Below are 55,389 nucleotides of genomic sequence, written 5' to 3' on the forward strand. Positions count from 1 at the left end.
CCGACGCGGGCAGATCGTCGGGCTTGGTGAGCAGCCCGTCGACGTCGAGCCAGGTCAGGGTCTCGGGGGCGTCGTCGGGCTCGCCGAAGGACACCCGCACGCGGGCGCCGCGCAAGTGCAGCACGTGGCCGAGGGCCAGTGCGCTGCCGAGTGCGTCGGCGTCCGGGCGCACGTGGCCCAGCAGCGTCACGTCGGTGGCCCCGGCGAGCAGGGCGGCGGCGGCTTCGATGTCCTGCGCCAAAGTAGCTGTCACAGTGCGTCACGCTACGCTCTGCGGGATGCCTGAGTACGCGATTCTCGTTCACCCGTCCGCCAACCGGGTCTACGCCGCCTCGTCGCCCGCGCTGCTGCGCGCCGAGCTGGCGGTGTTCGGCGCGGCCGGGCTTTCCGCCGAGCTGTCGGAGGCCGAGGAGGTGGAGCTCGGCGGCGTGGGCTACGTCAAGTTCGCGACGCCGGAGCCGCTGACCGAACCGGACGTCGCGCTGCTGTCCAACCTGTCCTCGCTCTACGCCCTGTTCGAGCTGGGCGACGGCGTGCTGCGCCCCGTCCTGGTGCGGCCACTGGCGAAGACGGACTCGGACCTGCTCACGATCCAGAAGTACGCGGGCAAGACCAATGAGCAGTTCACGAAGCTGCTGCTCAACGTCACCCTGCTCGCCACCGCCGACCCGACCGGATGGCTCGAGCGCCCGCGGACGCTGCTCGACCCGCTGTGCGGGCGCGGCACCACGCTGAACCAGGCCGTGATGTACGGCTTCGACGCCACCGGTCTCGACGTGGACGGCAAGGATTTCGAGGCCTACGAGCAGTTCCTCAAGACCTGGCTGCGCACCAAGCGGGTGAAGCACACCGCCGACTCCGGGCAGCTGCGGCGCAACAAGGTCCGCCTCGGGCGCCGCCTCGACGTCGAGTACGCGTTCGACAAGGACGACTACAAGGGCGGCCAGACGCGCCGGCTCACCTACTTCAACGCCGACACCCTCACCACCGACGAACTGCTGCGCGCGAACTCCGTGGACGTGATCGTGACCGACGCCCCGTACGGCGTGCAGCACGGCAGCCACCGCACGCAGGACGCGAGCCTCGCGCGCAGCCCGCGCGACCTGCTGGCGGCGGCCGTTCCCGTGTGGACGCGCGTGCTCCGCCCGGGCGGGGCGCTCGGGATCTCCTGGAACCTCAACGTCCTCCCGCGCGAAGAGCTCGTCGCGGTGCTCTCACGGGCCGGCCTCGACGTGCGCGAGGGCGGGCCGTACGAGGAGTTCGCCCACCGCGTGGACCAGGCGATCGAGCGGGACCTCGTGGTGGCGGCGAAACCGGCCTGAGACGTCGTTTGTGGTCAGAGCCCGAGGAGCTTGCGCGCGTTGCCTTCCGCGATCTTCTCGTGCACCTCGCGGTCGAGGTCCAGCGCGTCGAACCACGCGGCGGCCTCGCCCATCGACTCGAACGGGTAGTCGGCTGAGAACAGCACGCGGTCGGCCCCGACCTCGTTGATCGTGAACGCCAGCTCGGGCGTGGCGAAGTTGCCGCTCGTGGTGAGGTGGAAGTTCTCGCGCAGGTACTCGCGCAAGGGTTTACACGCCGGAATGCCCGCGGGCTTGACCTTGAGCCGGTGGTCGGTGCGCCAGATGTTGAACGGCAGCAGCTCGCCCAGGTGCCCGAGGATCACCTGCACGCCCGGGTGTTCGTCGAACAGGCCACTGGCCATGAGCCGCAACGCGTGCGTGCCGGTTTCGATCGAGAATCCCCACGCCGAGCCGTAGAGCCACGGGTGGCCTTCGAGCATCCGGCTGTCACGCGGCAGCGGGTCGCGCGGGTGCAGGTACACGGGCACGCCCAGGTCTTCGACGGCCGCCCAGAACTGCCGGTACCGCGGCTCGTCCAGGTAGGCGATCCGGTCACCGTCCACTTCGGAGAACCCGTTCACCAGCGCGCCCTTGAACCCCAGCTCGGTCACGGCGCGGCGCAGCTCGACGACGGCTTCTTCGGGATCCTGCAACGGAAGCGCGGCGAACGCGGCGAAGCGATCCGGCCTCAGCTGCACGTGCCGCGCGGCCACGTCGTTGGTGCGGCGCGCCCAGTCCACGGACTGCGCACGGTCGGACAGCCCCTGGATTCCGGGCGCCAGCAGGGAAAGCACGACGATCTCGATGCCGGCCGCGTCCATCAGCTTCAGGCGCTCGTCCTGGATGTCCAGCAACTGGCGGCGGTGCGGCAGCCACGTCTGCTCGGTGAAGTGTTCGCGCGATTGCTCGACGATGTCGGGGTCACCGGTGCCGAAGTGTTCCTCGAGGGCGATCTTGCGGACCATGCTGCGCCTCCTCTTGGTTCAGTGGTCTGAACATAGCATGCTATGAACTCCGGTGATCTAATCTTTCCGGGTGACCGTGCCCTCCGGGTCCTCCGAGCCCGCCGACACCGCCGTCGACCGCTTCGCCGACGCCTGCAACGCGCTCTACTCGGCCATGCGCACCAACCGCGCCCGCCTCGACGCGCAGGCCGCGGCCGCCTCCGCCCTCAGCGACTCGCAGGCCCAGCTCGTGACTCCCCTGGCCCGGCTCGGCGCCATGACCATCGGCGAGCTCGCGCAGGAGGCGAAGCTCGCCCAGCCCACCGTCACGCGCTCGGTGAAGGCCCTGGAGTCCGCCGGCCTCGTGCGCCGCACCCCGCACGCCCACGACGACCGCCGTGTCGTCGTCGACCTCACCGACCGCGGCCGCGCCCACTGGGACCGCGCCCGCACCCGCCTGCGCGACAACCAGCGCGCGGCGTGGGACCTGCTGCCTGACGACCTGCGGCCCCAGGCGCTGGAACTGCTGAAGGCGCTGACCGACGCCGTGACCGCCACGCGGCCGGCGGACTGACCGGACGAAAAACCGCCGGCCCTGAACGTTGTGCGTTCAGGGCCGGCGGCCTGGTGGGCGGGGTAACCGCGGGCGGCGTACCCAGCGGGGCGGAGCGCCCGGAGGAGGTGGCGACGAACGGCGCGGCGCCACCGAACAGCGCGCCGCGTCGTGGGACGTCGGGGATCCTCCGGAGCGGTTCAGCCTCGGGTCTCCTCTTCGGCTTCGATTTCGGTGTCGGCGAGGTGGTCGTCGTCTTCGCGCGGCGCCTTGTACGGGTCGGCTTCGCCGGCGTGCTGGGCGCCGGTGGCCTGGCGGGCCACCTCGGCGTCGGCCTCGCGGGCCTTGGCGAGCAGTTCCTCGATGCGGCGTGCGTCGTCGGGGATGCTGTCGGCCACGAAGGCGAGGGTCGGGGTGTAGCGGACTCCGGTGCCCTGCCCGACTTTGGTGCGCAGCACACCACGCGCGGACTCGAGGGCCGCCGCGGCGCCGGCGAAGTCCGGCTCCGAGTTGAGGCTTTCGCCGAGCACCGTGTAGTACACCGTGGCGTCGTGCAGGTCCGCGGTGATCTTGGTGTCCGTGATGGTCACGGCACCGAGCCGCGGATCCTTGACGTCGTGCTCGATCGCCGACGCCACGATCTGCGAGATCCGCTTGGCGAGCTTGCGAGCCCGAGCAGGATCGGCCATGGGAGGTGTCTCCTTCTGAAATGTTCTCCGGTCTAGTCGTCCGGACCCAGCAGCCGGCGGTGTGCCGACAGCAGGACGAACTCCGGTCGCGAGGCCACGAACCGCTCGCACGAGTCGAGCACGTCCCGGACGTGCTCGCCACCCGCGGCGACCACGGCCACCCCGATCAGGGCTCGCCGGTGCAGGTCGAGGTGACCGGCTTCGGACACCGAGACGGCGAAGCGCTTGCGCACCTCCGCCACGACCGGCTTGATCACGGATCGCTTCTGCTTCAACGAGTGAATGTCATCGAGCAGGATGTCGAGCTCGAGAGCTCCGACGTACATAGGCAGCGAAGTTGTGCCGCAAGGAACCGGGTGGCCCGGGGTGCGGGCCGAAACCCGCACCCCGGAACCGATCAGCCCTTACGCACGGGGCTTCTCCCGCTGTTCGTAGGTCTCGATCACGTCGTCGACCTTGATGTCACTGTACGAACCCAGCGTCAGACCACATTCGTACCCTTCACGAACCTCGACCACGTCGTCCTTGAACCGCCGCAGCGAGCTGATCGGCAGGTTCTCGGCGATGACGGTGCCATCGCGGAGAAGGCGCGCCTTGGCGTTGCGCCGGATCTCCCCGGACATGACCAGGCAACCCGCGATCGTGCCGATCTTGGAGGACTTGAAGACGTCGCGGACCTCGGCGCGACCGAGCTCCACCTCTTCGAACTCCGGCTTGAGCATGCCCTTGAGGGCCTGCTCGATCTCGTCGATCGCCTGGTAGATGACCGTGTAGTACCGGACGTCGACGCCCTCGCGGGTGGCCCGCTCGGTCGCCTTGCCCTGGGCCCGGACGTTGAACCCGAGCACGATCGCGTCGGACGCGGTCGCCAGGTCGATGTCCGACTCGGTCACGCCACCGACACCGCGGTGCACCACGTTCAGCTCGACGTCGTCGCCGACGTCCAGCTGCAGCAGTGCCGCCTCGAGCGCTTCGACGGTACCCGAGTTGTCACCCTTGATGATCAGGTTGAGGCTGCTCGTCTCCTTCAAGGCGGAGTCGAGGTCCTCGAGGCTGACCCGCTTGCGGCGCGACGCGTTGAGCGCGTTGCGGGTGCGAGCGGAGCGGCGCTCGGCGATCTGCCGGGCGACGCGGTCCTCGTCGACCACCAGGAAGGTGTCGCCCGCGCCCGGCACCGAGGTGAACCCGATGACCTGGACGGGACGCGAGGGCAGCGCCTCGGTGACGTCCACGTTGTGCTCGTCCACCATGCGGCGGACGCGGCCGTAGGCGTCGCCCGCGACGACGGAGTCGCCGACGCGCAGCGTGCCTCGCTGCACCAGCACCGTGGCCACCGGGCCGCGGCCGCGGTCGAGGTGCGCCTCGATCGCGACACCCTGGGCCTCCATGTCCGGGTTGGCCCGGAGGTCCAGAGCGGCGTCGGCCGTCAGCAGGATCGCCTCGAGGAGGCCATCGATGTTGATGTTCTCCCGCGCGGAGATGTCCACGAACATCGTGTCGCCGCCGTACTCCTCGGCCACGAGGTTGTACTCGGTGAGCTGCTGGCGGATCTTCTGCGGGTTGGCGCCTTCCTTGTCGATCTTGTTGACCGCGACCACGATCGGGGCCTTGGCGGCCTGCGCGTGGTTGATCGCCTCGACCGTCTGCGGCATGACCCCGTCGTCGGCGGCCACCACGATCACCGCGATGTCCGTCGAGTTCGCACCACGAGCACGCATGGCGGTGAACGCCTCGTGACCCGGGGTGTCGATGAAGGTGATCAGCCGCGGCGTGCCCTCGAGCTCGGTCTCGATCTGGTAGGCGCCGATGTGCTGGGTGATGCCACCGGCTTCACTCTCGCGCACCTTCGTCTTCCGGATCGTGTCCAGCAGGCGGGTCTTACCGTGGTCGACGTGACCCATGATCGTCACGACCGGCGGCCGGACCTGCAGGTCCTCCTCGCCACCCTCGTCCTCACCGTAGGTGATGTCGAAGGTCTCCAGCAGCTCGCGGTCCTCCTCCTCGGGGGACACGACCTGGACGACGTAGTTCATCTCGCCGCCGAGCAGCTCGAGGATGTCGTCGGACACGGACTGCGTCGCCGTGACCATCTCGCCGAGGTGGAAGAGCACCTGCACCAGCGAAGCCGGGTTGGCGTCGATCTTCTCGGCGAAGTCGGTCAGCGAGGCACCACGCGGCAGCCGGATCGTCTCGCCCTGGCCCTTGGGCAGGCGGACGCCGCCGACGCTGGGCGCCTGCATGTTGTCCATGTACTCCTGGCGCTTCTGTCGCTTCGACTTGCGACCCTTGCGCGAGGGACCACCGGGACGCCCGAAGGCACCCGCGGTACCGCCACGGCCACCGGGGCCGCCACGACCGCCGCCGCCACCGCGGAAGCCACCGCCACCGCCGGCAGGAGCACCGGTGCCGCCACCGGGACGGAAGCCGCCGCCACCGCCACCGGGACCGCCACCGGGACCGCCGCGGAAGCCACCGCCACCGCCGCCACCACCGGGACGGAAGCCGCCGCCACCGCCGCCGCCACCGGGACGACCGCCGCCACCACCGGGACCGCCACGGGCACCGCCACCGGGACCACCACGGGCGCCACCGCCCGGACCGGCCGGACGCGGGGTGCGGCCCGGCATCATGCCGGGGTTCGGCCGCGGGGGCATGTTGCCCGGGCTCGGCCGATTGCCACCGGCGCCACCGCCGGGACGCGGCGCGGGCCGGTCACCGCCGCCACCGGCACCGCCGGGACGCGGCGGACGGTTGTCGCCGCCCTGACCCGGACCGGGGCGCTGGGCCGGCGGACGCGGGGCCGGGGCGCCGGAACCGACGCCGAACGGGTTGTTGCCGACGCGCGGAGTGCGCGGGCCGGGCTTGGGACCGCCGGGCTTGGGGCCCTGCGGCTTCGGCGGCACGACCGAGCCGGACGCAGCAGCGTCCTGCTTCGGCGCGTGCTTCGGCGCCGCGGTGCTGCCACCGGACGGCTCGGCCTTGGCCGCGGGGGCCTGCACCTGGGGCTGCGGTTCCTGCTGCGGCTGGGCCGGAGCAGGCGTGGCCGGGCGCGGGCCGGGACGCGGGCCCGGACCCGGGCGGCTGCCCGGGGTGGCCGGACGCGGGCCGGACTGCTGCGGAGCGGCGGACGGAGCGGCCTTGGCCGCCGGCGCCTGCTGCTGGGTCTGCTGCGGAGCGGGCGCGGCCGCGGGCCGGGGAGCCTGCGGAGCGGGAGCGGCAGCGTTCGAGTTGCCCGAGCCGGGGGCGGGCGGCATGGGCCGCGGGCCGGGCGTCGGACCGGACTTCTTCCCGCCCTTGGCGGGGTACGCGTCACGCAGACGGCGGGCGACGGGCGCCTCGACCGTGGATGACGCGGACTTCACGAACTCGCCCTGCTCCTTGAGCTTGGCGAGAACTTCCTTGCTGGTGATGCCGAGCTCTTTCGCGAGCTCGTGTACACGGGCCTTGCCTGGCACAGCTCTCCTCATCTAGGGGAGGCCAGGCGGTGAAGAGACCCGCTGACCTCGTCCTTATTGTCGCGCGTTCATGGCGTCGGCTTCACGGCTGACTCATGACGGGTCGACCTGCTTCCTTGTTCCACTGCGGTTCCGGGTGGGTCCCGGAGCCGATCTCCGTGGTGGGCGCTGCGAATGCCGCATGCTCGCGCAGCCCCGCGGCGTCGAGCGCGCCCTGGGCCCGAAGTGCCCGTGGGAACGCCCGCTTCCGCTCGGCCTTGACCAGACAACCCGGTGCCGGGTGCAGCCACGCACCCCGCCCCGGCAGCCGCCGACGTTCGTCGACGACCAGCCGTCCGGCCACCGCGACCACTCGCAGCAGCTCACCGATCAGGACCCGCTGCCGGCAACCAACGCACGTGCGTACCGGGAAGTGCCGGTGGCGCTGGAGGTCGGTCGTGTCGCCACGCACCCGCGGCGGACCCTGAACCAGTGATGAGTCTAGCGCTTCGACCTTCACTCAGCCGAACCGGTTGTCGCGGCGGGCCGCGCCTGTCCGGCGTGGTCTTGATCACCTGCCGGATCGACGGGTGCGGCGTCGCTGCGGATGTCGATGCGCCAGCCCGTGAGCCGGGCCGCGAGCCGCGCGTTCTGGCCCTCCTTGCCGATGGCGAGGGAGAGCTGGAAATCGGGCACGACGACGCGAGCCGTCTTCGCCCGCTCGTCCACGACACGTACCGAAACAACCTTCGCCGGGGACAATGCATTCCCCACGAAGCGGGCCGGATCCTCCGAGTAGTCGATGATGTCGATCTTCTCGCCGGCCAGCTCGCTCATCACGTTGCGCACGCGCGCGCCCATCGGGCCGATGCAGGCACCCTTGGCGTTCACCCCGGGCACGGTGGAGCGCACCGCGATCTTGGTGCGGTGCCCCGATTCGCGCGCCACGGCGGCGATCTCGACGGTGCCGTCGGCGATCTCGGGCACCTCGAGCGCGAAGAGCTTGCGCACCAGGTTCGGGTGCGTGCGCGAGAGCATGATCTGCGGCCCGCGGTTGCTCCGCGAGACCCCGACCACGAACGCCTTGATGCGCGTGCCGTGCTCGTAGGACTCCCCCGCGACCTGCTCACCCGAGGGCAGGATCCCCTCGGTGTCGCCGACCTGGACCACGACCATGCCGCGGGCGTTGGCGCGCGCGTCGCGCTGCACCACGCCGGCCACGATCTCGCCCTCCTTGGCGGAGAACTCGCCGAAGGTCTTCTCGTGCTCGGCGTCGCGCAGCCGCTGCAGGATGACCTGGCGGGCGGTCGTCGCGGCGATCCGGCCGAAGCCCTCCGGCGTGTCGTCCCACTCCTCGTCGACCTCGCCCTCGGGGGTGAGGGTGTGCGCGAGGACGCGGACGAGGCCGGTCTTCTTGTCGATGTCGATACGAGCGTGGGACTGGTGCCCCTCGGTGTGCTTGTAGGCGGTGAGCAGGGCCGTCTCGATGGCCTCGATCACCGTGTCGAAGGGGATGTCCTTGTCCCGTTCGATCGCCCGCAGCGCGGCGATGTCCACGTTCACTTCGGCTCCTCCTTCGCTTCCGTCTGGCCGGCAGGGGTGCTGCGCTTGCCGGACGCGTCTTCTTCCAACAGTTTGAGCTCGTCGACGGGTGGTTGCTTGAACTCGATCTCCACCACGGCCTTCGCCACCGACTTGTAGTGCACGTCTTTCAGCCGGTCCTCGAAGAGCACGGTCACGCTCTCCTCGCCGGCGTGGCCCACCCGCGCGACGAACTCCGCACCTTCCGCGGGCGTGATGCGGACGAGGCGGAACTTCGCGCGCCGCCAGTGGCGCGGCTGCGCGAGCGGCCGGTCCAGCCCCGGCGAGGTGACCTCGAGGGTGTAGGCGCTCGCGAGCACGTGCTCGTTCTCGTCGAGCGCCGCCGACACCTTGCGGCTGATCTCGGCGATCTCGTCCAGCCCGACACCGTCGTCGGAGTCGACGACGACCTTGACCAGCTGCTTGCGGCCGGCCTGCTGCACCTCGAACGAGTCGAGGTCGAAACCCGCGACGGTGACGGCTTCGGCCACTATCGGCTGAAGCCGGCTGGCGAGTTCGTTGGGCACGTGGAGCACTCCTGTTCGGCCGAGGTGACGCGGGCTGGTCACGACTGTGGTCGGTGGTGGACCAGCTTATCCTGCGCACCCAGGAGGACGCGCGAGCGGCGGTGCCGGTGCCGGGCCTGGCAGGATGGGCCGACGTGACCGCAAGACCGACCGACCTTTCCCGGCGCGGCGTTCTGCGCCTGGGCGCCGTCGCCGCTTTGGCCCTCCCGCTGGCGGCCTGTTCCGGGGGATACGACGAGAGCCCCGACCCGCTCGCCCCGCTGCTGTCCGCCGCCGACGCGGACGCCGCCGCGGCCAGAGCCCTCGGTGGCGACGTCGCCGGGCAGGTCGCCGACGCGCGCGCCGCCCAGGCTGCCGCCCTGAAACCCGAGGTGGACCGGCTGAACCGGCCCAAGCCGACGACGGCGCCCCCGGCCGCGCCCGCCGACCTGGGCGCGTTCAAGGAGCGCCTGGCGACGGCCCGCAAGCAGGCCGAGGACCTCGTGCCCACGCTCCCGGCCTACCGCGCCGGCCTGGTCGCCGGCGTCGCGGCGGGCTGCGCGAGCCTGCAGCGCCTCGCCTCGACGCTCGGGCCCGGCGAAGACGCCCAGGCCGTGGTCGCGCCCGCCGGCACTGCCGCGTCCGACGCCGTCGACCCCCTGCAGAAGGCGCTGGCCTCGGAGCACGCCGCGCTGTGGGTGTACGGGCTGGTCACGGCCTTCCTGCCGGGCGAGTTCGGCGACGCCCTGAAGGCCGGGCGCGCCGAGCACACCGCGCGCCGCGACGTCGTCACCCAGATGATCGAGGCCGCGGGCGGCACGCCGGTGGCCCCGGAAGCGGCGTACGTGCCGCCGAAGCCGGTCAACGACACCGCCTCGGCCGCCGCCCTGGTGGCGAGCGCCGAGGAGGACTCGGCGGCCGCGTGGCTCGGCGTCGTGACCCACACGGACGACGCGGGGCTGCGGAAGATGGCTTTGCAGGCGTTGATCGCGGCGGCCCGGCGGGGCACGCCGTGGCGCCAGGAGGCCGACGAGAAGCCGACGGCGCTGGCGATGCCGGGGCAGCCGGCTTGAGGTTTCGGTGAAAAAAAGGGCCGTTCCCGGTGTCTCCGGGAACGGCCCTCTTCGCGTCGTTTGGCGTCAGTGCAGGTCGGGACCGAGGTCCAGCGCGCTGGTGGCGATGCGCTTGAGCAGCACGTCGTCGCGGTGCTTGGCGTAGAAGTCGGCCAGGACGATGGTGACGTCGGTGCCCGTGACCTGGGACTCGTACTCCGACTGGTCGCCACTCACCTTGGGCGCGCCCGCGGCCTTGTACGTGCCGTCGCGCACCAGGTCACTCACGTTGCCGGTGCCGTCCCGGTCGGTCAGCGCCTTGAGCTGCGCCGCCTGCGCCGCGGTCGGCATGCTCACCTTGACGACGGAGACGAGCGCCTTCGCGTCGCCGTACTCGACCGTGAAAAGCCCGCGCGCCAGCGAGGAGCACGGGTTGGTCTGGAAGAACTTCTTGGTGTCGTCGTAGGCCTTCGCCGCGCAGTCGGTGGACTTGTTCGGGCCTTCCACCAGCTTGTAGTCGAAGGGGTTCGTCTTCACCGGCGCCTGCGCCACCGGCTCGGGCGTGCTGTCGTGCCGGATGAGGAACCAGACCAGCCCCGCCACGACGGCGATCACGACCAGCCCCGCACCGCGCAGCAGCAGCGCCTTGGTGTCCTGCGGCGGGGTTGGATCTTGACCTGGGCCTGGGCCTGGGCCGAGGCCTTGGCCGGGCGGCGACCCCGGCTGCGCGGGCACCGCAGCGAGCGGCGCCGTGTCCGAGGGACCGGGGGTGAATTGGGGACCGACCACGGGCACATACGGTAGTTCACCGCGCTGAGCGCCTTCAGCCGAATGCGGTGAGAAGGCGTTCGACGTCGTCAGGGGTGGTTTCGAGCCAGAGCTGGGCCCTTCGCGAAGGCTCGATCGCGGGGGCCGCGGAGGACGAGAGCTGCCAAGGCGCTTCCTGTCAGCTGTCGGCGGCCTGCCCGGCCAGAGCGAGGTCACCTTGTGCGCGCAGCAACACCGCACGGGCGGCTTCGCCCTCAGCGGCAACCTCCCACATCGCGTCGAGGTAGTCGCGGTACTGGCGGACGTCGTCCGGATCGCGCGTGACGACCTCCGTGTGCAGCACCTCGGCGTTCAGCAGCTCGTCGTCGAAGACCCAGAATCCGTGAAGGGGAACGAACGGCAGCGGACGCTCGTGAAGTCCCCCGACGCCACCAGGACGCGCGCGCCCTCGGGCAGGCCTCCCGCGACGTTGGCGATCAGCTGAGACACGGACGCGCCGATGGCCACGCGTCCCGTCGGCACGCCGGCCAGCCGCGCGAACGCCTCGCGTGAGCGCGCCACGGCCTCGTCGAGCCCACCCGGCAGGTCCGCCCCGACCCGCCAGCGCTGCACGGCCGCCGCCACGGCGTCCGCGACGGGCTCCGGCGGGATCCCGATGCTCGGCGTGTTCAGGTACCCGGCGGGAACAGCGAACTCGGCTCCGAAGGCGACGCATGCCCTTGACGCTACTGAACTGGTGGCAGCAATTCGGCCAAGTCGGCGTACTCGGGGTCGCCACGCCCCAAGCCGCACATACCTCCAGCCCCGCCGAGCCGCGGCCGTGCGGGCAGCCCGCCGCGTCGGCGAAGGAGGGAGGAAGCGGCGCCGTCCTACAGCGAAGCGCGCATCCCCTCACTACAGGGCCGGCGGCAACAGCCCGGCCACCTCGGCGTAAGACGGCGGAGGCAGTGGCAGCGAAGTCCCGTCGCGGGCAGCGTCCACGGCCGCCAGGGCGGCGGCCAGCGCGACGCGGTACGGCGTCGAGCCCAGGCTCACCCTCGCCACCCCCAGCTCGGCGAGGCCGGCCGGCGTGACGCGGCCCGGCAGGAACAGGACGTTGAGCGGCACGTCCACCGCCGCCACCACCTCCGCGACCTCGCCCGGGTCGGCGAGGCCCGGGACGAACACCCCGTCGGCGCCCGCGTCGCGGTAGGCGCGGGCCCGTTCGATCGCGGCGGAGACCGGGCCGGAGCCGAGCCAGTGGGTGTCCGTGCGCGCGTTCAGGAAAACGGGCGAAGCCGAACGGACGGCCGCGATCAAAGCGCTCTGCACCTCCACCGGCGCGAGGGTGCCGTCGGCGCGGCCGTCTTCGAGGTTCACGCCCACGGCGCCTGCTTCGGCGAGTTCCGCGACCAGGTCGGCGACCTCGGCCGGGTCCGCGCTGAAGCCGTCGGCGATGTCGACGCTCACCAGCACGTCCAGCGGCGCCAGCACCCGGGTCAGCGCCACCGTCGCCGCGCGGGACGCCGGGGCCCCGTCGGCCAGGCCCGCAGCGGCCGACACGCCGAGGCTCGTCGTGCCGACCGCCGGGTGCCCCGCCGCGGCGAGCGCGGCCGCGAAGCCGAACTCCCACACATTGGGCAGCAGCAACGGTTTCCCGGGCACGTGCAGAGCGGCGAACGAAGTCATGCCCGCAACCTACGCGCGCGACGCTTCGGTGGCTGCCGAAGCAATCCGCTCAGCTCCCACCCGCCATGGTCGCCGCCCGGCGAGTGCGCAGCAGTCCGCGCAGCGCCGGCACCGCCGGGCCCACGGCCTCGTCCAGCTCCGCGAGGCGCGCGGCGTGGCGGCGGGACGAGCGGCGGGTGAACCCCACCTGGGCCGCCGCGGCGAGGGCGGTCAGCGCGGCGGCGCGGGTGTCCACTTCGGACAAGGGCACGCGCAGCGCTCGGTCCACAGTGGCGCGGACCTCATCGGCCCGCAACCGATCGTCCAGGCGGAAAACCTTCCGGCGCAGCACCGGCGTGACGTGCGACCGCAGGAGTCCCGCGGCGGCCAGCTGCAGCTCCAGGGAGTGGAGGGTGTCGGCCGAGTCGCGGCGCAGCAGGCGTCGCCAGCGGGTCGGGCCCGCGTCGGCGAGGTCGGTGAGCAGGTCGTCGAGCAGCAGGTCGCCGGTGGGGCCGTCGCCGGTCGCCGAGACGCGGCCGCCGGTGACCGTCAGGTGGCCGCGCAGCAGGAGGTCGGTGACGGCGGAAGCGCGCACGAGCAGCGCGGCGTGGCTGCGTCTGCGGACGCGGCCCTGGTCCGGGTCGCACGCGAGCAGGTAGGCCTGGGCGGCCAGCGAGGGGGTCATTGCCGTTTCACCAACGGCCAGATCTGGTCCCACGACTGCGTCCTTCCGGTGTAGAGCCAAATAAGTCCTGGTACGACCTCGGTCACCGACGCGAAGTAGGGCTTCAGCAGCGTCGGGTCGAAGCCGGTGAAAAGCACGTCCCGCGCCTGGTCCGGTGGCCGGTCGAAGTACCAGTATCCGCGGTGTCCACTGTAGACTTCGGTGATCCCGTATCGCGGGCCGTAGTACTCGACGGCCGCGGCGAACGGGTAGATCTCCGCGTACACCGCCGTCTGCGCCTTCACCCCGGGTGGCAGCGACGAGTACGTCTGCCCCACGACGTCGGCGACCTGCTTCTGCGCCGTCTCGCCGCCCGCGAACACCGTGCCGAGCGAAAACGGCCCGAACGACGTCGCCGTGACCGACGCCGGCCACACCGGCAGCGCGGCCACGGTGACGGCGGCCGACAGCCCGAACGCGATCCCCACCGGGATCCGCCACCAGCGCACCAGGTCGCGCCGGCTCAGCTCCGTGGCCGCGGCCGCGAACGGCAACGCGTAGAGGCTCATCAGGTAGTACGAACGGCCGTGGGTCAGCACCACCGCGACGGTTACCAGCAGCAACGCCAAGGCAAGGTAGCGGTACGGCCGCAGCTCGGGCGAGCGGAACAGGCGCCACACCCCGTAGAGCAGGGCCGGCACGCCGACGCCCATGCCCGCGCCGAGCAGCCCGTCGCGCGCGAAGGCGAAGTAGCCGGGGAACTCGGCGGCGACGACGTCGGCCATGTGCGCGTACGGCCAGTCGTGCGTGGCCTGCCAGACGAGCGCGGGGATCGTGGCGACCACCGCGATCAGCGCGCCCAGCCACAGCTTCGGGCGGCTCAGCAGGCGGCGTGGACCGAGGACGGCCGCGGACACCAGCACGGCGGCCCACAGCGCGGGGATGAGGAACTTGACCTCCAGCGACACCGCCGTGACCGCGCCCGCCCACACCAGCAGGCCGTCGCGGCGCGTGCGGGTCCAGCGGACCAGCAGGAAAACGACGACCGTCCACAGGAACGGATCCAGCGCGTAGGTGGAGACCCAGTGGCTGAGGACGACCAGGTTGGACGTCGCGGACAGCCCGCCCGCCATCAGCTGCGCCGGGCGGCGGCCACCCAGTTCGCGGGCGATCAGCGCGGTGACCACCACGCCGGCGCCGACCGCGAGCGCCATCGGCAGCCGGAACGCGAGCAGCGAACCGGGGAACAGGCGGTCGAGCGTGCCCGCGAGCAGCGGGACGAGCGGTGGCTGGTCGAAATACCCCCAGGCCGGATGATCTCGACCAGCCACCAGGAAATAGAGCTCGTCGAACCCGTGCGCGTAGCGGACGCTCGTGAGCACGAGCAGCGCCGCCGCCAGCGCGGCCACGGTGAGCACCGGCAGCCGGGCGAACGGGGCGATCTCCCCCGTGCTGGTCTCGCGGCTCGTCATGAGGCTCGTCATGATCCGAGTCCACCGCGCCGGCCCGGGTCGGCGTAACGGTGATCGGTAGCCGATGCGGACGACGAATGTTGTCCCGCGCGCAACTTTCGTTGCGGATCCTCCCCCGGCCGGTGCGATTCCGCCGCGGCGGTCCGGACCAGCCGTTACCGTGACGGGGTGAGCGAAGTGCGGCGTGGAACCTGGCCCCGCCCGGCCGAAATGGGCTGGCTGCTGACCGCGGCGCTCCTGTTCGCCGGGCTCGACTTCGCGCTGCACTGGGCCGGGCCGACGAGCGGGGCCTTCGGGCCGTACGCCGGGCTGGCGCTGCGCCTCGCGTGCGACCTTTCGCTGCTCGCGGTGTTCCGCTTCCCCGACGCGGTGGCCGGGGTGCTCGTGGTGGCGTCGCTGGCGATGCTGGCGTCGGATCTGTTCTGGCCCGGGCTGCTGGTGCCCGCCGACCAGCCGAGCCTGATGACCGTGCCGACCGTGACGCCGGTGGTGCTGAGCCAGCTCCCGCGCGTGATGGACCGGCGGCAGTTGCTGTGGATCGGCGGTGTGCTGGCGGTGCTGGCGACGCGGCCGTGGGACCCCGCGTGGAACACGACGCCGTTCGGGCTGCTGAGCACCGCGTTGCCCGTGGCGGTGGCGCTGTACTTCGAGGCGCGCCGGCAGCTGCTGCGTTCGCTGCGGGACCGGGCCGAGCGCGCCGAACGCGAGCAGCACCTGCTCGCTGAGCGAGCCCGCGCCGAGGAACGGCGGCGGCTCGCGGGCGAGATGCACGACGTGGTGACCCACCGGTTGAGCCTGATGGTGCTGCACGCGGGCGCGCTCGGCGTGGTGTCGACGGACCCGGCCGTGCGCTCCGCGGCCGAGGACATCCGCCGCGAGGGCGCGCACGCGCTCGACGACCTGCGTGATCTGGTGGGCGTGCTGCGCGACGGTTCGAGCATCGAGCCCCCAGCCGCTTCGCCGGCCCCGGTCGCTTCACCGGCCCCGGTCGCTTCGCCGGCGGACCTGGTGGCCGAGTCGATGGCCGTCGGCGTGGCCACGGAGCTTTCGATGAGCGGGGACCCGGACCAGGTGTCGCCGACGGTGGCGCGCACCGCGTACCGCGTGGTGCAGGAGGCGCTGACGAACGTCCGCAAGCACGCGCCGGGTTCGGCGGCCGCCGTGTCGCTGCGGTACCACTCGGGTGGTCTCGACGTGTTCGTCACCAACACCCGCGGGTGCCTGCCGCCCGACCCGACGCTCGCCGGCAGCGGCTCGGGCGCAGGGCTGAGCGGGCTGCGGCAACGCGTCGAGCTCGTCGGCGGGCAGCTCGAGTCCGGCCCCGAGCCCGGCGGCGGATTCCGCGTCGGTGCGATACTTCCCGCCTACGTCCCGACGACGGAAGGTGCTCCCCGGTGATCACGGTGGTTGTGGCCGACGACGAGCCGATGGTCTGCGCGCACCTGCGCACGATCCTGGGCTCGGCCGAGGACCTCACCGTGGTCGCCTCGGCTTCCGACGGCGCCGAAGCGGTCGAGGCCGTCGTCCGGCATCGCCCCGACGTCGTGCTCATGGACCTGCGCATGCCGGGCGTTGACGGTCTCACGGCCATCGCCCGCATCGTGCAGTTGCCGAACCCACCCGCGGTTGTCGCCCTGACCACCTTCGACGCCGACACCTACGTCATCCGAGCGCTGCGCGCGGGCGCCGCGGGCTTCCTCGTGAAATCCACGCCGCCCGAAGACCTCATCGGCCTCGTCCGCGTCGCCGCCGACGGCCACACCGTCCTGTCCCCCTCCGCGGCCCGCCGCCTCGTCGCGCTGTCAGCCGACGGCCACGCCCGCACCGACTCGGCCCTCTGCCGCGCCGGCGCCCTCACCGACCGCGAACGCGACGTCCTCACCTGCCTCGGCGAGGGACTGTCCAATGCGGACATCGCCGCCCGCCTCCACCTCGCGGAGGCCACGGTGAAGAGTTATGTGTCGCGGATGCTGGTGAAGCTGGAGTGCGCGAACCGGACGCAGGCGGGGTTGCTGGCGCATGAGGCCGGGTTGGTGAGCCGCTGAGATTCAGCGGTCTTCCTGGCGCGCCCTCTGTCTCCCCAGGACCCGCGCGATCGCGTCGTCGAGCCGGCTCTGCCGGTACGGCTTCAACAGGTAGTCCACTTCGCCGAGTTCGAAGGCATCAACCGCTTTGTCGGCGTACGCGGTGACGAACACCACGGACGGGACCAGGTTGACGGCCGCGATCATGCGCGACATCTCGATCCCGGACAGCCCGGGCATCGCGATGTCGGCGAACACCGCGTCGACCCGCGGCCGGCTGCCGGCTTGCTGCCCGGGGCTGGGCGAGTTGGTCCTAGCCAGCAGCCGCAACGCATCGGCGGCATCGGCCGCACACAGAACCTCACCGACACACGGGTTGGCCCGCAGACCGTGCACGAGCTCGTCAAGGCCGTGCGGCTCGTCGTCGACCGCCAGGACGACCAAGCTCCGGGGGTCGCGTTCCTGAGAGTCGGTGGCGGGGTCGTCCCGACGAGCGTCCTCGGCGTGAGCCTTGTTCCAGAGCTTTTCCACCCGGTCGATCAACGCCACGCCGTCGCGAAGGCGCCCGATCGAGACGAACGCTTCGACGACGACCATCGTCAGCCTCCACGGAGGCAGTGCCGGTGACTTGAGCACCTGGTGGACGGAGGTGCGCGAAAGCCTGGGCCACTCACCCGCGAACTCGGCCTGATCGGCCCGGTCACTCAGCCAGGTCGAGATCCGGTAGGTGCTGGGGTGCCCCGCCCGGGAGTGCAGGCGGTGCAGTTCCTCGTTCAGGTCACGCAGCGGCCCCTCAGGAAGATCCGGCTTGCCCCATCTGCCCATCGAACCCCCGCCGCACCGAGCAGCATCCGCTGTCCGTGAGTGTAAACGGTTGTCAGGGGCCGGAAGGCAGCTCGACCGCTCACCGGACGGCAGCGACCGTCGAATTGGTCTTTTCGGCTCTCCGCAGAACTCCGCTGTCCGGACGCACGCGGACATCAGGAAACAGCCGGAGCAAGCCTGCTCTCGCGTAGACACCACTTGGCTGCCCGCGGACAACCGCGGCGGTCACGCGAACTGAAGGAGCTCCGCATGGGGAACTGGGCCTGGCTCGTCCCGTCGATGACGGCGGCGATCGCGGCGATCGCGCGCTGTGTCCTTGCCGGGATCGATGCCGCCAGCCGGCATCGTGTGCTCGAGACCGTGCTGGCCGGGACCACCCCGCGCGAACGGGTGCCGCTCATTCGGGAACTGACGCGCCCATACGTGCACCTCAAGCCGAAGCCGGAGTGTGTTCCGCGTCGAACGCCTCGCGGGCGGCGGTCACCTGGGTCATGTGGTGGCGGGCCCAGCGGTCGAGCATGTCGAGGGGCTCGGACAGGTCGCGGCCCAGCGAAGTGAGTTCGTATTCCACGCGGGGTGGGATGACGGGGTACGCCGTGCGCGTGAGGACGCCGTCGCGGACGAGGCTGCGGAGGGTTTGCGTCAGGACTTTCTGGGAGATGCCCTCGACGCGTTTGCCGATCTGGGTGAAGCGCAGCGGGCCGTCGCGGAGGGAGCCGACGATGAGGACAGTCCACTGGTCGCCGATGCGGTCGAGGAGCTGGCGGGTCGGGCAGTCGCGGTCGTAAGGGTTTCCCAGCACCACAGGCCTCCTCGAAGTCACTCTCCCATAGAGAGTAACACTCCTGGACGCCACCACGCCCCAAGGACACCGCCGCACCCCCAGCGCAGCGCTGCCCACACCCGAGCGCCCGAAACCTACTGAGCAACCCGAGACTTCTCCGCCACCAAACCCGCCACCACGCGGCCGATGAACCGCCCCAGCACCAGCCGGTAGAACCACCCCGTCCCCGGCACTTTGCCCGTGAACGACGAGTGCCAGTGGATCTCCGTGCCGCCGTCGACCGGCGTGAGGTCGACGTAGGCGCGGTAGTCGCGAAGGGGCAGGCCGCTGCGCAGGGCGTAGCCGAACCGGCGGTTGGGGACCAGTTCGATCACCTCCTCGCACGAGCGCGTGCGGCCGGTGCGGAACACGCGCAGCGCGCCCAGCCCCTCGCGTTCCGACGAACCCGCGCGGGCCAGTTCGAACGAGCCCAGCGGCGACCAGCGCGGCCAGCTCTCGCCGTCGCGCAGCAGCGCGTAGACCGTCGCCGGGTCGGCGGACGTGCGGGCCCGGACCGAGATTCGTTGCATCAGGCCTCCTCGAAGAGCGTGTACCACGTGGTACACGTACCATCTGGTACATGGCGGAGGCAAGGGCAAAGCTCCTCGACGCGGCCGTCGAGCACATCGCGCGGAACGGGGCGGACCAGAGCCTCCGCACGCTCGCGACGGCGCTCGGCACGAGCCACCGAATGCTCATCTACCACTTCGGCTCGAAGGAAGGCCTGCTCACAGAGGTCGCGCGCGAGGTGGAACGCCGGCAGCGCGCCGTGCTCGCCGACCTCGACCCGAGCCTGCCGCCGGACGAGCTGGCGCGCGTGTTCTGGCGCCGGCTCACCGACGAAGCGCTGCGCCACAATGAAAAGCTCTTCTTCCAGCTCTACGGTCAAGCCCTCGGCGGCGCGCCCGGCACGGCGGAGTTCCTCGACGGCGTGATCGACGGCTGGCTCGCGCCCGTCGAAGCGCTGCTCGAACGGCTCGGCGTGCCCGAGCAGCACCGCGCGGCGCAGGCCCGGCTCGGCCTCGCCGTGGCGCGCGGGCTGCTGCTCGACCTCGTCACCACGGGTGACCGTGAAGCCGTCGACGCGGCGATGGAACGCTTCCTGACCCTGCAGGACGCCGGTTTCTTGCAGACCTGACCCTTGACTTGACGTTTTCCTGCATCCACGATGCAGGCGTGCCCGACGAAGTCAAAGTCAGCGATCTGGATCGGCGCATCGTCGCCGCACTGCAGCTCAACGGGCGCGCGTCGTGGGGCGCGATCGCCCGGCACGTGGGCACGAGCGAGTCCACCGTGCTGCGCCGCGCCGGCCAGCTGACGGAATCCGGCCAGCTGCGCGTGATCGGCGTGGTCGACGTGCTGCGCTGCGGTCTCGGCGTGCCGGTGCTGGCGCGGCTGCGATGCCGGCCCGGTACGGCGGCCGCCGTCGCCGAGGCGCTGGCCGCGCGGCCCGAGGTCCGCTACGCCACGGTGCTCGCCGGCAGCGCCGACTGCTCCGCCGAGTTCGTGCTCCCCACCTACCGCGAAATCGCCCGCCTGCAGGGCGATTTCCCCGCCGCCGACAACGTTCGCGACGCCGAGACCTTCGCCGTGATGCGCACGTTCACCTCCAACCACGACTGGAACTCCGGCGAGCTCAGCGCGGAAGCGGCGGCCGAGCTGCGCGACGGCGAGGTGCGGCCGTTCGAGGAACAGCACTGGGAACGCCCGCCGGAGCAGCTCGACGAGCTGGACCTCGCGATCAGCGCCGCCCTCGGCGAAGACGGCCGGCTGTCGTTCAAAGAGGTCTCGCGCCAGGTCGGCACGAGCGAGTCCACCGTCGCGCGCCGCGTCGACTCCCTCGTACGCCGTGGTTGCCTGCGCTTCCGCACGCTCGCCGAGCCCGCGATGTTCGGCTACGCCCTCGAGTTCATGCTCTGGCTCTCGGTCGTCCCGGCCGAGCTCGACCGCGCCGGGCAGCAGCTCGCCGCGCACCCGGGCACCAAGTACCTCAGCGCCACGACCGGCCGCTTCAACCTCGTCGGCCAGATCGTGCTGCGCCACTACGGCGAGCTCTACCGCCACACCACCGACGTCGTCGGCGCCCTCCCGGGCCTGCGGGAAGCCGACGTGACCCTGCAGGTCTCGACCCTCAAACGCGCCTGGTCGCCCACGCCGGCGGCCGCAGCAACTCGGGAGGAAGCATGACCGAACAACCTTGGCTCTGGGACGAGAAGACGTGGCGGGGACACGTCGAGCACGTCCGCGCCGGCCGCTCACTGCGCCCGGCGTCGTGGCCCGGCGGTGCGAAAGTGGCCGTGGCGCTGTCCTTCGACTCCGACCACGAGACGCCCGCCCTGCGCGACGGCGAGGTGCTGCCCGGCAAGCTCGCCCAGGGCGAGTACGGCGCCCGCGTCGGCGTGCCCCGGCTGCTCAAACTGCTGGACCGCTTCAACGCCCCCGCGTCCTTCTTCGTCCCCGCCGTGTCGGCCCTGCTGCACGACGGCGAAGTCAAGTCCTATGTGGACGCCGGTCACGAAGTGGCCCTGCACGGCTGGATCCACGAACGCAACACCGCCCTCACCGAGACCGAGGAGCGCGACCTCGCCTACCGGGCCGCCGACGTGCTGGAACGCCTCACCGGCACCCGCCCGGTCGGCATCCGCACGCCGTCGTGGGACTTCTCGGCCCACACCCTCACCATCACCCGCGAGCTCGGCCTGAAGTACGACTCCTCGCTGATGGCCGACGACGACTGCTACGAGCTGCTCGAGAACGGCGAGCCCACCGGCGTCGTCGAGCTACCCGTGGAGTGGATCCGCGACGACGCGCCGTACTTCATGATGGACCGCTTCGCCTCGCTGCGGCCGTACACGCCGCCGCGCGGGGTGCTCTCGATCTGGCGCGACGAGTTCGACGCCGCCTACTCCGAGGGCGGGCTGTTCCAGCTCACCATGCACCCGCACATCATCGGGCACCGCTCACGCGTCGCGATCCTCACCGAGCTGCTCGACCACATCAGCGGCCACGAAGGCGTGTGGTTCGCCACCCACGCCCAGGTCGTCGACCACGTCCTCGCGGCCGAAGGGACGCAGCCATGACGACCGTGCCATCGACTTCGGACATCTCCACGGAAACCCACCGCCTGAACCCACAGCAGCGCAAGGCGATCGTCGCCGGCTCCATCGGCAACACCGTCGAGTGGGTCGACTGGGCGGTGTACGCCACCTTCTCCCCCATCTTCGCCGGCCAGTTCTTCGCCGGCGGCAACGAAACCACGGCGCTGCTGTCCACGTTGGCCGTGTTCGCCGTCGGCTTCGTGATGCGCCCGATCGGCGGCGCGGTGCTCGGCTCGTATGCCGACCGGCGCGGCCGCAAGAAGGGCCTCACGCTCACCATCTCGCTGATGGCGGGCGCGTCGATCGTGATCGCGGTCTGCCCCACCTACACCCAGATCGGCGTCGGCGCCCCGATCGTCCTGCTGCTCGCCCGGCTCGTGCAGGGCTTCTCGGCGGGCGGCGAGTTCGGTTCGTCGTCGGCGTTCCTCATCGAGTCGGCCGCCACCGGACGCCGGGCGTTCGCCGGGTCCTGGCAGCAGGTCTCCGTCGGCGCCGGCTCGCTCATCGCGGCCCTGCTCGGCACCATCCTCAACTCGACGCTGTCCGACTCCGACCTGCACGGCTGGGGCTGGCGGCTCGCGTTCGGCGTCGCCGGGCTGCTGGGCCTGGTCGGGCTGTGGCTGCGCCGCTCGGTGCACGAGACGGAAGCGTTCGGCAAGATCACCGCCAAACCACGCCGGAACCCCGTCGTCGCGATGGTCCGCGACCACCCGGGCGCGGCGCTGCGCGTCGCCGGCGTGACGATCGCGGGCACGCTCATCTACTACGTGTGGGTCAGCTACATGCCGGCCTACGCCCACCTCGCCACCGGAATCCCGCTCAAGACGGCGCTGCTGGCCAACACGCTGGCGATGCTCGTGTTCATCTGCCTGCTGCCCTTCGGCGGGCTGCTCTCCGACCGTATCGGCCGCAAACCCACGATGACGGCGTTCGCGGCCGGGTTCGTGATCTTCGCGTGGCCCGCGTTCCACTTCCTGGCCAACGGGTTCTGGAGTGTGTTCGTGATCGAGCTCATCGGGCTCGTGCTGATCGTCGGCTACTCGGCCAACTGCGCGGTGATCATGGCCGAGCAGTTCCCGCCCGAGGTGCGCACCACCGGCATCGGGCTGCCCTACGCGCTGGCGGTCGCCGTGTTCGGCGGCACCGCGCCGTACATCACGACCTGGCTCAACGCCAACCACCACGGGGATCTCGTGTGGATCTACGTCGCCGTCGCCGCGCTGATCGGCGTCGCGGTCTACCTCACGATGCCCGAGACGAAGGGAAAGCAGCTCTAGTGCGCACCGTGCTCGTCACCGGTGCCGCGGGCGGGATCGGGGCCGCGATCGCGGCCCGCTTCGCCGCCGCGGGCGACCGGCTGACTTTGTCGGACCTGCGTCCGGCCGAACTGTCCGCAGTGGCCGGAAAGCTGCGCGCCGACCACGGCGTGACCGTGGCCGAGCTGCCCGGTGACCTCGCCGACGCCGCCTACGCCGAAGGCCTGGTGGACGCGGCCGGCGCGGTCGACGTGCTGGTCAACGCCGCCGGCATCTACCCCGCCACGCGCCTGCTCGACATGACCGCCCAGCGGTGGGACCGCGTGCAGGACGTGAACGTGCGGGCCGCGGTGCTCACCACCGTCGCGTTCGGACGCAAACACGTGGCCGCCGGCACCACCGGCACGGTCGTGAACATCTCCTCCGGCGCGGCCACCCGCGCCCGGCCCGGCGCCTCGCACTACGCGACGTCGAAGGCCGCGCTGGAGATGGCGACCAAGGCGTGTGCGGTGGAGCTCGGTCCGCACGGCATCCGCGTCAACGCCGTAAGCCCCGGGTTCGTGACGGTCGACAGCGAAGCCAATCCCGTGACCGAGGCCTACGCCGCGGCCGTGTCCGTGAACCCGCTCGGCCGCCGCGGTGCGCCGCGTGAGATCGCCGACGCCGTGTTCTGGCTCGCCGGCCCGGAGGCCGGGTGGATCACCGGCACGGTGCTGCGGGTCGACGGCGGCTCGACCGCGGGTGCGGCGGGCCTGCCGCTGCACTGGTCCGGGGAAACCCCAGTCCAAACGGGAGGAAGCACGCATGTCTGAGCGCCGCTCTTACACAGTGGTGGGCGGCGGCGCGATCGGCGGGACGCTGGCGTTCCACCTCGCGAAAGCCGGGCACCCGGTGGTGATCGTCGACGCCGACGCGGCGCACGTGACCGCGATCAACGAGCGCGGGCTGACGCTGGTGCGCCCCGAAGGTGAGGAGCACGTCGACCTTCCCGCGTTCGTTCCCGACGAGGCGCCGCCGGAGCTGAGCCGCGTGCTGCTCGCGGTGAAGGCCCAGGCCACGGAGCACGCCATGCAGTGGCTCGAACCGCTGCTGGCGTCCGACGGGTTCGTCGTTTCTCTGCAGAACGGCCTGAACGAGCAGCTCATCGCGTCGTTCGTCGGCGAGCAGCGCACGGTGGGCGCGTTCGTGAACTTGTTCGCCGACGTCGCCGAGCCCGGCGTGGTGCGCGACGGCGGGGCCGGCGCCCTGGTCATCGGCGAGCCCGACGGCCGGATCACCGGCCGTGTCGAGGAAGTCGTGGCCGATCTGCAGGCCTGGGGCCCGGCGAAGGCGACCGCGAACGTCGAGGGCTACCTGTGGGCCAAGCTCGGGTTCGGCGCGATGCTGACCACGACCGCGCTGGCCGACGCGCCGATGGCCGACCTCATCGACCGGCACCGGCCGCTGATGCACGCGCTCGCGGCCGAGGTGTTCGCCGCGGCCGGTTCGCGGGTCCTGGAGCCGTTCGACCAGTTCGATCCCGCCGCGTACCTGCCGGGCGCGGACGGGCGCGAAGCGGCGACGGACCGGCTGGTGGCCTGGCTGCGCACGCAGCCGAAGGACCGCAGCGGGATCTGGCGCGACATCGCCGTGCGCCACCGACCGGTGGAGGTCTTCCACCACTACGCGCCGGTGCTCGACGAAGCCGCCGCGCTGGGGATCGGCCTGCCGCTGCTCAACGCCGTGCTGAAACGCCTCGGCGACGTCGAGTCCGGCGCCGCGATGTCCGAGGACCACCTTACCGAACTGGAGGCACACCTGTGACCGGGATCCGCGAGCTGCACGAGTGGGTGCGCGCGCACCGCGACGACCTGCTCGCCGACCTCGCCGAGTACGTCGGCATCGAGACTCCCAGTGACGACAAGGAAAGTCTCACTCGCGGACTGTCCTGGGTGGACGGCTGGCTGCGCTCCCGGCTCGGTGAGCCGGCGGCCGTGCGCGACGTCGACGGCGGCCGCCACGGCGACATCAAGGTCTACGACTACCCCGGTGCCGGCGAGCAGCCCGTCCTCCTGCTCTGCCACTACGACACCGTGTGGCCGCTGGGCACGCTCGCCGAGTGGCCCTTCACCGTCGACGGCGACCGCGCGACCGGGCCCGGCGTCTTCGACATGAAGTCGGGCCTGGTCCACGCCGTGTGGGCGCTGCGCGCGCTCGACGCCGCCGGTGTGGCGCGCCCGGCGATCCGGCTGGTCCTCAACGGCGACGAGGAGCTCGGCAGCCCCGCCTCGCGGCCGACGATCGAGGGAGCGGCCGCGGGCACGAAGGCGACGCTGGTGTTCGAGGCCAGCGCCGACGGTGCCGTGAAGACCTCCCGCAAAGGCGTGGGCCTGTTCCAGGCACGCGCGAAAGGCGTGGAATCCCACGCGGGCCTGGACCCGACGAAAGGCGCGAGCGCGATCGACGAGCTGGCCCGCGCGATCCTGACGCTGCACGCGCTGACCGACCTCGACGCCGGGACCACCGTGAACGTCGGTGTGATCTCCGGCGGCAGCAGGCAGAACGTGATCGCCGGGGCGGCGCGCGGCGAGATCGACGTGCGCGTGTCCAGCGCCGCCGAAGCCGCCCGCATCGACGCGGGCGTCGCGGCCATCACGGCCCACGACCCGCGCGCCACCGTCACCGTGGAGGGCGGCTGGAACCGGCCCGTGATGGAGCGTTCCGACGGCATCGCGCGGCTCTACGAGCTCGCGCGCGACCTCGCGGCCGAGCTGGGCGTGACCCTGCGCGAATGCTCCGTCGGCGGCGCCAGCGACGGCAACTTCGTGGCCGCCCTGGGCCACCCGGTCCTCGACGGCTTCGGCGCCGTCGGCGACGGCGCCCACGCGCGTCACGAGCACATCAGCGTCGAGGGCATGCTCGAACGCACCGCGCTGGCGGCCGCGGTCCTGCACCGGCTCGGCACCGAGTAGGCGGCCGGGCTTTACGAAGCCCGAACATTCACCCCACACCCCTCGTACACCCGGACGAGAAGGTACTGCCCGTACCCGGAACTCACCGGTCACGAGAGGGAGAACAAGCGATGCGAGGAACCACCTGGACCCGGCGGCTGGCGTTGGCGGGCGGCGGTGTCGCGGCCGGGCTGCTGGTCGTGACGCCGCTGGCCGTGGCGGACACCACCGCTCCACCGGCCCCGTCGTCGAGCGCGGCGCCGGTGGCCCCGATCACGCTCAGCCCTGAGGAGTCGCAGCAGGTCTGCGGCGAGTGGGTGCCCAAGCTGCAGAAGCGGGCACAGAACCTGACCGACCGCATCAACGGCGGCGCCGAGGTCGCCGGGTCCGTCGCGAACCTCAAGGCGCGCTCGGCCGACCAGAAGGCCAAGGGCCACACCGCGGCAGCCGACCGGTTGCAGAAGCGCGCGGACAAGCGCCAGAGCCGGATCAGCCAGCTCGGCGACGCGAAGAGCAAGCTCGACGCGTTCGCCTCGGCGCACTGCAAGCCCGCGGGCACGAAGTGAGGGCGGCCCGGCTCGCGGCCGCGGTCGGGGCGGCCGCGCTCCTGGCGCTCGCGTGCACCGCGTGCGACGGCGGCGACACTGCGGCGCCGTCGGGCGGGGGCTCACAGGCGACGAGCGAGCTCAACGGCATCCAGTCCACGCTCGACAGCATCGAGTCGGACATGGCGGGCGACGGCTCACCCTGAGTCAGGCAGGCAACGGCTCACCCTGAGCCGGCTGTGGCTGGCAACAGCCCGCCGCGAGCACGCCACCACGGCAACAGCCGCTATGGCGCGGACATCGTCAGCGACGGCGCGCCCCGGCTGACATCGAGGGCGCGAGTCAACCACCTCGGGCACCAGCCCACCGCAAGTCCGAAGTGGCGGACGACGGCTCGCCCTACGCCGCCCGTGGCAGGCAACAGCCCGCCACGGCGCGGACATCGTCAGCGCCGGCTCGCCCCCGTCTGACACCCCGGGCGGAAATGAGCCACGGAGGGCACCAGCCCACCGCAAGTCCGAAGTGGCGGGCGAGGGCTCGCCCTGAGACGGCCACGGCGGCCGACTGCTCATCACAAGCCGGTCGTCGCGGGCACCGCCCGCCGACCCAGGCCACGCGGGCGGCGGCTCACGGCAAGTCGCACAGCCCGCGATGTCCCCCACATCGCGAGCGACGGCTCGCACTGAGCCGCGTAGCCTCTCGGTCGACGTTGGCGGAGAGGGAGAACGGGAGCCCGCATGGGGTCAGCCGGGCGCGGCCTCGTCCTCGTCGTCGAGGACGAGGCCGCGATCGCCGAACTCGCCGCGATGTACCTGCGGCGCGACGGGTTCGGGGTGCACGTGGAGTCCGACGGCGCGGCCGCGCTGGGGGCCGTCCGCCGGCTCAAGCCGGTGGCCGTGGTGCTCGACATCGGACTGTCCGGAATGGACGGGATCGAAATCTGCAAGGCGTTGCGCGCGGCCGGCGACTGGACGCCGGTCCTGTTCGTCACCGCGCGAGACGACGAGCTCGACCGCCTGCTCGGCCTCGAGATCGGCGCCGACGACTACCTCACCAAACCCTTCAGCCCGCGCGAGCTGGCGGCCCGCGTGCGCACGGTGCTGCGCCGTGCGTCCGGGGGCACGCCGGCCGCGGAGACCTTCGAATGCGGTGGCGCGCGCGTCGACGTGACGAGCCGCCGCGCGTGGGCGGGCGGGCAGGAGATCACGCTGACGTCCACGGAGTTCGACCTGCTCACCCACCTCGTCCGCCACCCCGGCCACGTGCTCTCGCGCGACCAGCTGCTGTCCGCCGTGTGGGGCTACTCCGCCGCGGCGGGCACCCGCACGGTCGACGTGCACGTGGCTCAGCTGCGCGCGAAGCTCGGCGAGCACAGTCCGATCAGGACGGTGCGCGGCATCGGCTACGCGGCGGACGCCGGATGAGGGGCACGCTCGCGCTGCGCATCACGGTCGTGTGCCTGGCGGTGGCGGGGATCGCCGTGATCGTCTCGGGCCTGGTGGCGACGCGGCTCGTGCGCACGACCGCCGACACCGTGCTGCAGCAGTCGTTGAAAGCCCAGGCCGACGTGGTCGCCACGCAGCTCGACGACACCGGCATCGGCAACCGCCTCGGCGTCGGCAAGGTCGCCGACGTGGTGCGCGGCCAGGGCATCGCCGTGGTCGTGCGGCGCCCGGGCGGCCAGGACGTGGGCGACGCGACGTCGACCCGAGTGGCCGAACGGGCCGGGCTCGCGTCAGGCGCGAACCAGTCGGACCGCGTGACGGTGGACGGGCAGCAATACCTCGTGGAGGTCCGTGCCGTCGGCCCGCGCGCGGCGGCGTTCGCGCTGGTCCAGCCCGCGCGCAGCGGTGAGGCGACGCAGCGCGCGCTGGTGCGCAACATCGCGCTGGCACTGGGCATCGGGCTGCTCGTCGCGGCCGTCGCCGGGTACGCGTCCGGACGGCTGCTCGGCCGGCCCCTGCGGAAGGCGGCGGCCGCGGCGGTCAGCCTGCGCACCGGCCGGCGTGACGTGCGCGTGCCCGTGGAAGGACCCGTCGAGGTCGCCGAGGTCGCCGGCTCGCTCAACGAATTGGCCGACGCCCTGGCCCACAGCGAGGCGCGCCAGCGGGAGTTCCTGCTGTCGGTGTCCCACGAGCTGCGCACCCCGCTCACCGCGGTGACCGGCTTCGCCGAGGCCATCGCCGACGGCGTCGCCGAGGGTCCCGACGCGCGCCGCGCGGGCGAGACCATCCACCGCGAGGCGCAGCGGCTCGAACGGCTGGTGAGCGACCTGCTCGAACTCGCCCGCCTCGGCGCCGACGAGTTCCGCCTCGACCTCGCGACGCTCGACCTGGCCGCGCTCGTCACCGACCGCGCGCAGGTCTGGCAGCTGCGCTGCGAACGCGAAAACGTGCCTCTCTACGTCGATTCCCCCGCCGCACCGGTGCTCGTCACCGCCGACGTGCGCCGGCTGCAGCAGGTGGTCGACGGCCTCGCGGAGAACGCCCTGCGCGTGACCCCGGCCGGCGCCCCGATGGTGTTCTCCCTGGTCGTGGACCAGGGCCACGCGCACCTTGCCGTGCGCGACGGCGGGCCCGGCCTCGCGCCGGAGGACTACGCCGTGGCCTTCGAGCGCGGCGTGCTCAACAGGCGCTACCGCGACCGCCGCCCCGTCGGCTCCGGCATCGGCCTGGCCCTGGTCCACGGCCTGGTCGAGCGCATGGGCGGGGCGCTCCGGGCCGGGCCGGCTCCTGAGGGCGGCGCCGCGTTCACGATCACGCTCCCGCTCGCAGCTGCGCCGCCCGGTCCATCACGTCCATGAGCGCCCAGTGCTCGACGATCCGCCCGTCGCGCACCCGGACCATGTCCATGCTGGTCACGGCGTACGAACGACCGGTGGAGGCCTGCGTGCCGGTGCTCGTGTAGCGGTTCACGGAGAACTCGCCGTCGCTCACGTTCTGCTCGACGCGCACCGCCAGGTCGCGGAAGTCCGCGAGGAACTCGCCGCGGCTGATCGCAGCCCACTTCTCCCGCCACGCGGCGATGCCGACGTGATCTCCCCCGGCGCCGCCGCGGTGATCGATGACGTCCGGGTCCACGTACTTGAGGCCCTCTTCGGTGAACGCCGTCTCGACGATCCGGCGGTGCACCTCGGCCGGGGTGAGTTCGCTGGTCATGGCCGCGTACTCTAAGTGGGGAACTCCCCACTTAGCAACCCCCGAGGAGGCCGGCCGTGACACCACGGGCCGACGCACGCGACAACCGGGCGCAGCTCGTGCGCGCCGCCCGCGAGGTGTTCGCCGCCGAGGGCAGCGACGCGCCACTGGACCGCGTGGCCAAGCACGCCGGCATCGGCAACGCCACGCTGTACCGCCACTTCCCCCGGCGCCGCGACCTGCTCGCGGCGGTCTACGCCGAAGAGGTCGAGACACTCCGAGCCGAGGGCGAGGCCCTGCTGGCGCACGAGGACCCCGAAGCCGCGCTGTTCGCGTGGCTCGGACTCTTCGTCGACCACGTCCGGGACAAACGCGACCTCGCACTGTCCATAACGGACGATCCCGGCAGCGACCGCGAGGTACTTTTTGCCCACTGGCACGGGGTGATGACCGACACAGCCACCGCCCTGGCCACCCGCGCCGGCCTCACCGACGAAGTCGAACCCCTCGACCTGCTGGTGCTCGCGACGGGAATCGCCTTGTCCGGCGCGGAAAAACCCCGCACCGAACGGCTGCTGCGCGTCATCCGCCGGGGCAGCACCGGCGCCGGTCAAGCAGACGCCGGTCAAGCTCGCACGGGTTAAGCTCACGTCGTGGAAATGCTGCACCTGCGCTACTTCGTGGCCGTCGCCGAAGAGTTGAACTTCTCGGCGGCCGCGCGGCGGCTCCACATGGCCGCGTCGCCGTTGAGCCAGCGGATCAAGGACCTCGAGCACGAGCTCGGGCAGAAGCTGTTCGACCGCAGCACGCACCACGTCACCCTCACCGTCGCTGGCACCGCACTGCTGCCGATCGCGCGCGAGGTGCTGGAGCAGGTGAACTCCATCCCGTGGCGGCTGCGCGAGGCGGCGAAACCCCAGCGCAGCACGGTGTTCCTCGGCATGCCCGCGGGTGTGCACCCGGACCTGCGCGACCGCGTCACGGCGCTGGCCGAGCGGGTGCGCGAGCGGTTCGAGCTCAAGCGCTGGCCCGGCCCCAGCCCCGACCTCGTCGACGCCGTGCTCGACGGGCGGCTCGCGTTGACGCTGGCGCGCATGCCCGTGACCGACCCGGCGCTCGAAGCAGTGCCGGCGATGTCCGAGCGGCTCGGCGCCGTGGTGCCGGCCGACCAGTTCACCGGCCGGGACTCGGTGAGCCTGGCCGAGCTGTCCGGGTTCGCCTACATCGCCTCACCCGAGGATTCGACACCGGCCTATTTCGAGCAGCTCGACCGGCAATTGATGTCCTTGGGCATCAAGAAGCGGCTCAAACTGGCGAAAACCGGATATTCGGGCGTCTCGGAAATCATTTCCTCCGGGCTGGCGTTTTCCATTTCCATGCTCGACGAGGCCAGCCCCATGCACCTCTACCGCCTCGAGAACGTCGCCGTGCTGCCGTTCACCGATTTCCGTCCTGAGCTGGAGACAAACCTGCTCTGGCGACGTGACCGGGGCGACAGCGGCGACCTGGCCGAGCTCGTCGCCGCCGCGCGCGAGATCTTCGCCGAACCCCTGACCAACTGAAACAGCACAAGAATGGTGTGATCACTGCGGTCATACCATTTTTCGCGACATGATCATTCCCTTTCTTCACCTGCGCTACTAACTTCGGTGGCAGAGCAAGAACAGCAGGTGCGAAAGGATCGAAGATGGACGAGCAGAACACCGCCACCGGGCCGCTGGACGGGGTGCGCGTGATCGACCTCTCGACCGTGGTGATGGGTCCGTACGCGGCACAGATCCTCGGTGACCTGGGCGCCGACGTGATCAAGATCGAGTCCCCAGCCGACACCGTCCGGGTGGGCCAGTACCGCACCACGCCGGGGATGACCCCGCTCAACCTCAACGTGAACCGCAACAAGCGCAGCGTCGCCCTGAACCTCAAGGACGCCGGCGAGCGCGAGCAGGCGCTGGCGCTGATCGACACCGCCGACGTGCTGATCACGAACATGCGCCCCGGCGCCCTGGCGCGGCTCGGAATGGACTACGCCGAGGTCGCGAAGCGCAACCCGGGCCTGATCTACGCCCACGCGCAGGGCTTCCGCAGCGACTCCGACCGCGCGGGCAACGCCGCGTACGACGAGACCGTGCAGGCCGCCTCGGGCCTGGTCGACATCGCGAACCGCGCGATCGGCAAGCCGGTGTACCTCCCGACCATCCTCGGCGACAAGGTTTCGTCTCTGACGATCGTCTACACGGTGCTCGCCGCGCTGCACCACCGCGACCGCACCGGCGAGGGCCAGCAGATCGAGATCCCGATGACCGACACGCTCATCGCGTTCAACCTGGTCGAGCACCTCGCCGGACACGTGTTCGAGCCGGCGCAGGGCCCGACGGGCTTCCCGCTGTCGATGTCGCAGGGCCACCGCGCGGCGCCGACGAAGGACGGCCTCGCCTGCGTGATCCCCTACAACCCGCAGAACTTCCGCGACTTCTTCGCCGCCGCCGGGCGCGCCGACCTGGTCGAGGACCCGCGCGTGAACGGCGAGGCGATCGACAACGCCGACGTCGACGCCCTCGCGGAGCTCATCGACGAGTGCGCGCCCGCGCTCACCACCGCCGAGTGGGCCGAGGTCTGCGCCAAGCACAGCATCCCGTTCGCGCCGGTCCTCGAACTGGACCGCGCCCACGAAGACTCCTACGTGCGTGAGGGTCACCTGCTCGACACCGTCGAGCACCCGACCGAGGGCACCATCCGCACGGTCGGCATCCCGGTGCGCTTCTCCGCCACTCCCGGCTCGATCCGTCGCCCGGCGCCGGTCGCCGGCCAGGACACCGCCGCCGTGCTGGCCGAGCTCGCCGCCCGCTGAACACCCCCGGTCACACAAGAAAAGAAGTGACGTCATGAGCACCGAAGTGCGCACCGAACGGATCGGCACCACGCTGCTGATCACGATCGACCGCCCACAGGCACGCAACGCCGTGAACGCGGCCGTCGCGGCCGGGCTGGCGGAAGCGCTGGACACCCTGGAGAGCGACCCGACGCTGCGGGCGGGCGTCCTCACCGGCGCCGAAGGCACCTTCAGCGCCGGAATGGACATCAAGGCCGCGCTGGCCGGTGAGAGCCCGGAGATCCCGGGCCGCGGGTTCGGCGGACTGACCGAGGCCGAGCTGACCAAACCGCTGATCGCCGCGGTCGAGGGCTGGGCCATGGGCGGCGGGTTCGAGCTCGTGCTGAGCTGCGACCTGGTCGTCGCCGGCGAAGACGCGAAGTTCGGGCTGCCCGAAGTGAAGCGCGGCCTGATCGCCGGGGGCGGCGGCGTGATCCGCCTGCCGAAGCGTCTCCCGCACCACCTCGCGATGGAGCTGCTGCTGACCGGCGAACCGATCACCGGCACGAAAGCCGGCGAGCTCGGCCTGGCCAACCGCGTGGTCGCCCCGGGTGAAGCCACCGCCGTCGCGCTGCAACTGGCCGAGCTGGTCGCGCGGAACGCGCCGCTCGCACTGGCCGCGGTGAAGAAGACCGTGCGCGCCGCCGACGGGATCTCCGAGCCCGAGGCGTTCGCCGCGCAGCGTGAAGAGCTCAAGACCCTGATGACCTCCGCCGACGTCCGCGAGGGCATGACCGCCTTCGCCGAGCGCCGCGCGCCCCAGTGGACCGGACGGTGACGACCATGAAGCAAGAAGACGTCCTGCGGCACGTGACCACGCCACTCGTGAACCCCGCGTTCGCGCCGATGGTGCCGCGGTTCACCAACCGCGAGTACCTCAACATCGTCTACCGCACCGACCCCGAGGCCCTGCGCGCCGTCGTTCCGGAGCCGCTGCAGATCGAAGAGCCGCTGGTGCGCTTCGAGGTCATGAAGATGGGCGACGTGAGCGGCTACGGCCCCTACACCGAGTCGGGCCAGGCCATCCCGGTCACCTTCGACGGTGAGCGCGGCGAGTACCTGCACGCGATGTACCTCGACAACTTCCCGGCCACCGCGTCGGGCCGCGAGGTCAGCGCCTACCCCAAAACCATCGGGGCGCCGAACCTCTATGTCGACAACGGCGCGCTCGTCGGCACGCTGGACTACGGCACGCTTCGCGTGGCCACCGCGACCATGGGCTACAAGCACTTCGCGCTGGACATCGAGGCCGCCGAAGCGCAGATCACCGTGCCGACGTTCATGCTGAAGATCATCCCCGGCTACGACGGCGCGCCCCGCGTGATGGAGCTCGTGCGGACCGAGATCACCGACGTGGTCGTGAAGGAGGCCTGGACCGGACCCGCACGGCTGCAGCTGTTCGAGCACGTGCTGGCGCCGCTGGCCGACCTGCCGGTGCGCGAGATCGTCTCCGCGAGCCACATTCTCACCGACCTGACCCTCGCCCCCGTCACGCCGGTCCACGACTACCTTAAGGGAGCTTGACCATGAGCACCACCGAGTTCCACAGCGCCACCGAGTTCAACAGGGCAGCCGTCATCGGGGCCGGCACCATCGGCCTGTCCTGGACCGCCTTGTTCGCCGGCCACGGCCTCACCGTCAAGGTCACCGACCCGCGCCCCGACCTGGCCGAAGCCGTCGCCGCGGCGCTGGCCGAGTTCACCCCGCACCTGGCCGCACAGGGCCTCGACGTCACCGGGCTGGCCGACCGCGTGCAGATCGCCGGCAGTGTCGAAGAAGCCGTGCGCGACGCCGACGTGGTGCAGGAGAACGGCCCGGAGAGCGTCGAGTTCAAAAAGGACCTTTTCACCACGCTCGTGGAAGCCGCGCCGAAACACGCGCTGCTGCTGAGCTCGTCGTCGGCGATCCCGTCGACCGCCTTCACCGGCGAGCTGGCCGACGCGAGCCGGGTCCTCATCGGACACCCGTTCAACCCGCCGCACCTCATCCCGCTCGTCGAGGTCGTGCCCGGCGAGCGCACCGGCGAGGACGCGACCCAGGCGGCCGTCGACTTCTACACGTTCCTCGGCCGCGTACCGGTGGTGGAGCGCAAGGAAATCCCCGGTTTCGTCGGCAACCGCCTGCAGAACGCGCTGAGCCGCGAGGCGATCTACCTCGTCGAGCAGGGTGTGGTCACGCCCGAGGACCTCGACAAGGTGATGACCAACTCGCTCGGCATCCGCTGGGCCACGGTCGGGCCGTTCCTCGGCTCGCACCTGGGCGGCGGCCCCGGCGGTTACCGGCACATGGCCGAGCACATCGGCCCGTCGATGAAGAAGATGTGGGCCGGCCTCGGGCAGCCCTCGCAGACCCCGGAAGAAACCGAACGGCTCGTCGAAGCCGTCGAAAAGGCTTACGGCTCCTCCACGTACTCGGAACTCGCCGAGGCGCGCGACCGCAAGCAACTCGCCGTTCTGTCCGCATTGGACAGCGCGGACAGCAAGGAGGAGAACTGACATGGCCACTCTTGAAGACCAGCTCGTCGCCGACTTCTACGACTACGAAGCCCTGCTGAGCGACGAAGAGCGCAAGCTGCTCGTCAAGGCCCGCAGTTTCATGCGCGACGAGGTCAAGCCGCTGGTGAACGAGAACTGGGCCGCCGGTACCTTCCCGAAGGAGCTGATCGCGAAGTTCCGCGAGAGCGGCCTCGCGGGTCTGCCGTACGAGGGCTACGGCGAGCACCGCGCCGCCACCAGCCACCTGCTCACCGGCATGATGGCCATGGAGATGAGCCGCACCGACGCCTCGGTCGCCACGTTCTTCGGTGTCCACAACGGACTCGCGATGTACTCGATCTACTCCGGCGGCAGCCAGGAACAGCGCGACCGCTGGCTCCCCGAAATGGCCGCGATGGACAAGATCGGCGCGTTCGCCATGACCGAACCGCTCGGCGGGTCCGATGTGGCCGGTGGTATGCGCACCACGGCGCAGCGTGTATCTACTGAGGGAGAGGGGAACACCTGGATCCTCAACGGCGCCAAGCGCTGGATCGGCAACGCGACCTTCGCCGACTACGTGGTGGTCTGGGCGCGCGACGTCGACGACAACAACGTGAAGGGCTTCGTCGTCGAGAAGGGCACGCCGGGCTTCTCGCCGGTCAAGATCGAGAACAAGATCGCGTTCCGCATCGTCGAGAACGCCGAGATCACCCTCACCGACGTGCGCGTGCCGGAGGCGAACCGCCTGCAGGGCATCGACTCCTTCCGCGACGTCGCCGAGATCCTGCGCGCCACCCGCGGCGGCGTCGCGTGGCAGGCGCTGGGCGTGATGATCGGCGCCTACGAGCTCGCTCTGGACTACGCGAAGGAGCGCAAGCAGTTCGGCCGTCCGATCGCGCGGTTCCAGCTGGTGCAGGACCTGCTGGTGAAGAGCCTCGGCAACATCACCGCGTCGTGGGGCATGCTCGTGCAGCTGGCCCGCCTGCAGGACGCCGGGATCTTCAAGGACGAGCACTCCTCTCTCGCCAAGGCGTTCGTCACCTCGCGGATGCGCGAGGTCGTGGCCTGGGGCCGGGAGATCTTCGGCGGCAACGGCATCGTGCTCGACCACGACATCGCGCGGTTCTTCGCCGACGCGGAAGCCATCTACTCCTTCGAGGGCACCCGCGAGATGAACACGCTCATCGTGGGCAAGGCGATCACGGGGCAGAGCGCCTTTGTCTGATGGCGCAGGGTGATCTGCGGTCAGTTCACGCAGCCGGTGGCGTTCGTCGCCACCGGCTGTTGTGGCGTTCCGCCGGCAGGCGTGTCCGAAGGCGGGTTCACGGACTTCGTGACGGCGATCGGCTTCACCCCGCCGCCGTGCGTGCCAGGCGGTGAGCTGGTCTCGCCGGATCCGCCGGAGGCCGACACCGACGACGAGCTCAGCTGGTTCTGCACGAACGTCTTGACCTGCTGCGGGCTGACCTTCACCGCGTCACCGTCGGCCGGCGTGGCCAGCGACAGGCTCTGCACCGGGATCGTGACGAACGCGATGGCGCCGGAGCTGATGCCGTGCAGCTGCTGCGCGAAGCTCAGCACGTCCCAGCCCTTGTCGAGCACGACCGAACCCTGCAACGCGTCGACGAGGGCCGACAGCTTGTCCGGGCTGGTCAGCGTGCCCCCGCCGAGCACGTTCTTCGCCATGCCGGCCAGGAACGCCTGCTGGCGAGCGATGCGGTCGAGGTCACCGTTGGGCAGGCCGTGGCGCTGCCGCACGAACGCGAGCGCCTGAGCACCGGACAGCGTCTGCGGGCCGGCCGGGAAGTTCGCGCCGGAATAGGAGTCGTGCACCGGGTTGTTCAGGCACACCTGCACGCCGCCGACGGCCTGGCTCAGCGCCGCGAACCCGGCGAGGTTCACCGCCGCATAGTGGTTGATCGTGAGCCCGGTGAGCTCTTCGACGGTGGCGATCGCGGACTTCGCGCCCTCGGCGTCGGCGGCCACCTCGAGCTGCGGACCGCTGAGGCCCTGGCCCGACAGGTGCGAACGCGCGGACGCCCGCGCCCGGCTGTAGGCCGAGTTGATCTTGTGTTTGCCGTATCCCGGGACGTCCACATAGGAGTCACGCGGGATGGAGATCGCCGTGGCGGCCGCGCCGCCCGCCGGCACGTGGACCACGATCATCGTGTCGGTGGTGCTGCCGCCGTCGTCGCCGCTGCCGGCGTGCAACGAGTCGAGCACGTTCTGTGGCAACGGGTTCCCGTTGGCATCGGTGCGCGAGTCGAGTCCGACAAGGAGGATGTTCTGCGCCACCTGCAGCGGTTGTCCGGTCGGTGTTTCGGGAACCTGCGCGGCGGGCGGGATGACGTCGGCCGTGACGATCCCGGTGTCGAGCCGGTGCAGCTGCGACCACGCGTACCCGGTGGCACCCAGCACCAGCGTCGACACCACCCCCAGCACGAAACGGCCGCCGATCCGGCGGCCCCGGGACGTGAGCAGCACGACAGAATCCCCTTGCTTCCCCGAAAGAGCCCGAGCGGGCCTTCTTCGAGGATCACCGCGTTAGCTGGGAATAGCCTGAGAATCCTGTCGCAAAGATGTGATGATGCCCGTTCGGCCGACCTGCGCTGGGCCGAAAGTGAGCCACGCCACGGGGTTCCGCGACACCGCGTGGCGCGACGGATACGAGGAGTCCGCTCAGCGCGGCATGCGCCGCCACACCGCACGCGGCAACAGGCGCATCACCGCGAAGACCGGACGGAGCACTCCCGGCACCCAGACGACCGCGCGCCGGCGCCGCAGCGCCGCGACGGTCGCGTCGGCCACCTGGTCGGGCGTGCTGGAGAACGGCGCCGGCGACATGCCCTCGGTCATCCGGCCGATCACGAAGCCGGGCCGCACGAGAAGCAGGTGCACGCCGGTGCCGTACAGCGCGTCGGCCAGCCCGCAGGCGAAGCCGTCGAGCCCGGCCTTGGCCGAGCCGTAGACGTAGTTGGCGCGCCGCACGCGGACGCCCGCGACGGAGGAGAACACCACGAGGCTGCCCGAGCCTTGCGCGCGCAGCAGTTCGGCCGTGTGGGTGAGGACGGCCACCTGGGCGACGTAGTCTGTGTGCACGATCGCCGTGGCGTGCTCGGCGTCGGCCTCCGCGCGGGCCTGGTCGCCGAGGATGCCGAAGGCGAGCACGACGACGTCCAGCGGACCGTGCTCGGCGACGACGCGGTCGAGGAACGGGCGGTGCCCGGCCAGGTCGTCGGCGTCGAACCCCGCGGTCTCGACCACCTCGGCGCCGGCCGCTCGCAGCGTCGTGACCTGCTCCGTCAGGTCGGCGCGCGGTCGCGCGGCCAGCACGAACCGCTTCGCCCCGCCCGCGGCCAGCCGCTGCGCGACCGCCGTCCCGATCTCGCTGCGTCCGCCCAGCACCAGCACCGTTCCGCTCACGCGCGGCAGTCTGCCAGCCCCGCTCAGGGCCTGCTCGAGGTGGCCTGTTTCACAAACTGCAACTTTGCAGATTGTGAAAGTTTCGCGCTACGCTCGTCGGCGTGTCCTCCCCCGGCCTGCGCGAGCGCAAGAAGCTCGAAACCCACCGCACGCTCTCGACCGTCGCCGTGCGGCTCGTCGGCGAACGCGGTCTGGACCATGTGACGGTGGAGGACATCGCGGCGGAGGCGGGGGTTTCCGCGCGTACCTTCTTCAACTACTTCGCGTCCAAAGAGGACGCCGTGGTGATCGCGCACGCCGACCGGGCCGAGCGCAGCCGGCGCCTCATCGACCGGCTCGCCGAGCTGCCGCCGGAGCTGAGCACGCTCGAGGCAGTGGTCGCCGCCGCGCGCGAAGACCTCGCGGAGATCGACGAGAACCGCGACGAGTGGCTCACGCGGATCCGGATCATCAAGGAGAACCCGGGCCTGACGCTGCGGGCCCTGTCCCTGAGCACCGACGTCGTCGAGCCTGCGATCGCCGCAGTCGCCCGGCGCAGCGGCACGGACCCGGCGAAGGACCTCTTCCCGTCGCTGCTGTTCTCCGCCGTCGGCGCCGCGATCAACGCCTCGCTCATGCTCTGGCGCGACCTCGGGGGTTCGCGCCCGCTGCTCGACCTCGTCGACGAGGCGGTGGCCGCGCTGGCCGCCGGGCTCGCCGATCCGCGCTGAACCGCCACGACCGCGACCGGAAGCGCCCGCCACACCACTTGCTCTCCGCTCCCGCTGCACCGCACCGCACCGCACCGCACCGCACCGCACCGCACCGCATGCCACCACACGCCCGCACCACCACTTCGCACGCCACACCCGACACCGCGCACCGCGCCTCACGACCCCGCTACACCGCACGCCCAACCGCGCCACACCCGACACCGCCGCCCGCGCTTCACCACCCGCGCGCCCAGCGACCCAGCCGGCCTGAACCCCGACCGACCCGACCCGCGCTGAACCGCACTCCGCCGTTTCCACCGAACCCGCGCTCGGACCGAACCGGGCCGAGCCGAAGTCCCACCCCACCCACCCGAGCACTATCCGAGGGGATCTCCATGACCGTGTCCGAAACCGAGGCGCCCGCCGCCTCGGGCGCGATGAGCCGGCAGCAGGTGCTGCAGGCGATGTCGGGGCTGATGATGGGCATCTTCGTCGCCATCCTCGCCTCCACCGTGGTGGCCAACGCGCTGCCGCGGATCGTGTCCGAGCTGGGCGGCTCGCAGTCTTCCTACACCTGGGTGGTGACCACCGAGCTGCTCGCGATGACGGCGACGGTTCCGCTGTGGGGCAAGCTTTCCGACCTCTACAACAAGAAGCTGCTGATCCAGCTGTCGCTCGGGCTGTTCGTGGTGGGCTCGCTGGTGGCCGGCTTCGCGCCGAACATCGAGCTGCTCATCGTGAGCCGCATCGCGCAGGGCATCGGCGGTGGTGGCCTCACGGCGCTGGCGCAGGTGATCATGGCGGCGATCGTGTCTCCGCGTGAGCTCGGCAAGTTCTCCGGCATCTTCGGCGCCGTCTTCGCCGTGGGCACCGTGGCCGGGCCGCTGATCGGCGGCGTGCTCGTGGACACCTCGTGGCTCGGCTGGCGCTGGTGCTTCTTCCTCGGCGTGCCGTTCGCGCTCGCCGCGATCCTGCTGCTGCAGCGCACCCTCAAGCTGCCGACGATCCGGCGCGAGGCGCACGTGGACTGGCTCGGGGCGTTCCTGATCATGCTCGGGGTGTCCACTTTGCTCGTGTGGTCGTCGCTTGCCGGCTCGTCGTTCGCGTGGGGCTCCTGGCAGACGGGCGTGCTCGTGCCGGTCGGCGTCGTGGTGCTGGCGGTCGCGGTGTTCGTGGAGACGAAGGTGCGCGAGCCGATCATCCCGCTGCGCCTGTTCCGCAACCGCACGGTTTCGCTGACCACGATCGCGAGCTTCTTCGTGGGTGTCGCGATGTTCGGCGGCACGGTGTTCCTGTCGCAGTACTTCCAGCTCTCGCTCGGCAAGTCGCCGACGGTCGCCGGCCTGATGAGCCTGCCGATGATCTTCGGGCTGCTGGTGTCCTCGACCGTGTCGGGCCAGCTGATCAGCCGCACCGGGCGGTGGAAGGGCCACCTGGTCCTGGGTGCCGTGCTGCTGACCGCCGGCCTCGGGCTGCTCGGGCTCGTCGACGCCCACACCAGCGTGCTGGAACTGAGCCTGTTCATGCTCGTGCTGGGCGTCGGGGTCGGCATGCTCATGCAGAACCTGGTGCTGGTGACGCAGAACGACGTGCCCGCCCACGACCTCGGCGCGGCGACCTCCACGCTGTCGTTCTTCCGCAGCCTCGGCGGCTCGATCGGGGTGAGCGCGCTGGGTGCGGTGCTGGCCAGCCGGGTCACGACGCTGATCACCGAGGTCCTCGGCCCGATGCCGGGGATGAGCAGCGGCAGCAGCGAGAAGGTGCCGAACCTGGCCGACCTGCCCGCGCCGATCGCGAACGTGATCCGCGAGGCCTACGGCACCGCGACGAGCGACCTGTTCCTCATCGCCGCGCCGATCGCGCTGCTCGTGGTGGTGGCGGTGGCGTTCCTCAAGCACCTGCCGCTGAAGACCCAGAGCGGTCTCGAGCGGCTCGCGGAGGAAGCCGCCTGAGCTACGGTTCTCCGCGTGGACGACGACTTCGGCACGCTCCTCGAACGGCACCGCCGGGAGATCCGGGTGCACTGCTACCGGATGAGCGGTTCGTTCGAGGAAGCCGAGGACCTCACGCAGGAGGCGTACCTGCGGGCGTGGAAGGGCCGGGGCGGGTTCGAGGGCCGGGCGAGCGTGCGGACGTGGCTGTACCGCATCGCCACCAACGTGTGCCTCGACGCCCTGGCCCGCCGGCCCCGCCGCGTCCTGCCGGACGAGCTGGGCGCGGCCGCCGACCCGGCCGGCACGCCTGCCGCGCTCGACGTGCCGTGGCTCGGCCCGATCCCCGACGCACTGCTCGACGCCGCCTTGATCGACACCGCGGCCCCGGACGACACCGGCGCCGCGGTGGTCGAGCGCGAGACGATCGAGCTCGCGTTCCTCGCCGCCATCCAGCACCTGCCGCCCCGGCAACGCGCGGCGCTGGTCCTGCGCGACGTCCTGGACTGGTCCGCGAAGGACACGGCGGCGGTGCTGGAGACGTCGGTGGCGTCGGCCAACAGCGCGTTGCAGCGCGCTCGCGAAACCCTGCGTACGCACTTGCCCGCGCGGCGTGCCGACTGGGCTTCCGCCGGCGCGACCACGGCGGAGGAAGCCGAGTTGCTGCGCCGGTTCATCGCCGCGTACGAAGCGGGCGATCCGAACGCGGTCGCGGAATTGCTGCGCGAGGACGCGCGGGCCGTGATGCCGCCGTACTCGCTCTGGTTCGACAGCCGCGAGCGGATCATCGCCGCCCTGCGCACGAGCATGGACGCGGAGTCACCGTATTTCACGGGCTGGTTCCGGATGGTCGCGGTGCGTGCGAATCGGCAGCCCGCCGTGGCCACCTGGGTACGACGGCCCGGGGAGAGTGGGTTCCGCCGGTTCGGCATCAGCGTGCTCACGGTGGAGCACGGATTGGTCACGGCGGTGGCGGCGTTCGAAACGGCGTCGTTTGCGCCGTACGGATTACCGGAGACGCTCTCGGAATGAGCCGCGCCGGGCAAAAAAGAGCCCGGGTGGGTGACCTCGATCAGGTCACCCACCCGGGCACAAGCCGGTCCCCGTGGGGATTTCCGGGAAAGTCTCGCCTTCGCCTCCGGGAATGGTCACCGGCACGCGGTCAGGCGGCTTGATGCCGTTCGGCGGCGGAGCGGGTGCGAACCAGCTTGCGGCGCTCCAGCTCGGTGGTTCCCCCGAAGATGCCGTTGTCCAGCCCGTTGTCCAGGGCGTAGGAAAGGCACGCTTCGCGAACCGGGCAGCGCGCGCAGACCGCCTTGGCCTCGTCGACCTGACGGGCTCCGGGGCCGACGTCCGAAATCGGGAAGAACAGTTCCGGATCCTCGTCCTGGCAGGCTGCGCGGGACAGCCAGCCGGTGCTCGTGAGTTCCATTGTTGCGTTTCACCTCCTGTCGAACATTGTCTTTTCTCGGTCAACCGACTTCTCCGGGCGCACGGCGCAGCACAACTCCAGGGAGCTGTACAGCTCGGGTGACGCTCGGTGGGCTTTCGGTCGACCCCGCAAGACCACTGTGCCCCAGGTAAGGACAGCGGCCCGCGGACGACCGAAGTTTCAACTTACCACCGATGGCGGTTGTTCCTAAGAGTTACGGGCCCAGCTCACACTGATCTTCTGTTGTGCCAGGAGAGGTACCCGCGCGAACGCGTCGTCACACGTGGTGCCGACATCGAATCGTTACACCTGGCGCCGCCCTCACCGCACCTGTTCCTACAGCAGAGCGGACAGGGCGGGGGTGGGCGTGGACGAATTCGACGGGTTCTTCCGCGCCGAGTTCCCGCCTCTGGTGGCCTTCGGCTGCAAGCTGGGCCTGGACCCGGCGGCGGCGCGCGAGGCCGCCGCCGACGCGCTGCTGCAGGAGGCGCAGGTGTGGCCGCCGCCGGACGATCCGCGCGCGCGGGTGCGCCTGGGCGTGCGGGTGTTCGCCGGGGAGCAGGTCCCGGCGGACGACGGTCTGACCGCGCTCGTCGAGCGGAACGCCCTGGGGGTGGAGCTGCTCGCGACGCTGCCGGACACGCAGCGCACCGTGCTGGCGTGGTCGCTCGACGGCTTCGCCCCGGCCGCCATCGGGACCGCCCTCGGGATGCCGGCCAGCACGGTGCGCTCGAACCTGCGCCACGCACGGGAACGACTCAACCGCCGGGTGTCGCCCTTGCCTGGCGTGCCGGATTTGTCTGTCTTGCCGGATGGGGAGGACGCCCTCGTGACCCTGCTACTGGAAGCCGACGCGACGCTGACCGGAGCCCTTCGCCGGGGCCTCGATGTGGAAGCGACGCTCCGGCACGTGAAATCCCGCACCGCGGCGCGCTTCCCCGACCACTGGCACCACCTCGACGGCCCCGTCGCCGCCGCCACGGCCGGCGACCGCCTCGCGGCCGCTCGGCTGTTGGAGGCCGTCCGCCCCCTGGTCGTCCGCTACTGCCGCGGCCGTCTCGGCGGATCCGACCGCGCCTACGCCTCCGCCGACGACGTGGCCCAGGAGGTGTGCGTCGCGCTGCTCGCCGCCCTGCCGACGTACCGCGACCAGGGCCGCCCATTCCTGGCCTTCGTGTACGGCATCGCGCAACACAAGGTCGCCGACGCCCACCGCGCGGTCGCCCGCAACCGCACCGACCCGGTCGCCGACCTCCCCGACCGCACCGACACCGCGGACGGCCCCGAGCAACTCGCCCTGCGCACCGAGCTCACCACCCGCCTGGCGCGCCTGCTGGACGTCCTGCCGGACCGCCAGCGGGAGATCGTCCTGCTGCGCGTGGTGGTCGGCCTCACGGCGGAGGAGACGGCGGAAGCAGTGGGCGCTTCGCCGGGCGCGGTGCGGGTGTCGCAGCACCGCGCGTTGCTGCGGCTGCGGAACCTGCTGAACGGCGGGCAGGGGTGACCTGCCCGCCCCAGCGGTGAACTACTTGGGGACGACCTGGAACTCCCACGTGCCGAGCCCGTACGGCGGCACGACCACCCAGGTCTCGCCGAAGTCGGGCGCGATCTTCCAGGCCCCGAGCGCCGAGACCCGGTACTTCCCGGCCGGCAGCGCCGCGAACGTGACCCCGCCGGAAGCGTCGGTCGACGCGAGTCGCAGCTGGGTGGTTCCCGGACGGGTCAGAGCGATCTGGACGTGCCCGACCTCCTCACCGGTGTCGCGATAACCGTTGTGGTTGCGGTCGAAGTACGCGATCCCCGGCCAGTCGGTGCTGCGGGCGGGCACCGAGCTCTCGGCCCCGACAGTCGGCGTTTGCCCGCCGGCGAGTGTGTAGAGGTAGCAGGACAGGCTGGTGAGCCCGTAGTACGAGGCTTCCTCCGGCACCGTTCCGCTGACCGCGATCGTCTTGGTCTCACCGGGTGCGACGCTCGCCCCCGGGCTCCCGAAGGAGAAATCACCCCACTCGGAGTCCGGGATCGGCACGTCGTTGGAGCCCCCGAACGGGTCGCAGTCGATCAGGAGACCGGCGGCCGCGTACTGCCCGCCGTTGTGCACGGTCACGGTCGCCTTCGCCTGGTCGCCGATGTGGTAGCTCGGCTTGTCGAAGGCGATCCGCAGGTCCAGCGATTCGGCGAGCGGCCGGGCACCGGCGAGCATCAGTGCGGAACTCGACCCGCTGCCGTCAACTCGCACGTCGTGCGCCGGGAGCACCCATCCGCCCGGCACGCCCGCGAAATCCAGCCGGTACACGTGAGCCGGCACGGCGGGTATCCGGAACGTGCCGTCGGGACCGGTGGTGGCGCTGAAGACCAAGTCGAAGCGATCGGTGTCACGCAGCGACACCTTCACTCCGGCCAGGGCGTCGCCGGCGCCCGGATGCCCGTCGCCGTCGGCGTCGGCGAACACCTGGCCGCCGACGTCCTCCTTGACGTCCGGGGAGATCACGTCCACCGCGGTCGTCACGGAGTTGTCGTCCTGGTTCGCGTCGGCGTCGTTGCGCACGCCGATCCGGTAGACCGGAGGACCGTTCCAGTCGAAGAACATCGCGTCGAACGTGAGGTGCCGGCTGTCCCCGGGCGCGATCGTGGCGCCCTCGGGCAGCGTCGGGTCGAGGTCGCCCCACTGCGACAAGGTGAGGCCGACGTCCGTTCCGCTGACACCACCCATGTCGCCGCGGGCCCCGACGGCGGGTGCGTCACCCACATTGGTGACCTCGACAGTGACCTTGAACCGGTCCCCCAGCACGAGCGGTCCCGCCGGGAACTCGACGCTCACGCGCAAGTCCGAGCCGGTGGCGGCAGAGGCGGGGGTGGTGGCCGCCAGGCCGAGGAAAGCGAGCAGTGCGGTCAGCACGCAGGCAGCGCGAGCCCACCGGGCTCTGGAGCCCGTTGACATGGAAGTTCTCCCCTTGATCCGGTGCCCCGACGTGTGGTCGGCCCCCGACACCGCTCATCCGCCCGGCGAGCGTGAAAGACAGCTTCCGAAATCTAGAACGCGGCGGGATCGATCATCAGGCCCGTTCGGCCGAATCGATCACTCCTGTCCGAGCTTCGCCACCACGAAATCCGCCAGTGCCGCCGCCGGGCCTTCGGTCGCGTCGCGCAGCAGGAGCATGAACTCCACGTCGCCCGGGTCGGGCAGGCCGAGGTGGGCCGGGAGCTCGAGGAGGCCGTCCGGGACGAGGCTGCGGGCGTGGACCGTGATGCCGAGCCCGGCGGCCGCCGCGGCGCGCAGGCCGGTGAGGCTGGAGGTGAGGCACGCGGCGCGCCATTCGAGGCCCGCGCGTTCGAGCGCCTCGACGGCGAGCTGACGCGTGACCGACGGCATGGGGTACTGCACGAGCGGCACGGGCTGACCGGCCTCCAGCACGGTGGCCGTCGAGCCGATCCACACCAGGGGTTCGCGCCGCAGGACGCGGGCGGGGCCGGGGGCGCCGGGGCGGCGTTTTCCGAGCACCAGGTCGAGGCGGCCCTCGGCGAGGCGGCGGGCGAGCACATCAGACAGTTCGACGTGGAGCTCCACGTCGACGAGCGGGTGGCTGCGCCGCAGCCGGCGCAGGATCTCGGGCACCTCTTCGAGCACGAAGTCCTCGGACACTCCGAAGCGGACGCGCCCCCGCACCTGGGTCCCGCGGAAGTGACGCGCGGCACGTTCTTCCGTGTCCACAATGGTCTGGGCGAAGCCCAGCATCGCCTGCCCGCGCGCGGTGAGGTCGACCGCGTGGGTGTCGCGTTGGAACAGCAGCCCGCCGGCTTCCCTTTCGAGGCGCCGGATGTGCTGGCTGACTGTGGGCTGGCCCACACCCAGCCGCCGGGCCGCGGCGGTAAAGCTGCGGGTTTCGGCCACCGCGAGGAAGGAGCGGCACAGGCGGGAATCCAGCATGCGTCACATCTTATCGGCGCCCACAATGACAGTGAGTACGGTGATCGGGGTTCCGAATGACCGTGCCGCACCGGAGAATCGGGTGGGAAAGGAGTTCCATGACGACCGTGTTCGCCCCGTTGACCCGCCCCGTTTCCGCGCTGCTGGCCAAGCTGCGGATCGACCCGTTCATCGCCGCCATCCTGCTGACGGTGGGCGTCGCGTCGCTCCTGCCTGCCTCCGGCGGCACCGCCACCGGCTTCGGGATCGCGGCGAACATCGCGGTGGGACTGCTGTTCTTCCTCTACGGCGCAAGGCTTTCGAGCAAGGAAGCCATCGACGGCCTGAAGCACTGGCGCCTGCACGTCACTGTGCTGTCCGCCACATTCGTGCTGTTCCCCTTGCTGGGCCTCGCCGCGTCGTTCCTCTCCCCCGGGCTGCTCACGTCGCCGCTCTACACCGGCGTGCTGTTCCTGTGCCTGCTGCCGTCCACGGTGCAGTCGTCGATCGCGTTCACGTCGATCGCCAAGGGCAACGTCGCGGCCGCCATCTGCAGCGCGTCGGTGTCGAACCTGCTCGGCATCGTGCTGACGCCGCTGCTCGTCGCGCTGCTGCTCGCGACCGACGGCCCGGGCGTGAGCGGTCAGGCGATCCTGGACATCGTGCTGCAGCTGCTCGTGCCGTTCGTCGCCGGCCAGCTCGCACGCCGCTGGATCGGCGGCTGGGTCAGCCGCCACTCGGCGCCACTGAAGCTCGTGGACCGCGGCTCGATCCTGCTCGTCGTCTACACCGCCTTCAGCGAGGGCATGACCGAAGGCATCTGGCACAAGCTCGACATCGGCCCGCTGTTCGTGCTGCTGGGCGTGTGCGTGGTGCTGCTCGCCGCCGTGCTCACCACTACGAGCGTCGGCGCGCGGCTGCTCGGCTTCGACCGCGCCGACCGCATCACGATCGTGTTCTGCGGCTCCAAGAAGAGCTTGGCCAGCGGCCTGCCGATGGCCACCGTGCTCTTCGGCCACGGACAGGTGGGCCTGATCGTGCTGCCGCTGATGCTGTTCCACCAGATCCAGCTGATCGTGTGCGCCGCGATGGCCCGCCGCTACGCCCGCGAGGCCGCGGCCGACGAGCAGGGTGAGCTGGTCCCCGCGAGCTGACCTTTCAGCCCGGAACGGTTCACCCGGCAGGGTCTTTTCCGGACGATGTGCACGCTTGGTCCGGCCACACGGGACTATCAGGCAACGCCGCAGCTCGGGAGCAAGAGGACGGCAAGACTCGACTAAGGCGTATTCGGGTATTTCGCTGCTGGAATCCGCGAATGACTTGTCGACGGCCATCGAGTCGGGTGACTGGGCGTCGATCACCCGAAGAAGGCGCAAACCCAGAATGCGGTCAACGACATCGAGAACGTCCTGAAAACCGACCGGCGCTACGAGGGACTCTCCGACGAGATCAAGAAGAACCTGGCCAACGAGTACTTCTGGGGCAAGAAGCAAGGACGGGTCTGAGCAACCGGCCGGACCTCGACCCCCGCGGGTCCGGTCCGGCCACCGCTCACAGCCGGCGCGAGATCACCAGCCGCATGGTGTCCGACGTGTCTTCTTCGAGCTTCGCGTCGCGCATCCACTGCTCGACGGGGAACTCGCGCGAGTAGCCCCAGCCGCCGAGGGCTTGCACGGCGCCCAGGTGTAGAACATCGCGGTCTCCGACGCCTGGAGTTTCGCTATGGCCCCGTTTTTCGTGGCGGGTTCGCCGGCATCGATGCGGCGGGCGGCGTTGAGGGTGAGCAGCCACGCGGACTCGACGGCGTCGACGTCGGCGGCACGTTCGTGATCGGCGCCGGTTCGCTGGTGCTCGGCCTGGTCGTGTTGCTGGTGTGCCGCCGGGTCTACCTCGCTTTCTTCCGCCGCTGAGGAGCGACGCGGAAGGCTTGGAGGAGGCCGAATCCTCTCGCGAGATCTTCGAGTACTACGCCATCGCAGGCCCGCTTCCGCATCGCAACCCGCACCCAGGCCGAGCCGATCATCGGCGACCCCGGTCCCAGGGCGTCTCCTTCACCGGCTCCGAACGCGCTGCTCCGCCGTGTCGCGCGGCACCACCCTCCGCACCGGCGGCGCGCTCCAACCTCGACCTGAGCCTTGTGGCGAAGCCCCCGACGAAGTACCGTCGCCTCATTCGAGTTTAAGAAAGATCTTTCGGTATTTCGAATCGAAGGGACTCGGGGTCAATGGCGACAACGATGAGGGCCACCACGGCGATGGGCAGACGGCGGGTCGCCGTCGCGTGCATCATCGGGAACTTCCTGGAGTACTTCGACTTCGGCGTGTACGGGTTTCTCGCCGTGGCCATCGGGCACGAGTTCTTCCCCGGCGGGTCCAGCGCGGTGGGGCTGCTGAAGTCCCTGGCGGTGTTCGGGGTGGCGTTCGCGGTGCGGCCGCTGGGTGGCGTCGTGTTCGGGCTCATCGGGGACCGGGCCGGACGGAAGGTGTCGTTGTCGGCGAGTGTGGCGCTGATGGGCGTCGCGACGACGTTGATCGGGGTGCTGCCGTCGTACGCGACGATCGGGATCGCGGCGCCGGTGCTGCTGGTGTTGCTGCGGTGCCTGCAGGGGCTGGCCGTGGGCGGCGAGTGGGGTGCGAGCTCGGCCTACCTGATCGAGACGGCGCCGGCCGACCGGCGCGGGATCCCCGGCAGCTTCCCGTCCATGGCGGCGGCGCTGGGGCTCATCTTCGGCGCCCTGCTGTCGCTCGCCTTCCAGCTCTCCCTCAGCGCCGCGGCCCTCGACAGCTGGGGCTGGCGCGTGCCGTTCTTCGTCGCGGCGCCGCTGGCCGCCGTCGGCCTCTACGTCCGCCAGCGGCTGGAGGACACACCGATCTTCGAAGAGCTCGCGAAGAGCGACGCGCCGCGGGCCCGGCTGAAGGACGCGCTGCGCCGCGACCAGGCGAAGGCGATCTTCGTGACCTTCGGGTTCTCCTGGATCTGCGGGGTGGGCCTGTACTTCCTCGGCACCTACGTCGTGAACTACCTGACCGCGACCGCGCACGTCGGCGGCACCCGCGCGACCGTGCTGACCTCGATCGGGCTCGCCATCTACTGCGCGCTGTGCCCGCTCGCGGGCCGGCTGTCCGACCGGCTGGGCCGGCGCCGCACGCTGCTGTTCGGCTGCCTCGGCCACGTCGTGTTCGGCATCCCGGTGTTCATGGCGCTCGGGACCGGGTCGACGCCGGTCGTGATCGTCGCGCTGATCGTGTTCGCGATCTTCCAGGCACCGATCAACGCCAACACCTCGCTGGTGCTCATCGAGATGTTCCCGGCCTCGACGCGGCTCACCAGCGGGGCGCTCGGCTTCAACCTCGGCGTCGGCGCGCCGTCGGGCTTCGCGCCGCTGGTCGCCGCGGCGCTGGTGGTGTCGACCGGGCTGAGCTACGCACCGGGCATCCTGCTGGTCGGCGTCGCACTGATCTGCGGGCTGATCCTGCTGTTCTGGCTGCCGGAGACGGCCGGGCGCGACCTCACGCTCGACGTCGACGCGACCAAGTCCGGCCCCGCCCCGACGATCGCGGGCAAGGTGACCGAGGTCGTGTCGCCGTGATGCGAGCCGCGGTGCTGACGGCGCCGGACCGCTTCGAGGTGCACGACCGCCCGGTCCCCGAACCCACGGCCGACCAGCTGCTCGTGCGGGTGGCCGCGTGCGGGATCTGCGGCCACGACGTGCTGGCGCGCAAGGGTTTGCTGGCCGCCAAACCCGGCCAGGTGCTCGGGCACGAGATCGCCGGACGCGTCGAGGCCGTCGGTCCCGCCGGCAACACTTCGTGGCTGGGCCGCCGGGTCGCGCTCGTGCAGCGGTTCCCGTGCGGCACGTGCGCCGAGTGCGTGGCCGGGCACACCAACACCTGCCGCAGCGGCCCGGGCTTCTACGGCGAGGACCTGCCCGGCGGTTACGCCGAGTACGTCCTCGCCGGGCCGGTCAACGCGGTCGCCCTTCCCGACACCATCGACGACGCCTCAGGCGCGATCCTTTCCTGTGCGCTGGGCACCGGACTGCATGCGCTGCGCCGCACCCGGGCCGCGGCAGGCGACGTCGTGCTCGTGACCGGCGCGAGCGGCGGCGTCGGTGTCCACACGGTACGGATCGCCGCCGCACTCGGCGCCACCGTGATCGCCCTGACGAGCAGTGACATCAAAAGGCAAGCGCTACTGGACTCGGGCGCCCAAGCCGTGGTGACCGTCGCGGAAGGCGCACCGGCCGTGCGCGCGGCCGCCGCGGACCTTGGCCGCCCGCGCGGAGTCGACGTCGCGATCGAGACCACCGGCACCCCGACCTTCACGCTGTCGCTGAAAGCCTTGGCGCCGCACGGAAGGCTGGCCGTCGTCGGCAACACCGACCCCGGCGCCGTCGAAGTCCACTTGGGACTCATGATCCTCAAGGAGCTCGAAATCGTCGGCTCGGCCCACGCGAACCGCCGGGAGCTGCTCGACGTCGTCGACCTCGTCTCCAGCGGCAAGGTGACCCCCGTGCCGCCGCGGGTCTGGCCCCTCGACGACGTCGCCGCCGCCCACGCCGCCGTCGACTCCGGCGCGTTCGTCGGCCGGGCAGTGGTCCGGCCGTGACCGCCCCGCTGCACGGCATGACCGTGCTCGACCTGAGCCAGCAGCTGCCGGGACCATACGCGACCTTCCTGCTCGCGTCACTCGGCGCCGACGTCCTCAAGGTCGAGCCGCCCGCCGGCGACCCGGCCCGCCGCTTCGACCCGCCGATGTTCGAGCGCGTCAACGCCGGCAAGCGCAGCGTTTTCCTCGATTTGAAGTCGCCCGCCGACCGCGAGCGACTGCTGGAGCTGGCAGCCGGGTGCGCGGTGTTCGTCGAGGGCTTCCGCCCCGGCGTCACCGCCCGCCTCGGCTGCGACGAGAAGGCCGTGCGCGAGGTGCGCCCGGACGTCGTCTATTGCTCGATCAGCGGAATGGGCCAGACCGGACCGCTGGCGGGCCATCCCACGCACGACCTGTCGCTGCAGGCCATGGCCGGAATCCTCGGCGATGCGGGAGAGTCCGACCGCATCGGCGTGCCGTGGGTCGACCTCGGCACCGCCACCACGGCCGCACTCGCGATCACCGCGGCGTGGCACGCGGGCGGCGGCACCTTCCTCGACCTGGCGATGCTCGACGTCGCGACGGGCTGGAGCTCGGTCAAACCCCTCGCCGTCACGGAGCCGGAGGCGACCTACGGCGTCGTCGGGGCCACGGACGGCTTCGTCGCCCTCGCGCTGCTCGAAGACCACATGTGGCTCCGCCTGTGCACGGCGCTGGGCTGGCCCGCCGACCCGGCCCTGGCCACCTACGCCGAGCGGCGCGGCCACGCGGCGGAGATCCGCGCGCGGCTGGAAACCGCGTTCGCGCAGTGCACCGTCGCGGAACTGATCGCGCTGGCCCACGAGCACGACCTGCCGCTCGGCCCCACCGACGCCACGGGCGATCCGGACACCGTCGCCCAGCTGCGCGCCCGGGGCCGCGACGGCAGCCCGGCAGCGCGCCACACCCCGTTGCCGCTCAACCTGATCACCCCGCAGGAGTCCTGACATGTCCCTCTCGCGCTTCCGCGGACCGGACCCGACACCGTGGCGCATCGGCGTGATCGACGGCCCGAACATGCCCAACCTCGGCCACCGCTCCGAGACCATCTACGGCCCGATCAAGTCCCTGGCCGACCTCCAAAAGCTCGTGGCCGAGATGGCCGGTGAGCTCGGCGTGTCCGTCGTCCCGTTCGCCTCCAACCACGAGGGCGAGATCCTCGACTTCATCCACCGCACCGCGCGCGAGATCGACGGCTACGTCATCAACCCCGCCGACCTCACCACCTACGGCGAAGCCACGCGCCACGCCCTCGACGACACGACCAAACCCGTCGTCGAATGCCATTTCGCCAACACCGCCCGGCACTTCGCCGAGGTGACGCCGCCGCAGCTCGTGCAGCAGTCGCGGTTCACCTACACCGCGACCGGCCTGGTCATGGGCCTGCGCCAGTACAGCTACCTCGGGGCGCTCCTGGCCCTGACCCTGGCGCTGGACGACGCGGATTTCCTCGCCGGCGGGACCCGCCGGCACTGATCACCCCGGCCGTCTTGCCACCGGCGACGGCCGGGGATCGGCTAGGCTTTTTGGCGGATGACCAGCGACGAAAGGCAGGGGTGCGTGGCAGCCGACACAGGAGCGGAACGGTTCTCGCGGGTGTTCGACACGCTCGAGCTGCTCGTCGGGCACCCGGAGGGCATGACGCTCACCGAGATCGTGAAACGGCTCGGGATGCCGGCGAGCAGCGCCCACAACCTGTTGCAGCGGATGGCCGCCACCGACGTCATCGTGGTCTCCGACGACCTGCGCTACTCGCTCGGCTCGCGCGCGGTGCGCCTGGGCATCCGCATCGTCGACGGCCTGGAGGTGCGTGACGTCGCCCGCCGCCCCCTGCAGGAGCTGACCCGCGCGACCGGCGAGGACGTCTACCTCGCGGTGCGCCTCGGCACGCGGGTGTCCTACATCGACCGGTTCCCCGGCACGCGCCCGATCGCGGTCGACATCCGGCTGGGCCAGTCGCTGTTCCTGCACGCCACGGCCGTCGGCAAGCTGTTCGCCGCGTTCCACCCGCCGCTGCACCGGCGGCTGATGGGCGAACCGCGGCCGCGGCTGACCGAGCACACGCTCACCGAAGAGGCCGATCTCGAGCGCGAGCTGGAGACGATCCGGCGCGCCGGCTACTCCGTGAGCCGCGAGGAAGCCATCCCCGGCGTCGTCGGCTACGGGTTCCCGATCCGCGACGCGTACGGCGAGATCACGGCCGCCATCCACATCTCGGTGCCGCTCGCGCAGATCGACGAGACACACGAGAAGCTGTTGCTGGACAAAGCTTTCGAGGCGGCCGCCTCGATCGAAGCCGACCTGGGCCGCAGCGGTGCGGACCTGTCGCGGCGCGGCCGCCGGGCCTAGCACCGCCTCAGTCGAGGCAGAACTCGTTGCCCTCGACGTCCTGCATCACCAGGCACGACTCGTTCTCCTCGTCGGCGACCAGCAACTGCTGGCGAACCGCGCCGAGCGCGACCAGGCGGGCGCATTCGGCTTCGAGGACGGCGACACGCTCCGCACCCACGAGCCCGGTGCCGACCCGCACGTCGAGGTGCACCCGGTTCTTGACGACCTTGCCTTCGGGCACGCGCTGGAAGTACATCCGCGGGCCGGCGCCGGTGGGATCACCGCACACGAACCCCGCGTCCTGTTTCTCCGGCGGCAGAGAGCGGGTGAACTCGTCCCAGGTCGCGAACCCGTCCGGCGGCGGCGGGACGACGTAGCCGAGCACCTCGCACCAGAACCGCGCGACGCGCTCCGGCGACGCGCAGTCGAAGGTGATCTGGACCTGCCTGACTGACCCCATCGGCCCACCCTAGCCCGGCGTCGTCTTCCCCCGCACGCGAAAACCGGTGGAGCGATGCCGCCGTGCGCCATTACCGTGCTGTCGAACCACGTTGCCCAGGAAAGGGCGTGCCGTTGTACACGCTGTGAGACCTCCCGAGAGCTGATTCGTCGCGCGTCGCGCCTGTGCGCCGCGCTGACTTTTGCTGCGGACTTCTCACAGAAACCAGTGTACTTCTGTGCTCACCCATTGGGTGGTCGAACCCACCCGTTTTCCCGTCCTGCTCCGTCGCTGCACGGCCTGCGGTCACGACCGTTTCCGCGCCAGTGGCAAATTCCGCGTCAACGCAAACCACAAGCTCCTCGACGCCTGGCTCCTCGTGCTCTGCTCCTCGTGCGGAGACACGGCGAAACTATCGGTCCTGGAGCGGGTCAACGTGCGCTCCGTCCGTCCCGAACTGATGGAACGGTTGCACACCAACGATCTCGGCCTCGCCGCCGAGCTGCTCCAGGACCCGGTCGTGCTGCACCGCAACCACGTCGCCCTCGACTGGGCCGGCGCCTGGCGCCTCGACACCGGCGGATCGGATCACCTCGACCGTGAGGTGATCGACGTTTCGGTCCGCTTCGCCGCCCGGATTCCAGTCCGGCCGGTGCGCTTGATCGCCGACGGCTGCGCACTTTCGCGCGCCGAGGTCGAAAGGCTGCTCGCCGAAGGGAAACTCGTTTCGGCGGCCCGCCTGAGCGGCAAGCTCTCCGGCGACTTCACCTTCACGCTGTGTTGTCTGCCCCGGCTCCGCCGGGGCGGGCGACATCGCCTTTGAGCCGGTGTGGGGATCGAGCGGTCGGATCGGCCTGGCGGCCGATCGCACCGCTCAATCCCCACACCGGCGCGATCTCGCGGCGGTGTTCAGTACAAAACCCCCAGCCGGGTTCAGTCCAAAAACGCCCAGCCCGGGCGGCCCGACTTGCAGGTTTCGTAGGCCACGGGGTCGATGGTCTGGTAGATGCCGATCACCGTTTCGCCGTCGCAGGTGACGCGGCACAGGTGTTCGTCCAGACCACGCAGGCTGATGCGGGTGCGGGGGTTCGTGAGGTCGTAGGTCTCGCCCTCGGTCAGCTCCGGGCCGTCGTAGGAGCCCTGGTGGATGCCGCTTTCCGGGGTGCCGCCGTACATGCCGCAGCGCAGGAACGCCGTCTGCAGGCCGAGGTGCTCGTAGTGCAGCTGCTTGACCTCGCCGGTGCCGAGGCGGTAGTCGACGATGCCCTCGGCGAAGATGTCGGTGTCGGGGTCGAAGCGCAGCCGCCGCGTCGGTTTGGCCACGCGCGTCGCGCCGGGCCGGCTGTCGCCGAACGGGTAGTACACGCGGTCGCCCCACAGCGTCCAGTCGGAGAACGGCACGAACGCGTTGCCGGACACGCCCACGTGGAGCCGTCCGCCGAGCGACATCGCCGGCCCGCCCACCCCGCGGCCCGTGCCCCAGTGCCGGTCGCGGGTGCCCGCGGAGCCGGGGCCGAGCTCGACGCGGGTGCCGTCGACCTCGACCCAGCCCTCGACCGTGCCGAAGCCCTCGAACCCGGCGGTGACGTCGTTGCGCCGGCCCGGCGGCGTGCCGTGGGCCGAGTCGGACAGGGGCTCGCGGAACACCTGCCGGGTGGTGTCGCGGAAGGTCAGGTCGTAGCTGATGCCGTGCTCGTTGGGCTCGAGCACGTAGCGCCATTCCCGCAGGCCGCGGATGATCTCCGGGGCGATCGGGCCGATGCGCAGATCGGCGCGGTCCACGCCGAGCGCGCGGAAGCTGCGCACGGAGGTGTGCCGGCCGCGGAAGTTGACGATGGCGTAGGCCTCGGCGCGGTCGAGGTTCGGGTAGAAGCTGCCGCCGGTCGCGACCATGACCTCGCCGGTCGGGTCGTGGCAGATCATCCAGTACCGCTCGTAGGCGCGCGGGTCGCCGGTCGCCATCACGCGGATCGG

The 55,389-nt window shown here is 71.1% G+C and carries 59 protein-coding genes and 2 pseudogenes (2 of these 61 cut by a window edge); 35 read left to right on the top strand and 26 right to left on the bottom strand.

Annotation, left to right across the window (positions count from 1 at the left end; genetic code table 11):
* On the bottom strand, positions 1-253 hold the 5' portion of the coding sequence (locus K1T34_RS00275) for a bifunctional oligoribonuclease/PAP phosphatase NrnA (RefSeq protein ID WP_220242302.1). It extends 773 nt beyond the left edge of the window; only the first 253 of its 1,026 coding nucleotides appear in the window; its start codon is at positions 251-253; the stop codon falls past the left edge of the window.
* 25 nt (positions 254-278) lie between these two features.
* On the opposite strand from K1T34_RS00275, the gene K1T34_RS00280 reads away from it, so the two are divergent.
* Positions 279-1,322, top strand: a complete 1,044-nt coding sequence (locus tag K1T34_RS00280) for a TRM11 family methyltransferase (protein ID WP_220242303.1) — start codon at positions 279-281, stop codon at positions 1,320-1,322.
* Positions 1,323-1,336: 14 nt separating this feature from the next.
* Here K1T34_RS00280 and K1T34_RS00285 read toward each other — a convergent pair whose 3' ends face one another.
* Positions 1,337-2,308: an amidohydrolase family protein gene (locus K1T34_RS00285; protein WP_220242304.1), complete on the bottom strand. Its 972-nt coding sequence runs from the start codon at positions 2,306-2,308 to the stop codon at positions 1,337-1,339.
* A gap of 70 nt (positions 2,309-2,378) precedes the next feature.
* Here K1T34_RS00285 and K1T34_RS00290 point away from each other — a divergent pair, with 70 nt between their 5' ends.
* Positions 2,379-2,861: a MarR family winged helix-turn-helix transcriptional regulator gene (locus K1T34_RS00290; protein WP_220242305.1), complete on the top strand. Its 483-nt coding sequence runs from the start codon at positions 2,379-2,381 to the stop codon at positions 2,859-2,861.
* Positions 2,862-3,040: 179 nt separating this feature from the next.
* Here K1T34_RS00290 and rbfA read toward each other — a convergent pair whose 3' ends face one another.
* From rbfA to rimP, 6 genes are all read right to left on the bottom strand, one after another.
* Positions 3,041-3,529 carry a 30S ribosome-binding factor RbfA gene (rbfA, locus tag K1T34_RS00295; RefSeq protein WP_220242306.1) on the bottom strand — a complete coding sequence of 163 codons (489 nt, stop codon included), beginning with the start codon at positions 3,527-3,529 and terminating at the stop codon, positions 3,041-3,043.
* A 32-nt stretch (positions 3,530-3,561) separates the two neighbouring features.
* Complete coding sequence (locus K1T34_RS00300) at positions 3,562-3,855, bottom strand: DUF503 domain-containing protein (RefSeq protein WP_220242307.1); 294 nt, start codon at positions 3,853-3,855, stop codon at positions 3,562-3,564.
* Between the two features lie 78 nt (positions 3,856-3,933).
* Positions 3,934-6,984 carry a translation initiation factor IF-2 gene (infB, locus tag K1T34_RS00305; protein WP_220242308.1) on the bottom strand — a complete coding sequence of 1,017 codons (3,051 nt, stop codon included), beginning with the start codon at positions 6,982-6,984 and terminating at the stop codon, positions 3,934-3,936.
* 82 nt (positions 6,985-7,066) lie between these two features.
* On the bottom strand, positions 7,067-7,483 hold the full coding sequence (locus K1T34_RS54535; protein WP_360586471.1) for a YlxR family protein: 417 nt from the start codon (positions 7,481-7,483) through the stop codon (positions 7,067-7,069).
* Positions 7,480-8,526 carry a transcription termination factor NusA gene (gene nusA / locus K1T34_RS00315; RefSeq protein ID WP_220242309.1) on the bottom strand — a complete coding sequence of 349 codons (1,047 nt, stop codon included), beginning with the start codon at positions 8,524-8,526 and terminating at the stop codon, positions 7,480-7,482. The genes K1T34_RS54535 and nusA overlap by 4 nt, the downstream gene beginning before the upstream one ends.
* Positions 8,523-9,071, bottom strand: coding sequence for a ribosome maturation factor RimP (gene rimP / locus K1T34_RS00320; RefSeq protein WP_220242310.1), 549 nt, complete (start codon positions 9,069-9,071; stop codon positions 8,523-8,525). The genes nusA and rimP overlap by 4 nt, the downstream gene beginning before the upstream one ends.
* Before the next feature lie 134 nt (positions 9,072-9,205).
* Between rimP and K1T34_RS00325 the strand changes: the two genes are divergently transcribed.
* Entirely contained in the window at positions 9,206-10,123 is a 918-nt protein-coding gene (locus K1T34_RS00325) for a ferritin-like domain-containing protein (RefSeq protein ID WP_220246906.1), read from the top strand.
* A gap of 66 nt (positions 10,124-10,189) precedes the next feature.
* Here K1T34_RS00325 and K1T34_RS00330 read toward each other — a convergent pair whose 3' ends face one another.
* The 6 genes and pseudogenes from K1T34_RS00330 to K1T34_RS00355 form a co-directional block, all read right to left on the bottom strand.
* Entirely contained in the window at positions 10,190-10,837 is a 648-nt protein-coding gene (locus K1T34_RS00330) for a hypothetical protein (RefSeq protein ID WP_220246907.1), read from the bottom strand.
* A 211-nt stretch (positions 10,838-11,048) separates the two neighbouring features.
* Positions 11,049-11,213, bottom strand: a complete 165-nt coding sequence (locus tag K1T34_RS00335) for a hypothetical protein (protein WP_220242311.1) — start codon at positions 11,211-11,213, stop codon at positions 11,049-11,051.
* Positions 11,214-11,254: 41 nt separating this feature from the next.
* A pseudogene (locus K1T34_RS00340) lies at positions 11,255-11,617 on the bottom strand (hypothetical protein); the annotation flags it as partial.
* A 147-nt stretch (positions 11,618-11,764) separates the two neighbouring features.
* Positions 11,765-12,538, bottom strand: a complete 774-nt coding sequence (locus K1T34_RS00345; protein ID WP_220242312.1) for an isocitrate lyase/phosphoenolpyruvate mutase family protein — start codon at positions 12,536-12,538, stop codon at positions 11,765-11,767.
* Between the two features lie 49 nt (positions 12,539-12,587).
* Entirely contained in the window at positions 12,588-13,202 is a 615-nt protein-coding gene (locus K1T34_RS00350) for a GPP34 family phosphoprotein (protein WP_220242313.1), read from the bottom strand.
* Positions 13,199-14,665: a glycosyltransferase family 39 protein gene (locus tag K1T34_RS00355; protein ID WP_255638201.1), complete on the bottom strand. Its 1,467-nt coding sequence runs from the start codon at positions 14,663-14,665 to the stop codon at positions 13,199-13,201. The genes K1T34_RS00350 and K1T34_RS00355 overlap by 4 nt, the downstream gene beginning before the upstream one ends.
* Before the next feature lie 156 nt (positions 14,666-14,821).
* Here K1T34_RS00355 and K1T34_RS00360 point away from each other — a divergent pair, with 156 nt between their 5' ends.
* Positions 14,822-16,051 carry a sensor histidine kinase gene (locus K1T34_RS00360; protein WP_255638202.1) on the top strand — a complete coding sequence of 410 codons (1,230 nt, stop codon included), beginning with the start codon at positions 14,822-14,824 and terminating at the stop codon, positions 16,049-16,051.
* Positions 16,048-16,698 (top strand): response regulator transcription factor, encoded by a 651-nt coding sequence (locus K1T34_RS00365; protein WP_220242314.1) that lies wholly within the window; start codon positions 16,048-16,050, stop codon positions 16,696-16,698. Before K1T34_RS00360 ends, K1T34_RS00365 begins: the two co-directional genes overlap by 4 nt.
* Before the next feature lie 3 nt (positions 16,699-16,701).
* On the opposite strand, the gene K1T34_RS00370 is transcribed toward K1T34_RS00365, so the two are convergent.
* The 3 genes from K1T34_RS00370 to K1T34_RS00380 form a co-directional block, all read right to left on the bottom strand.
* The gene (locus tag K1T34_RS00370) at positions 16,702-17,502 is read right to left on the bottom strand and encodes a LytTR family DNA-binding domain-containing protein (RefSeq protein WP_255638203.1); all 801 of its coding nucleotides are present in this window, start codon (positions 17,500-17,502) and stop codon (positions 16,702-16,704) included.
* A gap of 430 nt (positions 17,503-17,932) precedes the next feature.
* The gene (locus K1T34_RS00375; protein WP_220242315.1) at positions 17,933-18,304 is read right to left on the bottom strand and encodes a helix-turn-helix domain-containing protein; all 372 of its coding nucleotides are present in this window, start codon (positions 18,302-18,304) and stop codon (positions 17,933-17,935) included.
* Between the two features lie 116 nt (positions 18,305-18,420).
* Complete coding sequence (locus tag K1T34_RS00380; RefSeq protein WP_220242316.1) at positions 18,421-18,855, bottom strand: SRPBCC family protein; 435 nt, start codon at positions 18,853-18,855, stop codon at positions 18,421-18,423.
* Between the two features lie 50 nt (positions 18,856-18,905).
* Between K1T34_RS00380 and K1T34_RS00385 the strand changes: the two genes are divergently transcribed.
* The 11 genes from K1T34_RS00385 to K1T34_RS00435 all read left to right on the top strand — a co-directional run bounded on the left by K1T34_RS00385 (position 18,906) and on the right by K1T34_RS00435 (position 28,957).
* Positions 18,906-19,463: a TetR/AcrR family transcriptional regulator gene (locus K1T34_RS00385; RefSeq protein WP_220242317.1), complete on the top strand. Its 558-nt coding sequence runs from the start codon at positions 18,906-18,908 to the stop codon at positions 19,461-19,463.
* 38 nt (positions 19,464-19,501) lie between these two features.
* A complete protein-coding gene (locus K1T34_RS00390; RefSeq protein WP_220242318.1) occupies positions 19,502-20,512 on the top strand; it encodes an Lrp/AsnC family transcriptional regulator in 1,011 nt (336 codons plus the stop codon).
* Positions 20,509-21,405: a polysaccharide deacetylase gene (locus K1T34_RS00395; RefSeq protein WP_220242319.1), complete on the top strand. Its 897-nt coding sequence runs from the start codon at positions 20,509-20,511 to the stop codon at positions 21,403-21,405. The genes K1T34_RS00390 and K1T34_RS00395 overlap by 4 nt, the downstream gene beginning before the upstream one ends.
* A complete protein-coding gene (locus K1T34_RS00400) occupies positions 21,402-22,700 on the top strand; it encodes an MFS transporter (protein ID WP_220242320.1) in 1,299 nt (432 codons plus the stop codon). The genes K1T34_RS00395 and K1T34_RS00400 overlap by 4 nt, the downstream gene beginning before the upstream one ends.
* On the top strand, positions 22,700-23,491 hold the full coding sequence (locus K1T34_RS00405) for an SDR family NAD(P)-dependent oxidoreductase (RefSeq protein ID WP_220242321.1): 792 nt from the start codon (positions 22,700-22,702) through the stop codon (positions 23,489-23,491). The genes K1T34_RS00400 and K1T34_RS00405 overlap by 1 nt, the downstream gene beginning before the upstream one ends.
* Positions 23,484-24,482 carry a ketopantoate reductase family protein gene (locus K1T34_RS00410; RefSeq protein ID WP_220242322.1) on the top strand — a complete coding sequence of 333 codons (999 nt, stop codon included), beginning with the start codon at positions 23,484-23,486 and terminating at the stop codon, positions 24,480-24,482. Before K1T34_RS00405 ends, K1T34_RS00410 begins: the two co-directional genes overlap by 8 nt.
* Positions 24,479-25,630 carry a M20 family metallopeptidase gene (locus K1T34_RS00415; RefSeq protein ID WP_220242323.1) on the top strand — a complete coding sequence of 384 codons (1,152 nt, stop codon included), beginning with the start codon at positions 24,479-24,481 and terminating at the stop codon, positions 25,628-25,630. Before K1T34_RS00410 ends, K1T34_RS00415 begins: the two co-directional genes overlap by 4 nt.
* A 110-nt stretch (positions 25,631-25,740) precedes the next feature.
* Positions 25,741-26,175: a hypothetical protein gene (locus K1T34_RS00420; RefSeq protein WP_220242324.1), complete on the top strand. Its 435-nt coding sequence runs from the start codon at positions 25,741-25,743 to the stop codon at positions 26,173-26,175.
* Complete coding sequence (locus tag K1T34_RS00425; RefSeq protein ID WP_220242325.1) at positions 26,172-26,360, top strand: hypothetical protein; 189 nt, start codon at positions 26,172-26,174, stop codon at positions 26,358-26,360. Before K1T34_RS00420 ends, K1T34_RS00425 begins: the two co-directional genes overlap by 4 nt.
* 531 nt (positions 26,361-26,891) lie before the next feature.
* Positions 26,892-27,578 carry a response regulator transcription factor gene (locus K1T34_RS00430; RefSeq protein WP_220242326.1) on the top strand — a complete coding sequence of 229 codons (687 nt, stop codon included), beginning with the start codon at positions 26,892-26,894 and terminating at the stop codon, positions 27,576-27,578.
* Positions 27,575-28,957 (top strand): HAMP domain-containing sensor histidine kinase, encoded by a 1,383-nt coding sequence (locus tag K1T34_RS00435; RefSeq protein ID WP_220242327.1) that lies wholly within the window; start codon positions 27,575-27,577, stop codon positions 28,955-28,957. Before K1T34_RS00430 ends, K1T34_RS00435 begins: the two co-directional genes overlap by 4 nt.
* Here K1T34_RS00435 and K1T34_RS00440 read toward each other — a convergent pair.
* Positions 28,911-29,312 carry an ester cyclase gene (locus K1T34_RS00440; protein ID WP_220242328.1) on the bottom strand — a complete coding sequence of 134 codons (402 nt, stop codon included), beginning with the start codon at positions 29,310-29,312 and terminating at the stop codon, positions 28,911-28,913. The genes K1T34_RS00435 and K1T34_RS00440 overlap by 47 nt on opposite strands.
* Before the next feature lie 56 nt (positions 29,313-29,368).
* Between K1T34_RS00440 and K1T34_RS00445 the strand changes: the two genes are divergently transcribed.
* The 7 genes from K1T34_RS00445 to K1T34_RS00475 all read left to right on the top strand — a co-directional run bounded on the left by K1T34_RS00445 (position 29,369) and on the right by K1T34_RS00475 (position 35,862).
* Positions 29,369-29,935: a TetR/AcrR family transcriptional regulator gene (locus K1T34_RS00445; protein ID WP_220242329.1), complete on the top strand. Its 567-nt coding sequence runs from the start codon at positions 29,369-29,371 to the stop codon at positions 29,933-29,935.
* Positions 29,936-29,944: 9 nt separating this feature from the next.
* Complete coding sequence (locus tag K1T34_RS00450) at positions 29,945-30,853, top strand: LysR family transcriptional regulator (RefSeq protein WP_220242330.1); 909 nt, start codon at positions 29,945-29,947, stop codon at positions 30,851-30,853.
* Positions 30,854-30,978: 125 nt separating this feature from the next.
* A complete protein-coding gene (locus K1T34_RS00455) occupies positions 30,979-32,139 on the top strand; it encodes a CaiB/BaiF CoA-transferase family protein (RefSeq protein ID WP_220242331.1) in 1,161 nt (386 codons plus the stop codon).
* A gap of 34 nt (positions 32,140-32,173) precedes the next feature.
* On the top strand, positions 32,174-32,938 hold the full coding sequence (locus K1T34_RS00460; RefSeq protein WP_220242332.1) for a crotonase/enoyl-CoA hydratase family protein: 765 nt from the start codon (positions 32,174-32,176) through the stop codon (positions 32,936-32,938).
* Between the two features lie 5 nt (positions 32,939-32,943).
* Complete coding sequence (locus tag K1T34_RS00465) at positions 32,944-33,684, top strand: acetoacetate decarboxylase (RefSeq protein ID WP_220242333.1); 741 nt, start codon at positions 32,944-32,946, stop codon at positions 33,682-33,684.
* 2 nt (positions 33,685-33,686) lie between these two features.
* Complete coding sequence (locus K1T34_RS00470) at positions 33,687-34,655, top strand: 3-hydroxyacyl-CoA dehydrogenase NAD-binding domain-containing protein (RefSeq protein WP_220242334.1); 969 nt, start codon at positions 33,687-33,689, stop codon at positions 34,653-34,655.
* Position 34,656: 1 nt separating this feature from the next.
* On the top strand, positions 34,657-35,862 hold the full coding sequence (locus K1T34_RS00475; RefSeq protein WP_220242335.1) for an acyl-CoA dehydrogenase family protein: 1,206 nt from the start codon (positions 34,657-34,659) through the stop codon (positions 35,860-35,862).
* A gap of 20 nt (positions 35,863-35,882) precedes the next feature.
* On the opposite strand, the gene K1T34_RS00480 is transcribed toward K1T34_RS00475, so the two are convergent.
* Positions 35,883-37,121 (bottom strand): LCP family protein, encoded by a 1,239-nt coding sequence (locus K1T34_RS00480; protein ID WP_220242336.1) that lies wholly within the window; start codon positions 37,119-37,121, stop codon positions 35,883-35,885.
* A gap of 195 nt (positions 37,122-37,316) precedes the next feature.
* Positions 37,317-38,060, bottom strand: coding sequence for an SDR family NAD(P)-dependent oxidoreductase (locus K1T34_RS00485; RefSeq protein ID WP_220242337.1), 744 nt, complete (start codon positions 38,058-38,060; stop codon positions 37,317-37,319).
* A gap of 101 nt (positions 38,061-38,161) precedes the next feature.
* On the opposite strand from K1T34_RS00485, the gene K1T34_RS00490 reads away from it, so the two are divergent.
* The 3 genes from K1T34_RS00490 (at position 38,162) to K1T34_RS00500 (ending at position 41,715) form a co-directional block, all read left to right on the top strand.
* Entirely contained in the window at positions 38,162-38,770 is a 609-nt protein-coding gene (locus K1T34_RS00490; RefSeq protein WP_220242338.1) for a TetR/AcrR family transcriptional regulator, read from the top strand.
* 377 nt (positions 38,771-39,147) lie between these two features.
* Positions 39,148-40,704 carry an MDR family MFS transporter gene (locus tag K1T34_RS00495; RefSeq protein WP_255638204.1) on the top strand — a complete coding sequence of 519 codons (1,557 nt, stop codon included), beginning with the start codon at positions 39,148-39,150 and terminating at the stop codon, positions 40,702-40,704.
* A 15-nt stretch (positions 40,705-40,719) separates the two neighbouring features.
* A complete protein-coding gene (locus K1T34_RS00500; protein WP_220242339.1) occupies positions 40,720-41,715 on the top strand; it encodes an RNA polymerase subunit sigma-70 in 996 nt (331 codons plus the stop codon).
* A gap of 130 nt (positions 41,716-41,845) precedes the next feature.
* On the opposite strand, the gene K1T34_RS00505 is transcribed toward K1T34_RS00500, so the two are convergent.
* A complete protein-coding gene (locus K1T34_RS00505; protein ID WP_220242340.1) occupies positions 41,846-42,115 on the bottom strand; it encodes a WhiB family transcriptional regulator in 270 nt (89 codons plus the stop codon).
* Positions 42,116-42,728: 613 nt separating this feature from the next.
* On the opposite strand from K1T34_RS00505, the pseudogene K1T34_RS52975 reads away from it, so the two are divergent.
* Positions 42,729-42,863 (top strand): annotated as a pseudogene (locus tag K1T34_RS52975) (sigma factor-like helix-turn-helix DNA-binding protein); the annotation flags it as partial.
* A 162-nt stretch (positions 42,864-43,025) separates the two neighbouring features.
* The gene (gene shbA, locus K1T34_RS52980) at positions 43,026-43,619 is read left to right on the top strand and encodes an RNA polymerase sigma factor ShbA (RefSeq protein ID WP_255638870.1); all 594 of its coding nucleotides are present in this window, start codon (positions 43,026-43,028) and stop codon (positions 43,617-43,619) included.
* A gap of 21 nt (positions 43,620-43,640) precedes the next feature.
* On the opposite strand, the gene K1T34_RS00515 is transcribed toward shbA, so the two are convergent.
* Positions 43,641-45,011 carry a carboxypeptidase-like regulatory domain-containing protein gene (locus tag K1T34_RS00515; RefSeq protein WP_220242342.1) on the bottom strand — a complete coding sequence of 457 codons (1,371 nt, stop codon included), beginning with the start codon at positions 45,009-45,011 and terminating at the stop codon, positions 43,641-43,643.
* A gap of 180 nt (positions 45,012-45,191) precedes the next feature.
* Positions 45,192-46,040: a LysR substrate-binding domain-containing protein gene (locus K1T34_RS00520; RefSeq protein WP_220242343.1), complete on the bottom strand. Its 849-nt coding sequence runs from the start codon at positions 46,038-46,040 to the stop codon at positions 45,192-45,194.
* A gap of 98 nt (positions 46,041-46,138) precedes the next feature.
* Between K1T34_RS00520 and K1T34_RS00525 the strand changes: the two genes are divergently transcribed.
* Entirely contained in the window at positions 46,139-47,173 is a 1,035-nt protein-coding gene (locus K1T34_RS00525; RefSeq protein ID WP_220242344.1) for a bile acid:sodium symporter family protein, read from the top strand.
* Between the two features lie 397 nt (positions 47,174-47,570).
* Here K1T34_RS00525 and K1T34_RS52985 read toward each other — a convergent pair whose 3' ends face one another.
* Positions 47,571-47,693 (bottom strand): acyl-CoA dehydrogenase family protein, encoded by a 123-nt coding sequence (locus K1T34_RS52985; protein WP_255638205.1) that lies wholly within the window; start codon positions 47,691-47,693, stop codon positions 47,571-47,573.
* A 562-nt stretch (positions 47,694-48,255) separates the two neighbouring features.
* On the opposite strand from K1T34_RS52985, the gene K1T34_RS00530 reads away from it, so the two are divergent.
* The 5 genes from K1T34_RS00530 (at position 48,256) to K1T34_RS00550 (ending at position 52,994) form a co-directional block, all read left to right on the top strand.
* Positions 48,256-49,608 carry an MFS transporter gene (locus K1T34_RS00530; protein WP_220242345.1) on the top strand — a complete coding sequence of 451 codons (1,353 nt, stop codon included), beginning with the start codon at positions 48,256-48,258 and terminating at the stop codon, positions 49,606-49,608.
* Positions 49,608-50,627, top strand: coding sequence for an alcohol dehydrogenase catalytic domain-containing protein (locus tag K1T34_RS00535; protein ID WP_220246912.1), 1,020 nt, complete (start codon positions 49,608-49,610; stop codon positions 50,625-50,627). Before K1T34_RS00530 ends, K1T34_RS00535 begins: the two co-directional genes overlap by 1 nt.
* Positions 50,624-51,592 (top strand): CaiB/BaiF CoA-transferase family protein, encoded by a 969-nt coding sequence (locus K1T34_RS00540; RefSeq protein WP_220242346.1) that lies wholly within the window; start codon positions 50,624-50,626, stop codon positions 51,590-51,592. The genes K1T34_RS00535 and K1T34_RS00540 overlap by 4 nt, the downstream gene beginning before the upstream one ends.
* A gap of 1 nt (position 51,593) precedes the next feature.
* The gene (locus K1T34_RS00545) at positions 51,594-52,121 is read left to right on the top strand and encodes a type II 3-dehydroquinate dehydratase (protein WP_220242347.1); all 528 of its coding nucleotides are present in this window, start codon (positions 51,594-51,596) and stop codon (positions 52,119-52,121) included.
* Positions 52,122-52,205: 84 nt separating this feature from the next.
* Positions 52,206-52,994, top strand: coding sequence for an IclR family transcriptional regulator (locus K1T34_RS00550; RefSeq protein ID WP_220242348.1), 789 nt, complete (start codon positions 52,206-52,208; stop codon positions 52,992-52,994).
* Positions 52,995-53,001: 7 nt separating this feature from the next.
* On the opposite strand, the gene K1T34_RS00555 is transcribed toward K1T34_RS00550, so the two are convergent.
* Positions 53,002-53,436 (bottom strand): VOC family protein, encoded by a 435-nt coding sequence (locus K1T34_RS00555; RefSeq protein WP_220242349.1) that lies wholly within the window; start codon positions 53,434-53,436, stop codon positions 53,002-53,004.
* Positions 53,437-53,668: 232 nt separating this feature from the next.
* Here K1T34_RS00555 and K1T34_RS00560 point away from each other — a divergent pair, with 232 nt between their 5' ends.
* Entirely contained in the window at positions 53,669-54,238 is a 570-nt protein-coding gene (locus tag K1T34_RS00560; RefSeq protein ID WP_255638206.1) for a DUF1062 domain-containing protein, read from the top strand.
* A 110-nt stretch (positions 54,239-54,348) separates the two neighbouring features.
* Here the strand turns inward: K1T34_RS00560 and K1T34_RS00565 are convergent, their stop codons facing one another.
* On the bottom strand, positions 54,349-55,389 hold the 3' portion of the coding sequence (locus K1T34_RS00565) for a hypothetical protein (protein ID WP_220242350.1). Its footprint extends 90 nt past the window's final position; 1,041 of the gene's 1,131 nt are visible here — the last part of the coding sequence; its start codon lies beyond the right edge, outside the window; the stop codon is at positions 54,349-54,351.

Source organism: Amycolatopsis sp. DSM 110486 (assembly GCF_019468465.1).
GTDB lineage: Bacteria > Actinomycetota > Actinomycetes > Mycobacteriales > Pseudonocardiaceae > Amycolatopsis.

What these genes read in the sequence shown, in the direction of transcription:
- K1T34_RS00280 (WP_220242303.1), top strand. Translation starts at nt 279, where the DNA reads ATGCCTGAGTACGCGATTCTCGTTCACCCGTCCGCCAACCGGGTCTAC.
- K1T34_RS00285 (WP_220242304.1), bottom strand. Translation starts at nt 2,308, where the DNA reads ATGGTCCGCAAGATCGCCCTCGAGGAACACTTCGGCACCGGTGACCCC.
- rbfA (WP_220242306.1), bottom strand. Translation starts at nt 3,529, where the DNA reads ATGGCCGATCCTGCTCGGGCTCGCAAGCTCGCCAAGCGGATCTCGCAG.
- K1T34_RS00300 (WP_220242307.1), bottom strand. Translation starts at nt 3,855, where the DNA reads ATGTACGTCGGAGCTCTCGAGCTCGACATCCTGCTCGATGACATTCAC.
- K1T34_RS00345 (WP_220242312.1), bottom strand. Translation starts at nt 12,538, where the DNA reads ATGACTTCGTTCGCCGCTCTGCACGTGCCCGGGAAACCGTTGCTGCTG.
- K1T34_RS00350 (WP_220242313.1), bottom strand. Translation starts at nt 13,202, where the DNA reads ATGACCCCCTCGCTGGCCGCCCAGGCCTACCTGCTCGCGTGCGACCCG.
- K1T34_RS00355 (WP_255638201.1), bottom strand. Translation starts at nt 14,665, where the DNA reads ATGACGAGCCTCATGACGAGCCGCGAGACCAGCACGGGGGAGATCGCC.
- K1T34_RS00370 (WP_255638203.1), bottom strand. Translation starts at nt 17,502, where the DNA reads ATGGGCAGATGGGGCAAGCCGGATCTTCCTGAGGGGCCGCTGCGTGAC.
- K1T34_RS00380 (WP_220242316.1), bottom strand. Translation starts at nt 18,855, where the DNA reads ATGCAACGAATCTCGGTCCGGGCCCGCACGTCCGCCGACCCGGCGACG.
- K1T34_RS00385 (WP_220242317.1), top strand. Translation starts at nt 18,906, where the DNA reads ATGGCGGAGGCAAGGGCAAAGCTCCTCGACGCGGCCGTCGAGCACATC.
- K1T34_RS00395 (WP_220242319.1), top strand. Translation starts at nt 20,509, where the DNA reads ATGACCGAACAACCTTGGCTCTGGGACGAGAAGACGTGGCGGGGACAC.
- K1T34_RS00400 (WP_220242320.1), top strand. Translation starts at nt 21,402, where the DNA reads ATGACGACCGTGCCATCGACTTCGGACATCTCCACGGAAACCCACCGC.
- K1T34_RS00410 (WP_220242322.1), top strand. Translation starts at nt 23,484, where the DNA reads ATGTCTGAGCGCCGCTCTTACACAGTGGTGGGCGGCGGCGCGATCGGC.
- K1T34_RS00420 (WP_220242324.1), top strand. Translation starts at nt 25,741, where the DNA reads ATGCGAGGAACCACCTGGACCCGGCGGCTGGCGTTGGCGGGCGGCGGT.
- K1T34_RS00430 (WP_220242326.1), top strand. Translation starts at nt 26,892, where the DNA reads ATGGGGTCAGCCGGGCGCGGCCTCGTCCTCGTCGTCGAGGACGAGGCC.
- K1T34_RS00435 (WP_220242327.1), top strand. Translation starts at nt 27,575, where the DNA reads ATGAGGGGCACGCTCGCGCTGCGCATCACGGTCGTGTGCCTGGCGGTG.
- K1T34_RS00440 (WP_220242328.1), bottom strand. Translation starts at nt 29,312, where the DNA reads ATGACCAGCGAACTCACCCCGGCCGAGGTGCACCGCCGGATCGTCGAG.
- K1T34_RS00455 (WP_220242331.1), top strand. Translation starts at nt 30,979, where the DNA reads ATGGACGAGCAGAACACCGCCACCGGGCCGCTGGACGGGGTGCGCGTG.
- K1T34_RS00460 (WP_220242332.1), top strand. Translation starts at nt 32,174, where the DNA reads ATGAGCACCGAAGTGCGCACCGAACGGATCGGCACCACGCTGCTGATC.
- K1T34_RS00465 (WP_220242333.1), top strand. Translation starts at nt 32,944, where the DNA reads ATGAAGCAAGAAGACGTCCTGCGGCACGTGACCACGCCACTCGTGAAC.
- K1T34_RS00470 (WP_220242334.1), top strand. Translation starts at nt 33,687, where the DNA reads ATGAGCACCACCGAGTTCCACAGCGCCACCGAGTTCAACAGGGCAGCC.
- K1T34_RS00475 (WP_220242335.1), top strand. Translation starts at nt 34,657, where the DNA reads ATGGCCACTCTTGAAGACCAGCTCGTCGCCGACTTCTACGACTACGAA.
- K1T34_RS00495 (WP_255638204.1), top strand. Translation starts at nt 39,148, where the DNA reads ATGACCGTGTCCGAAACCGAGGCGCCCGCCGCCTCGGGCGCGATGAGC.
- K1T34_RS00505 (WP_220242340.1), bottom strand. Translation starts at nt 42,115, where the DNA reads ATGGAACTCACGAGCACCGGCTGGCTGTCCCGCGCAGCCTGCCAGGAC.
- K1T34_RS00520 (WP_220242343.1), bottom strand. Translation starts at nt 46,040, where the DNA reads ATGCTGGATTCCCGCCTGTGCCGCTCCTTCCTCGCGGTGGCCGAAACC.
- K1T34_RS00525 (WP_220242344.1), top strand. Translation starts at nt 46,139, where the DNA reads ATGACGACCGTGTTCGCCCCGTTGACCCGCCCCGTTTCCGCGCTGCTG.
- K1T34_RS00530 (WP_220242345.1), top strand. Translation starts at nt 48,256, where the DNA reads ATGAGGGCCACCACGGCGATGGGCAGACGGCGGGTCGCCGTCGCGTGC.
- K1T34_RS00535 (WP_220246912.1), top strand. Translation starts at nt 49,608, where the DNA reads ATGCGAGCCGCGGTGCTGACGGCGCCGGACCGCTTCGAGGTGCACGAC.
- K1T34_RS00545 (WP_220242347.1), top strand. Translation starts at nt 51,594, where the DNA reads ATGTCCCTCTCGCGCTTCCGCGGACCGGACCCGACACCGTGGCGCATC.
- K1T34_RS00555 (WP_220242349.1), bottom strand. Translation starts at nt 53,436, where the DNA reads ATGGGGTCAGTCAGGCAGGTCCAGATCACCTTCGACTGCGCGTCGCCG.